General features: G+C 72.3%; 58 protein-coding genes and 2 tRNA genes (1 of these 60 only partly in view). 26 read left to right on the forward strand and 34 right to left on the reverse strand.

Annotated features, from left to right (window positions below; genetic code table 11):
- Positions 1-149: 149 nt before the first annotated feature.
- Positions 150-335: a hypothetical protein gene (locus DPM19_RS28650; RefSeq protein WP_111871182.1), complete on the reverse strand. Its 186-nt coding sequence runs from the start codon at positions 333-335 to the stop codon at positions 150-152.
- A gap of 167 nt (positions 336-502) precedes the next feature.
- Here DPM19_RS28650 and DPM19_RS28655 point away from each other — a divergent pair, with 167 nt between their 5' ends.
- Positions 503-1,156 carry a response regulator transcription factor gene (locus DPM19_RS28655; RefSeq protein WP_111871183.1) on the forward strand — a complete coding sequence of 218 codons (654 nt, stop codon included), beginning with the start codon at positions 503-505 and terminating at the stop codon, positions 1,154-1,156.
- Positions 1,153-2,367, forward strand: a complete 1,215-nt coding sequence (locus tag DPM19_RS28660) for a sensor histidine kinase (RefSeq protein ID WP_111871184.1) — start codon at positions 1,153-1,155, stop codon at positions 2,365-2,367. The genes DPM19_RS28655 and DPM19_RS28660 overlap by 4 nt, the downstream gene beginning before the upstream one ends.
- Positions 2,368-2,427: 60 nt before the next feature.
- Here the strand turns inward: DPM19_RS28660 and DPM19_RS28665 are convergent, their stop codons facing one another.
- Positions 2,428-4,065, reverse strand: a complete 1,638-nt coding sequence (locus DPM19_RS28665; RefSeq protein ID WP_111871185.1) for a serine/threonine-protein kinase — start codon at positions 4,063-4,065, stop codon at positions 2,428-2,430.
- Between the two features lie 415 nt (positions 4,066-4,480).
- On the opposite strand from DPM19_RS28665, the gene DPM19_RS28670 reads away from it, so the two are divergent.
- Both DPM19_RS28670 and DPM19_RS28675 read left to right on the forward strand, forming a co-directional pair.
- Positions 4,481-4,777: a DUF4193 domain-containing protein gene (locus DPM19_RS28670; RefSeq protein WP_111871186.1), complete on the forward strand. Its 297-nt coding sequence runs from the start codon at positions 4,481-4,483 to the stop codon at positions 4,775-4,777.
- Between the two features lie 12 nt (positions 4,778-4,789).
- Positions 4,790-5,572, forward strand: coding sequence for a hypothetical protein (locus tag DPM19_RS28675; protein ID WP_111871187.1), 783 nt, complete (start codon positions 4,790-4,792; stop codon positions 5,570-5,572).
- Positions 5,573-5,600: 28 nt separating this feature from the next.
- On the opposite strand, the gene DPM19_RS28680 is transcribed toward DPM19_RS28675, so the two are convergent.
- The gene (locus DPM19_RS28680; RefSeq protein ID WP_111871188.1) at positions 5,601-5,888 is read right to left on the reverse strand and encodes a DUF4235 domain-containing protein; all 288 of its coding nucleotides are present in this window, start codon (positions 5,886-5,888) and stop codon (positions 5,601-5,603) included.
- Positions 5,889-6,026: 138 nt separating this feature from the next.
- On the opposite strand from DPM19_RS28680, the gene valS reads away from it, so the two are divergent.
- A complete protein-coding gene (gene valS, locus DPM19_RS28685) occupies positions 6,027-8,543 on the forward strand; it encodes a valine--tRNA ligase (protein ID WP_111871189.1) in 2,517 nt (838 codons plus the stop codon).
- 18 nt (positions 8,544-8,561) lie between these two features.
- Here the strand turns inward: valS and DPM19_RS28690 are convergent, their stop codons facing one another.
- Genes DPM19_RS28690 through DPM19_RS28710 form a run of 6 tightly spaced genes read right to left on the reverse strand, consistent with a single transcriptional unit; the run spans position 8,562 to position 11,584 of the window.
- On the reverse strand, positions 8,562-9,110 hold the full coding sequence (locus DPM19_RS28690; RefSeq protein WP_199485338.1) for a hypothetical protein: 549 nt from the start codon (positions 9,108-9,110) through the stop codon (positions 8,562-8,564).
- Between the two features lie 18 nt (positions 9,111-9,128).
- Positions 9,129-9,296 carry a hypothetical protein gene (locus DPM19_RS28695; RefSeq protein WP_158566928.1) on the reverse strand — a complete coding sequence of 56 codons (168 nt, stop codon included), beginning with the start codon at positions 9,294-9,296 and terminating at the stop codon, positions 9,129-9,131.
- A complete protein-coding gene (locus DPM19_RS28700; protein WP_111871191.1) occupies positions 9,284-9,865 on the reverse strand; it encodes a hypothetical protein in 582 nt (193 codons plus the stop codon). The genes DPM19_RS28695 and DPM19_RS28700 overlap by 13 nt, the downstream gene beginning before the upstream one ends.
- Positions 9,862-10,347: a hypothetical protein gene (locus DPM19_RS28705; RefSeq protein ID WP_199485339.1), complete on the reverse strand. Its 486-nt coding sequence runs from the start codon at positions 10,345-10,347 to the stop codon at positions 9,862-9,864. Before DPM19_RS28705 ends, DPM19_RS28700 begins: the two co-directional genes overlap by 4 nt.
- Positions 10,344-10,883: a MauE/DoxX family redox-associated membrane protein gene (locus DPM19_RS35490; RefSeq protein WP_158566929.1), complete on the reverse strand. Its 540-nt coding sequence runs from the start codon at positions 10,881-10,883 to the stop codon at positions 10,344-10,346. The genes DPM19_RS28705 and DPM19_RS35490 overlap by 4 nt, the downstream gene beginning before the upstream one ends.
- Positions 10,880-11,584, reverse strand: coding sequence for a hypothetical protein (locus tag DPM19_RS28710; protein ID WP_146779031.1), 705 nt, complete (start codon positions 11,582-11,584; stop codon positions 10,880-10,882). Before DPM19_RS28710 ends, DPM19_RS35490 begins: the two co-directional genes overlap by 4 nt.
- Before the next feature lie 203 nt (positions 11,585-11,787).
- Here DPM19_RS28710 and dut point away from each other — a divergent pair, with 203 nt between their 5' ends.
- Both dut and DPM19_RS28720 read left to right on the forward strand, forming a co-directional pair.
- The gene (gene dut / locus DPM19_RS28715) at positions 11,788-12,279 is read left to right on the forward strand and encodes a dUTP diphosphatase (RefSeq protein WP_111871193.1); all 492 of its coding nucleotides are present in this window, start codon (positions 11,788-11,790) and stop codon (positions 12,277-12,279) included.
- Between the two features lie 3 nt (positions 12,280-12,282).
- A complete protein-coding gene (locus DPM19_RS28720) occupies positions 12,283-13,092 on the forward strand; it encodes a DUF3710 domain-containing protein (protein ID WP_111871194.1) in 810 nt (269 codons plus the stop codon).
- A 63-nt stretch (positions 13,093-13,155) separates the two neighbouring features.
- Here DPM19_RS28720 and DPM19_RS28725 read toward each other — a convergent pair whose 3' ends face one another.
- Entirely contained in the window at positions 13,156-13,860 is a 705-nt protein-coding gene (locus DPM19_RS28725; protein ID WP_111871195.1) for a PIG-L deacetylase family protein, read from the reverse strand.
- Between the two features lie 137 nt (positions 13,861-13,997).
- Between DPM19_RS28725 and DPM19_RS28730 the strand changes: the two genes are divergently transcribed.
- Both DPM19_RS28730 and DPM19_RS28735 read left to right on the forward strand, forming a co-directional pair.
- On the forward strand, positions 13,998-14,390 hold the full coding sequence (locus DPM19_RS28730) for an OB-fold nucleic acid binding domain-containing protein (protein ID WP_111871196.1): 393 nt from the start codon (positions 13,998-14,000) through the stop codon (positions 14,388-14,390).
- Complete coding sequence (locus DPM19_RS28735; protein WP_233510865.1) at positions 14,387-15,109, forward strand: DUF3159 domain-containing protein; 723 nt, start codon at positions 14,387-14,389, stop codon at positions 15,107-15,109. The genes DPM19_RS28730 and DPM19_RS28735 overlap by 4 nt, the downstream gene beginning before the upstream one ends.
- Here DPM19_RS28735 and DPM19_RS28740 read toward each other — a convergent pair.
- Both DPM19_RS28740 and DPM19_RS28745 read right to left on the reverse strand, forming a co-directional pair.
- The gene (locus DPM19_RS28740) at positions 15,106-15,768 is read right to left on the reverse strand and encodes a potassium channel family protein (protein ID WP_111871197.1); all 663 of its coding nucleotides are present in this window, start codon (positions 15,766-15,768) and stop codon (positions 15,106-15,108) included. The two genes, DPM19_RS28735 and DPM19_RS28740, sit on opposite strands and share 4 nt — an antisense overlap.
- Positions 15,768-16,433 (reverse strand): potassium channel family protein, encoded by a 666-nt coding sequence (locus DPM19_RS28745; protein ID WP_111871198.1) that lies wholly within the window; start codon positions 16,431-16,433, stop codon positions 15,768-15,770. Before DPM19_RS28745 ends, DPM19_RS28740 begins: the two co-directional genes overlap by 1 nt.
- Positions 16,434-16,582: 149 nt before the next feature.
- On the opposite strand from DPM19_RS28745, the gene DPM19_RS28750 reads away from it, so the two are divergent.
- From DPM19_RS28750 to DPM19_RS28765, 4 genes are all read left to right on the forward strand, one after another.
- On the forward strand, positions 16,583-18,631 hold the full coding sequence (locus DPM19_RS28750; RefSeq protein WP_111871199.1) for an APC family permease: 2,049 nt from the start codon (positions 16,583-16,585) through the stop codon (positions 18,629-18,631).
- The gene (locus tag DPM19_RS28755) at positions 18,624-19,973 is read left to right on the forward strand and encodes a class I SAM-dependent RNA methyltransferase (RefSeq protein ID WP_111871200.1); all 1,350 of its coding nucleotides are present in this window, start codon (positions 18,624-18,626) and stop codon (positions 19,971-19,973) included. Before DPM19_RS28750 ends, DPM19_RS28755 begins: the two co-directional genes overlap by 8 nt.
- 174 nt (positions 19,974-20,147) lie before the next feature.
- Positions 20,148-21,749, forward strand: a complete 1,602-nt coding sequence (locus DPM19_RS36850) for a COG1361 family protein (RefSeq protein WP_199485340.1) — start codon at positions 20,148-20,150, stop codon at positions 21,747-21,749.
- A gap of 118 nt (positions 21,750-21,867) precedes the next feature.
- Positions 21,868-22,794: an LLM class F420-dependent oxidoreductase gene (locus DPM19_RS28765; RefSeq protein ID WP_111871201.1), complete on the forward strand. Its 927-nt coding sequence runs from the start codon at positions 21,868-21,870 to the stop codon at positions 22,792-22,794.
- 68 nt (positions 22,795-22,862) lie between these two features.
- Here the strand turns inward: DPM19_RS28765 and DPM19_RS28770 are convergent, their stop codons facing one another.
- From DPM19_RS28770 to DPM19_RS28790, 5 genes are all read right to left on the reverse strand, one after another.
- Positions 22,863-23,690: a TIGR02452 family protein gene (locus tag DPM19_RS28770; RefSeq protein WP_111871331.1), complete on the reverse strand. Its 828-nt coding sequence runs from the start codon at positions 23,688-23,690 to the stop codon at positions 22,863-22,865.
- 44 nt (positions 23,691-23,734) lie between these two features.
- Positions 23,735-24,169 (reverse strand): hypothetical protein, encoded by a 435-nt coding sequence (locus DPM19_RS28775; protein ID WP_146779032.1) that lies wholly within the window; start codon positions 24,167-24,169, stop codon positions 23,735-23,737.
- Positions 24,154-25,707, reverse strand: a complete 1,554-nt coding sequence (locus tag DPM19_RS28780) for a hypothetical protein (protein ID WP_146779033.1) — start codon at positions 25,705-25,707, stop codon at positions 24,154-24,156. Before DPM19_RS28780 ends, DPM19_RS28775 begins: the two co-directional genes overlap by 16 nt.
- 275 nt (positions 25,708-25,982) lie before the next feature.
- Positions 25,983-26,252 (reverse strand): TFIIB-type zinc ribbon-containing protein, encoded by a 270-nt coding sequence (locus DPM19_RS28785; protein ID WP_111871204.1) that lies wholly within the window; start codon positions 26,250-26,252, stop codon positions 25,983-25,985.
- A gap of 48 nt (positions 26,253-26,300) precedes the next feature.
- Complete coding sequence (locus DPM19_RS28790; RefSeq protein WP_199485341.1) at positions 26,301-27,191, reverse strand: phosphotransferase family protein; 891 nt, start codon at positions 27,189-27,191, stop codon at positions 26,301-26,303.
- A gap of 278 nt (positions 27,192-27,469) precedes the next feature.
- Between DPM19_RS28790 and DPM19_RS28795 the strand changes: the two genes are divergently transcribed.
- Together DPM19_RS28795 and DPM19_RS35495 are read left to right on the forward strand one after the other, a co-directional pair.
- Positions 27,470-27,554, forward strand: a tRNA-Ser gene (locus tag DPM19_RS28795).
- Position 27,555: 1 nt separating this feature from the next.
- A tRNA-Met gene (locus DPM19_RS35495) sits at positions 27,556-27,628 on the forward strand.
- A gap of 43 nt (positions 27,629-27,671) precedes the next feature.
- Here DPM19_RS35495 and DPM19_RS28800 read toward each other — a convergent pair.
- The 5 genes from DPM19_RS28800 to DPM19_RS28820 all read right to left on the reverse strand — a co-directional run bounded on the left by DPM19_RS28800 (position 27,672) and on the right by DPM19_RS28820 (position 33,381).
- Positions 27,672-28,688, reverse strand: a complete 1,017-nt coding sequence (locus DPM19_RS28800) for a LacI family DNA-binding transcriptional regulator (protein WP_111871205.1) — start codon at positions 28,686-28,688, stop codon at positions 27,672-27,674.
- 24 nt (positions 28,689-28,712) lie between these two features.
- Positions 28,713-30,146 carry a GH1 family beta-glucosidase gene (locus DPM19_RS28805; RefSeq protein ID WP_111871206.1) on the reverse strand — a complete coding sequence of 478 codons (1,434 nt, stop codon included), beginning with the start codon at positions 30,144-30,146 and terminating at the stop codon, positions 28,713-28,715.
- Positions 30,143-31,015 carry a carbohydrate ABC transporter permease gene (locus tag DPM19_RS28810; RefSeq protein ID WP_111871207.1) on the reverse strand — a complete coding sequence of 291 codons (873 nt, stop codon included), beginning with the start codon at positions 31,013-31,015 and terminating at the stop codon, positions 30,143-30,145. Before DPM19_RS28810 ends, DPM19_RS28805 begins: the two co-directional genes overlap by 4 nt.
- On the reverse strand, positions 31,012-31,986 hold the full coding sequence (locus DPM19_RS28815; RefSeq protein ID WP_111871208.1) for a carbohydrate ABC transporter permease: 975 nt from the start codon (positions 31,984-31,986) through the stop codon (positions 31,012-31,014). Before DPM19_RS28815 ends, DPM19_RS28810 begins: the two co-directional genes overlap by 4 nt.
- Positions 31,987-32,073: 87 nt before the next feature.
- Positions 32,074-33,381 carry an ABC transporter substrate-binding protein gene (locus DPM19_RS28820; protein WP_111871209.1) on the reverse strand — a complete coding sequence of 436 codons (1,308 nt, stop codon included), beginning with the start codon at positions 33,379-33,381 and terminating at the stop codon, positions 32,074-32,076.
- A gap of 244 nt (positions 33,382-33,625) precedes the next feature.
- Here DPM19_RS28820 and DPM19_RS28825 point away from each other — a divergent pair, with 244 nt between their 5' ends.
- A complete protein-coding gene (locus DPM19_RS28825; RefSeq protein WP_111871210.1) occupies positions 33,626-34,258 on the forward strand; it encodes a DUF1349 domain-containing protein in 633 nt (210 codons plus the stop codon).
- Positions 34,259-34,374: 116 nt separating this feature from the next.
- On the opposite strand, the gene DPM19_RS28830 is transcribed toward DPM19_RS28825, so the two are convergent.
- The 3 genes from DPM19_RS28830 to DPM19_RS28840 form a co-directional block, all read right to left on the reverse strand.
- Positions 34,375-35,430 carry an ABC transporter ATP-binding protein gene (locus DPM19_RS28830; protein WP_111871211.1) on the reverse strand — a complete coding sequence of 352 codons (1,056 nt, stop codon included), beginning with the start codon at positions 35,428-35,430 and terminating at the stop codon, positions 34,375-34,377.
- A gap of 194 nt (positions 35,431-35,624) precedes the next feature.
- Positions 35,625-36,101: an SUKH-4 family immunity protein gene (locus tag DPM19_RS35900; protein WP_199485355.1), complete on the reverse strand. Its 477-nt coding sequence runs from the start codon at positions 36,099-36,101 to the stop codon at positions 35,625-35,627.
- A 35-nt stretch (positions 36,102-36,136) separates the two neighbouring features.
- Positions 36,137-37,300 carry an ROK family transcriptional regulator gene (locus DPM19_RS28840; protein WP_111871212.1) on the reverse strand — a complete coding sequence of 388 codons (1,164 nt, stop codon included), beginning with the start codon at positions 37,298-37,300 and terminating at the stop codon, positions 36,137-36,139.
- Positions 37,301-37,458: 158 nt separating this feature from the next.
- Here DPM19_RS28840 and edd point away from each other — a divergent pair, with 158 nt between their 5' ends.
- From edd to DPM19_RS28875, 7 genes are all read left to right on the forward strand, one after another.
- Entirely contained in the window at positions 37,459-39,276 is a 1,818-nt protein-coding gene (gene edd, locus DPM19_RS28845; protein WP_111871213.1) for a phosphogluconate dehydratase, read from the forward strand.
- Entirely contained in the window at positions 39,273-40,262 is a 990-nt protein-coding gene (gene glk, locus DPM19_RS28850; RefSeq protein WP_111871214.1) for a glucokinase, read from the forward strand. Before edd ends, glk begins: the two co-directional genes overlap by 4 nt.
- On the forward strand, positions 40,259-40,882 hold the full coding sequence (eda, locus tag DPM19_RS28855) for a bifunctional 4-hydroxy-2-oxoglutarate aldolase/2-dehydro-3-deoxy-phosphogluconate aldolase (protein ID WP_111871215.1): 624 nt from the start codon (positions 40,259-40,261) through the stop codon (positions 40,880-40,882). The genes glk and eda overlap by 4 nt, the downstream gene beginning before the upstream one ends.
- 167 nt (positions 40,883-41,049) lie before the next feature.
- On the forward strand, positions 41,050-42,546 hold the full coding sequence (locus DPM19_RS28860) for a gluzincin family metallopeptidase (protein ID WP_146779035.1): 1,497 nt from the start codon (positions 41,050-41,052) through the stop codon (positions 42,544-42,546).
- A gap of 51 nt (positions 42,547-42,597) precedes the next feature.
- The gene (locus DPM19_RS28865) at positions 42,598-42,864 is read left to right on the forward strand and encodes a protealysin inhibitor emfourin (protein ID WP_111871217.1); all 267 of its coding nucleotides are present in this window, start codon (positions 42,598-42,600) and stop codon (positions 42,862-42,864) included.
- 253 nt (positions 42,865-43,117) lie between these two features.
- Positions 43,118-43,756 carry a LysE family translocator gene (locus DPM19_RS28870; protein WP_111871218.1) on the forward strand — a complete coding sequence of 213 codons (639 nt, stop codon included), beginning with the start codon at positions 43,118-43,120 and terminating at the stop codon, positions 43,754-43,756.
- 200 nt (positions 43,757-43,956) lie between these two features.
- Complete coding sequence (locus DPM19_RS28875; RefSeq protein WP_111871219.1) at positions 43,957-44,859, forward strand: hypothetical protein; 903 nt, start codon at positions 43,957-43,959, stop codon at positions 44,857-44,859.
- Between the two features lie 151 nt (positions 44,860-45,010).
- On the opposite strand, the gene DPM19_RS28880 is transcribed toward DPM19_RS28875, so the two are convergent.
- The 4 genes from DPM19_RS28880 to DPM19_RS28895 form a co-directional block, all read right to left on the reverse strand.
- Positions 45,011-45,403, reverse strand: coding sequence for a TraR/DksA family transcriptional regulator (locus DPM19_RS28880; protein WP_111871220.1), 393 nt, complete (start codon positions 45,401-45,403; stop codon positions 45,011-45,013).
- A gap of 139 nt (positions 45,404-45,542) precedes the next feature.
- Entirely contained in the window at positions 45,543-45,725 is a 183-nt protein-coding gene (locus tag DPM19_RS28885; protein WP_111871334.1) for a DUF397 domain-containing protein, read from the reverse strand.
- Positions 45,726-45,882: 157 nt separating this feature from the next.
- Positions 45,883-46,065, reverse strand: a complete 183-nt coding sequence (locus DPM19_RS28890) for a DUF397 domain-containing protein (RefSeq protein WP_111871221.1) — start codon at positions 46,063-46,065, stop codon at positions 45,883-45,885.
- Positions 46,056-46,859, reverse strand: coding sequence for a helix-turn-helix domain-containing protein (locus DPM19_RS28895; protein ID WP_111871335.1), 804 nt, complete (start codon positions 46,857-46,859; stop codon positions 46,056-46,058). Before DPM19_RS28895 ends, DPM19_RS28890 begins: the two co-directional genes overlap by 10 nt.
- Before the next feature lie 163 nt (positions 46,860-47,022).
- Between DPM19_RS28895 and DPM19_RS28900 the strand changes: the two genes are divergently transcribed.
- On the forward strand, positions 47,023-47,496 hold the full coding sequence (locus tag DPM19_RS28900; protein WP_111871222.1) for an ATP-binding protein: 474 nt from the start codon (positions 47,023-47,025) through the stop codon (positions 47,494-47,496).
- Positions 47,497-47,920: 424 nt separating this feature from the next.
- A complete protein-coding gene (locus DPM19_RS28905; RefSeq protein ID WP_146779036.1) occupies positions 47,921-49,588 on the forward strand; it encodes an HNH endonuclease signature motif containing protein in 1,668 nt (555 codons plus the stop codon).
- 357 nt (positions 49,589-49,945) lie between these two features.
- Here the strand turns inward: DPM19_RS28905 and DPM19_RS28910 are convergent, their stop codons facing one another.
- The 5 genes from DPM19_RS28910 to DPM19_RS28930 form a co-directional block, all read right to left on the reverse strand.
- Entirely contained in the window at positions 49,946-51,055 is a 1,110-nt protein-coding gene (locus DPM19_RS28910; RefSeq protein ID WP_111871224.1) for an NAD(P)/FAD-dependent oxidoreductase, read from the reverse strand.
- A gap of 557 nt (positions 51,056-51,612) precedes the next feature.
- Positions 51,613-52,182: a G/U mismatch-specific DNA glycosylase gene (gene mug / locus DPM19_RS28915; protein ID WP_111871225.1), complete on the reverse strand. Its 570-nt coding sequence runs from the start codon at positions 52,180-52,182 to the stop codon at positions 51,613-51,615.
- Positions 52,183-52,352: 170 nt separating this feature from the next.
- On the reverse strand, positions 52,353-53,072 hold the full coding sequence (locus DPM19_RS28920) for a sulfite exporter TauE/SafE family protein (RefSeq protein WP_111871226.1): 720 nt from the start codon (positions 53,070-53,072) through the stop codon (positions 52,353-52,355).
- Between the two features lie 126 nt (positions 53,073-53,198).
- Positions 53,199-53,669, reverse strand: coding sequence for a DUF1707 SHOCT-like domain-containing protein (locus tag DPM19_RS28925; protein ID WP_111871227.1), 471 nt, complete (start codon positions 53,667-53,669; stop codon positions 53,199-53,201).
- Positions 53,666-54,358: a PadR family transcriptional regulator gene (locus tag DPM19_RS28930; protein ID WP_233510869.1), complete on the reverse strand. Its 693-nt coding sequence runs from the start codon at positions 54,356-54,358 to the stop codon at positions 53,666-53,668. The genes DPM19_RS28925 and DPM19_RS28930 overlap by 4 nt, the downstream gene beginning before the upstream one ends.
- A 209-nt stretch (positions 54,359-54,567) precedes the next feature.
- On the opposite strand from DPM19_RS28930, the gene DPM19_RS28935 reads away from it, so the two are divergent.
- On the forward strand, positions 54,568-54,975 hold the beginning of the coding sequence (locus DPM19_RS28935) for an esterase-like activity of phytase family protein (protein ID WP_111871228.1). The gene runs 1,863 nt beyond the window's last position; only the first 408 of its 2,271 coding nucleotides appear in the window; it begins with the start codon at positions 54,568-54,570; its stop codon lies beyond the right edge, outside the window.

Consider the following 54,975-nt stretch of genomic DNA (forward strand, 5'->3'; position numbering starts at 1 on the left):
TGGGGCACGAGGACCTCCTACGGGTGCGGAGTGGCTGTGTGGTAGCTCCACACCACACCTGGGAGGTCCTCCCTATTTCAACAACATCCGGCCCGTGTCGCCGTCACCAACGTCCATGAGCAGTACAACTAGCCGCGGGCCGGCCCGGCTCAGGCGGGATCGCAGGCGGGCGGCTCGACCAGACCGATGTCGTGGTTGGCCGCGATCCGGCGAAGTTCGTCGATCTCGGCCTGCCGCACCTCGGCGAGATAGGTGTCACCGGTGACGCGGGCACTGCGCAGTGACGCGTAGGCATCGGTGAGACGCTGCTCGATCTGGCGGGATAGCTCGCCCATGGGCATCCTTCCTGGGCCTAGGGGTAAGCGGCTCCCTACCCAGGCCCGCTGTGGGGATAAACCTCCGAAATAGGTCTTTCCTCGCTTGTGTGGCGAGTCTTACAGGGGCCTTACGCTCGAAATGGCATAACGGTAGTGGCGTTCATCCAGGTGAAAGGGGCCGTGGAGTGCGGGTTCTAGTCGTCGAGGACGAGCGGGTACTCGCCGACGCGATCGCCACCGGCCTGCGCCGGGAGACGCTGGCCGTGGACGTCGCCTACGACGGGGCGGGCGCGCTCGAGCGGGCCACCGTCAACTCCTACGACGTGATCGTGCTCGACCGCGACCTCCCTCGGGTGCACGGCGACGAGGTGTGCCGGCGGCTGGTGGCCGAGCGCACCCCGGCCCGGATCCTGATGCTCACCGCCGCGGGCGAACTGGAGGACCGGGTCACCGGCCTGTCCATCGGGGCCGACGACTACCTGGCCAAGCCGTTCGCCTTCGCCGAGCTGATCGCCCGGGTGCGGGCCCTCGGCCGGCGGGCCGGCACCCCGCTGCCCCCGGTGCTGGAGCGCGCCGGCGTGACGCTCGACCCGGCCCGCCGGGAGGTGCATCGCGACGGCCGCCCCGTCGAACTGACCCGCAAGGAGTTCGCCGTGCTGGAGGTGCTGCTGAGCGCCGACGGCACGGTGGTCAGCTCCGAGCAACTGCTGGAGAAGGCGTGGGACGAGCACATCGACCCGTTCACCAACGTGGTCCGGGTCACGATGATGACCCTCCGCAAGAAACTGGGCGACCCACCGGTGATCGAGACGGTTCCGGGCGTGGGGTACCGGCTTTGACCGGCCCGGCCCGCCCCGGCGAGCATCCCCGCCCCGGCGCCCCCGGCCCGGCGCCCCGCTCCGCCCCGCCGCCGCCGGCGGATCGCCCCCGGGAACTGCTGACCGACCTGCGGAAGCTGCCGAGCCGGATCAGCGTGCGGCTCCGGCTCACCCTGCTCTACGGGCTGCTGTTCTTCCTCGCCGGGGCGCTGCTGCTGTTCGTGACGTACGTGCTGGTCGCCGACATCCTCAGCAACGTCGAGGTGATCGTGCCCGGCGCCTCGGCCGAGCAACTGCACCAGCTCCGGCAGACCTACGTCCACGAGACCATGCAGCAGCTCATCGGCCGCTCGCTGATGGCGCTGGCCGGGATCGGCATCATGGCGCTGGTGCTCGGCTACTTCGTGGCCGACCGGGCGCTGTCGCCACTGCAGCAGGTGACCGCCACGGCCCGCCGGCTGTCCGAGAGCACCCTCCACGAGCGGATCGCCCTGGAGGGGCCGGAGGACGAGATCAAGGAACTGGCCGACACCTTCGACGCCATGCTCGAACGGCTCGGCCACGCCTTCGACTCCCAGAGCCGGTTCGTGGCCAACGCCTCGCACGAGCTGCGCACCCCGCTGGCGATCAACCGCACGCTGCTGGAGGTGGCGCTCGGTGACCCCGAGGCGTCCCAGGACCTCAAGTCGGTCGGCCGCACCCTGCTGGCCACCAACGCCCGCAACGAGCGGCTGATCGAGGGCCTGCTGCTGCTGGCCCGCAGCGAGCGGGAGCTCACCACCCGCATCCCGGTGGACCTGGCCGAGGTCACGGCGACCGCCATGGAGACGCTCGGCGACGACGACGGGAAGCCGGTGATCCATACCGAGCTCACCCCGGCGCCGGCGGTGGGCGACCCGGTGCTGCTGGAGCACATGGCGGGCAACCTGGTCGGCAACGCGCTCAAGCACAACGTCGAGGACGGCGAGGTCTGGGTGCGCACCGGCGAGCTGGACGGGTTCGCCGCGGTCCAGGTGGAGAACACCGGCCCGGTGGTGCCGGCCTACGAGGTCGACCGGCTGTTCGAGCCGTTCCGGCGGCTGCACAACGACCGGGTGGAGTCGGCCAAGGGCGCCGGGCTCGGGCTGTCGATCGTCCGCTCGGTGGTGCGCGCCCACCGCGGCTCCGTCTACGCGGCCCCGCGCCGGGGCGGCGGCCTGGTGGTGACGGTGCGCCTGCCGCTGGCCCGCTGACCCCGGACACGGTACGGGCCGGGCCCCGGAAGAGATCCGCGGCCCGGCCCGATCAGCCCGTCATTCCTTGGTGAGCGTCCCGCTGGCGAGCGGGAGGGAGTCCGACTCGTTGCGGCGCTCCTCGAACCGCAGCGTGGTGCTGCTGATGTAGTAGAAGGTGACGTGGACGTTGATGCAGGTCCCGCTGATGATCGTGACCCGGTAGCTGACCTTGTAGGAGGTGCCGCCCGGCTGGAGCGACATCAGGCCCCGGCAGTCGGAGCCGTTGGAGTAGGTCACCCGGCCGCTGGTCAGGCTGCTGTACATGGTGAACTCGGCGGTCCAGCTCATGGTGGTGCCGCCGGTCTGCAGGCCGCGCCCCTCCCAGGTGCCGCTGAAGTTCGGGTGCACCCCGGAGCCGCCGAACGGGGTGAACGACGGTATGGAGGGCGCGGAGAAGGTGGGGTAGGTCGGGAACGGATCCGGGTCGTCGTCACCCTGGTTGGCCGCGACGGCGACCACCACGACCACCAGCACGAGCAGCAGCACCAGCAGGCAGCCCACCGCGGCGATGACCGGCCCGGTGGAGCCGCCGCCCTGCCGGCCCGGCGGCTGCTGGGGGAAGGGCTGCGGGGTCATCGGCCGCTGCTGGTGCATCGGGGGCGGGGTGGCCGGCCCCTGGTACATGGGCATCGGCTGGGGGGTCATCGGCTGCGGCGGCGGCGTGCTCGGCCCCTGGTACATGGGCATCGGAGGGGGCGTCATCGGCTGCGGCGGCGGGGTCGGGGCCTGCGGCTGCGGCTGCGGCCGCACCGGCGGCGGGGCCGGCAGCTGCGCGGCGATCCGGGTGCCCTGGCCCAGCAGTTCCTCGTGCGCCGGGGCCGGGCTGGCGGGCGCCGCGCCGACATGGCCGAGCAGCTGCAGCAGCAGCTGCGGGGCCTGGGGGCGCTGCCCCGGGTCCTTGTTCAGGCACTGGCCCACGACCTCGCGCAGCGGGCTCTGCAGCGCCGACAGGTCCGGGTCCTTGTTGAGGATGGCGTTGATGATCGCGGGTAGCGCGTCGGCCTCGAACGGCGACTGCCCGGTGGCCGCGAACACCATGGTCGCGCCCCAGGCGAAGATGTCGACCGTCGGCATCAGGGGGGCGCCGGTGAGCTGCTCGGGCGCCAGGTAGCCGGGGGTGCCGACGACCATGCCCGTGGCGGTGACCGCGCTCTCCTGGGAGTTGACCGTGCGGGCGATGCCGAAGTCGACCACCCGGGGCCCGTCGGAGGCGAGCAGCACGTTGTTGGGCTTGAAGTCGCGGTGGACGATGCCGGCCTCGTGGATCGCCGCGAGGGCGGTCACCGTGCCGATGGCGAGCTGTTCGAGCTCGGCCGGGCCCAGCGGACCGTTCTGCGAGATGACGTCGTGCAGCGAGGGGCCGTCGATGAACTCGCTGACGATGTACGGCTTGTCGCCCTGGACGTCGGCCTCGAGGACCCGGGCGGTGCAGAAGGGCGCGACCTTCTGTGCCGCGGAGACCTCCCGGACGAAGCGGGCCCGGGCCGCCGGGTCGGTGGCCATCTGGGCGTGCAGCAGCTTGATGGCGACGTACTCGCCCTGGCGGTCGCGGCCCAGGTAGACGGCGCCCTGGCCCCCTGCACCAAGCCGCCCCAGAACTTCGAACTGCCCCAGTGACCGAGGATCGGTCGGCTCTAGGGGAGCGGCTTCCGGCATGTGACCCCTCCTGCTGTTTTCGGCGCCCCGTCGGCGGGCACGATATCGCGATACTTACGACGTTTCACCGGACTGCCTGGTTCGACTAGTGCTCATTCTGGATTTCGTGGAGATTCCATGGGGCCCGATCCGCGCGTGAGGGGACAGGAGGGGTATGATCCCGCCGCCGCGGGTCTTCTCGGGAGGTCCCGGTCCCGATTCGGTGCGCTTACCTGACAGCGCGTGTGACCTGTACCACATTCGCCGGGATTGGTCTGGGTGACGGCTGTCACTGAAGTGACTCGTCGCGCCTTGCGTGTCCGGGGTCACCACCCGTGACAGAATTTCCCGCCCGGATCGGGCACAAGAACGCACTCCCGAGCGTTAGATCCGCGCGACGGGGCGCATATACGAGCAAGGGGGATGGAGATAGAAGATGGCGACCGATTACGACAGCCCACGCAAGACCGACGACGACATCAACGAGGACAGCCTCCAGGAGCTGCAGGCCCGCCGTGCCGACAAGGCGGCCAGCATCATCGACGAGGACCTCGACGCGGGTGAGGTCGCCGAGCTGCCGGGCGCGGACCTGTCCAACGAGGAACTCACCTTCCGGGTGGTTCCGCGGCAGGCCGACGAGTTCACCTGCACGCGCTGCTTCCTCGTGCACCACCGCAGCCAACTGGCCGAGGAGCGTAACGGCCAGCCGGTCTGCCGCGAGTGTGCGGCCTGACCTGGGAGTCCCATGTCAGGTGAGGCGGAACGGAGACCGGCCGACGGTGACGCCGAGGAGATCGGCAGGCTGATCGGCCGGCTGTCCGGCGACGAGAAGATGGACCGGGAGACGCGGGGGCGCCTGCTCGTCCGGCTGGCCCGACTCTTGGGTACGGGCGGCCGGCGGGCGGGCGCCACCGGCCGTGCCGGCGGACGCCGGCTCGCCGACCTGCTGATCGAAGCCGGGCCGCACATCCCGGTCCGCGACCTGGAGACGCTGCGGCGCCACCACCACGGGCTGCTGGGGGAGCAGCTCGCCGACAGCCTGGTCCGGGTCGCCGTCAACAACACCACGCTGGTCGGCGCCGCCGGAGGAGCGCTGTCCGCGGTGCAGTTCACCGCCCCGCCCCTGCTGCTGTCGACTCCCGCCCAGCTCGCGGCCGAGACGCTGGCCCTCGCCGCGATCGAGGTCAAGCTGATCGCCGAGCTGCACGAGGTCTACGGGGTCCAGGTCCCCGGTTCGGTACGGGACCGGGGCACGCTCTTCGTCTCGTCCTGGGCCCGGCAGCGCGGGATCAACCCGCTCGACCCCGGCTCGCTGACCGTGGCCCTGGGCGCCGCCGCCCGGACGGCCATCAGCAGGCGGCTGCTGCGCACCCTCGGCCGCACCATGACCACCATGGGCCCGTTCCTCACCGGGGCGATCGCCGGCGGCGCGCTCAACCGCGCCGCCACCAAGAAACTGGCCGACGTCGTCCGCGCCGACCTGCGCCGGCACCTCGGCCCCGCCCCCGACCGGCGGGCGCTGCCCTGACGCCCGCCGCCGGGCTCCTTCCCTCGGCTCAGACGTCGGCCCGGAAGTGCTCCGGCGCCTTACCGGTGCCCTTGGCCCACTGCCGGGCCGCCGCCCGGGTGGCCAGCAGCCGGGCGACCTCCATGCCCACACCCATCAGGACCGCCCAGGCCAGGGCCTCCCGCAGCGCGACGTCGGGCGACTCGGGGTTGGTCGGCGGCTCCTTGCCGGTGCTCTTCTTCCAGGCGGCGGTGATCGCCTTACGGGCCACCCAGCCGCCCGCGAAGGCCGCCCCCGCGGCCGTGACGCGCCAGCCCATGTCGCCCCTGTCAGCCATCGCTCATCCTCCGCTCACCGCTCCCGCCACCGTCTGCGGCGGGTTCTGATCGACGCTATCGAACAGACCGGCGTGCTCGTTCCCGGACCGCGGGTTAATAAGCACCGGGCCGGGCGCCGTGTCAATACCATGGAGCGCATGACCGGACAGCCGCGTACCCCACAGGTCCCCGCCAAGCCCTCGCTCGACGGCCTGGAGAGCACCTGGGTACGCCGCTGGGACGCCGACGGGGTCCACCGCTTCGACCGCACCCGGCCGCGCGCGGAGGTCTACTCGATCGACACGCCACCGCCGACGGTCAGCGGCTCCCTGCACGTCGGCCACGTTTTTTCCTACACCCACACCGACACCGTCGCCCGCTTCCACCGGATGCGCGGCCGCGCGGTCTTCTACCCGATGGGCTGGGACGACAACGGCCTGCCGACCGAGCGCCGGGTGCAGAACTTCTTCGGAGTGCGCTGCGACCCGTCCCTGCCCTACGACCCCGGCTTCGAGCCGCCGGCCGAGCCCGACCCCCGGCGCCAGCTCCCGGTGAGCCGGCGCAACTTCATCGAGCTGTGCGAGCGGCTCACCGCGGTCGACGAGCGGGCGTTCGAGGAGATGTGGCGCCGCATCGGCCTGTCGGTCGACTGGGACCACCTCTACACCACCATCGGCGACCGCGCCCGGGCCGCCTCGCAGCGGGCGTTCCTGCGCAACCTGGCCCGCGGTGAGGCGTACCTCGCCGAGGCGCCCACCCTGTGGGACGTCACCTTCCGCACCGCCGTCGCCCAGGCCGAACTGGAGGACCGCGACCACGCCGGCGCCTTCCACCGGATCCGGTTCGACGCCGGCGAGCGGCCGGTGTACGTCGAGACCACCCGGCCGGAACTGCTGCCCGCCTGCGTCGCGCTGGTCACCCACCCCGACGACGAGCGCTACCGGGAACTGGTCGGCCGCACCGCCCGCACCCCCGTGTTCGGCGTCGAGGTGCCGATCCTCGCCCACCGGCTGGCCGACCCCGACAAGGGGTCCGGCCTGGTGATGGTCTGCACCTTCGGCGACGTCAACGACGTCGTCTGGTGGCGCGAGCTCGACCTGCCCACCCGGCCGGTCCTCGGCCGCGACGGGCGGCTGCTGCCCGACCCCCCGGCGGACGTCCCGGCCGGGCCGTACTCCCGGCTCGCGGGCAAGACCGTCTTCTCGGCCAAGGAGGCCATGGTCGAGCTGCTGCGCGAGTCGGGCGACCTCGACGACGACCCGCGCCCGGTCACCCGGCCGGTGAAGTTCTACGAGAAGGGGAACAAGCCGCTCGAGATCGTGACCACCCGCCAGTGGTACCTGCGCAACGGGGGCCGCGACACCGACCTGCGGGACGCGCTGCTGGAACGCGGCCGGGAACTGCACTGGCACCCGCCGTACATGCGGGCCCGGTACGAGAACTGGGTGGCCGGGCTGGCCGGCGACTGGCTCGTCTCCCGGCAGCGGTTCTTCGGCGTGCCGATCCCGGTCTGGTACCCGCTGGACGACTCCGGCGAGCCCGTCCACGACCGGCCGATCACGCCGGCCGAGGCGCTGCTGCCGGTCGACCCGTCCTCGGACGTCCCGCCCGGGTACACCGAGGAGCAGCGGGGCCGGCCGGGCGGCTTCGTCGGCGACCCCGACGTCATGGACACCTGGGCCACCTCCTCGCTGACCCCGCAGATCGCGGGCGGCTGGGAGCGGGACCCCGACCTGTTCGGCCGGGTCTTCCCCTACGACCTGCGGCCGCAGGCGCACGACATCATCCGGACCTGGCTGTTCTCGACCGTCGTCCGCGCGCACGCCGAGCACGGCACGGTGCCGTGGACCGACGTTGCGCTGTCGGGCTGGATCCTCGACCCCGACCGCAAGAAGATGTCCAAGTCCAAGGGCAACGTGGTCACCCCGATCGCGCTGCTGGAGGAGTACGGCTCCGACGCGGTGCGGTACTGGGCGGCCAGCGGGCGGCCGGGCACCGACACCGCCTTCGACACCGGCCAGATCAAGATCGGCCGGCGGCTGGCCATCAAGATCCTCAACGCCTCGAAGTTCGTCCTCGGGCTGGGCGGGGTCCGGGCCGGGACGGTCACCGAACCGCTCGACCTGGCCATGCTCGCCGGGCTGGCCGACGTGGTCGACGAGACCACCCGGGCGTTCGAGGGCTACGACTACACCCGGGCACTGGAGCGGACCGAACGGTTCTTCTGGGAGTTCTGCGACGACTACCTGGAACTGGTCAAGCAGCGCGCCTACGGCGAGGGGGCCGGCGCGGAGTCCGCGCGGGTCGCGCTGCACACCGCGCTGTCGGTGCTGCTGCGGCTGTTCGCCCCGTTCCTGCCGTTCGTCACCGAAGAGGTGTGGTCCTGGTGGCAGGAGGGCTCGGTGCACCGGGCCGCCTGGCCCGAACCGGGCGAGCTGCCCGCCGGCGGCGACCCCGCGGTTCTCGCGGCCACCGCCGACGCGCTCCGGCAGATCCGCAAGGCCAAGTCCGAGGCCAGGGTCTCCATGCGCGCCGTGGTCTCCCACGCCCGGGTCAGCGGAGCCCGGGCCCGGGGGGTCGTCCCGACCGACCTCAACGCGGCGGGCCACATCGCCGAACTCGACCTCGACACCACCCCCGACCCCGACTTCACCGTCGAGGTCACGCTCGCCTGAGGTCGGCTCATCCGATCCTCAGCTCAGGGGGAGTACCGCCAGGGCGGTGAGGGCCGCGGCGTTCCTGATCCAGGGCAGCCGGGCGGCGACCCGGGCGGCCCGGGCCGGGTCGCGGGAGGCGAGGGCGAGGCCGGCGCTGAGCGCCCGGCCCAGGCCGAAGGCGGCCCCGGCGAGCAGCGTCGCGACCAGGCCCGGCCCGGCCAGGAGCAGGCCGAGCGCCAGGACGTACGGTGCGGTCGCGGAGACGTAGGTGCGCAGCCCGGTGCCCAGCTCGAACCCGAACCGGAGCGCGCCCCGCCGGGCCCGGCGGGCCAGCACCTCCGGCGGGATCTGCCGGGCGTTCTGCGGCAGCGGGACGCGCACCAGGCCCAGCTCGCGCAGCACGCCCACCGCGGCGAGGGCGAGGAGACCGGCCGTGCGGGCGGCGGGCGGCAGCGGCGCGGTCAGCCCGGACAGCAGCCAGATCCCCGCGCCGGTGAGCGTGCCCCCGAGCAGCAGCCCGAGGGTGAAGACGGCCAGGACGTCGCCCTGCCGTATCCGGCCCCGCCAACCTGGCGAGAACAGCACGGATTCGCTGTTACGCGTTCAAACCGAGCCGGACAGGGCGTACCCGGCCAGCGCCCCGACCGCGGCCCAGCCCAGCACCCGGTGCTCCAGGGCCACGGCGGCCACCGCCAGCAGGGCGAGCACGGGCACCGGCAGCAGCGGTTCGGACAACCTCCGGCGGGCCCGGCCGGCGGTCAGTTCCGGCATGCCACCGGCCACCGGCAGATCGTGCGGTAGTAGGCGCCGCTCCGGCCGCGCTTCCACCCGTCGTGGCAGCGCCAGGTGATCGAGCGGCTGCACCGCCCGCACCGGCGGCCGTACGCCCACCGCCAGCCGTCCCAGCCCCGGCCGTGGCAGGTGCCGGGCCGCAGCCGGTACCGGTCCCCGGACTTGCTGGAGTGGTGGAACCCCCGGCGGGGGCCGTCCTGCCGGCAGCAGTCGGCGCACACCAGGCTGGGCCCGCAGCCGGGCGAGCAGTCGTGCCCGGCGGCGTAGGAGGGGCAGCGCCAGTAGATGTCGTAGAAACCGGTCAGGCCGTCCGGGCCGTCCCACAGGCTGTAGCCCGCGGCCAGCGCCTGCCGGGCGGGCGGGAGGACACCGAGCACGGCCAGCCCCAGCGAGCCTCCGGCGGCGACCAGGCCACCGAGCACCGCCCGGCGTCCCGGCCGCAGCGTCCCGCGCTCCGCCGGGCCCCGCCGCCGCACCCGGTCCGCCCCCTCGGGGCGCGGTCCCGTCAGCGGCGGGATGTCGTCGAGCCGTAGTCCGGACTCGCTCACCCCGGAACCCCGGCGGCGGACGGGGCCGTCTCCCGGGCCCGCACCCGGTCGAGGAAGGAGCGCAGCGCGGCGGGGGAGCCGACGGGCTCGGCGCCCAGGACACGGCCCGTGCCGCCGACGACGACCGCGAACGGGGTGGCGGGGATCCGGTAGGCGTCGAAGAGTTCGGGCTCCCCGGCCAGCACCGGGATCCCGGCCACCGGCGCGGGCCCGGCGAAGATCGCCCGCACCGGTGTGCCGTCGATCCGCTCGGCCGCCGCCAGCACCTCGGGGCAGGAACCGCAGTCGGCGTCGAGGAAGAGCAGCAGGCCGGGGCCGAGCCGGTCGAAGGCCGGGGCGGAACCGCCCGGCGGCGGGCCCAGGGTGGCCGGCCGGCCCCCGGAGCCCAGCGCGTGCACCTGCCGGACCAGCCCGGCGACCACCAGGCTCAGCAGAAGAATCGCCGTCCACGACAGCAGCAGCGCGCTGATCTGGAAACTCATGTCGCCCTCCCCGTGCTCGTGACGTCGTTCATGGAGTTGTTCATGGCGTGCGGAAGCGTCCACAGCAGGACTGCCAGGGAAACCCCCGCGAGCAGGGCCACCGGCGTCTCCGGGCCCCAGCCGGGCGGCCGGGCCGCTCCGACCGCGGCCAGGGCGGCCAGCGCGCCCGCCCGTCCCACCACCCAGCCGGTCAGCGGGGTGCCGGCGGGCCCGCAGCCGCAGGGCGGAGCGGGCCGGCCGGCCCGGGCCAGCACCAGCGCCCCGTACAGCGCATACGCCACCAGAAGGACGGCCGCCGCCGCCAGAGCCACCCGGAGCAGCCCCGGCCGATCGGCCCAGGCGGCGCCCAGCACCCCCAGCAGGGCCTCCGCGGCGGTCGCCGCCGCCGCCACCGGCCGGGCCCGCCGGCCGGGCAGCACCCGGTGGGCGCGCAGCGCCGCCGGCAGCGCCCCCGGCCGGCCCAGCCGTCCCGCCGCCGCGCCGAGCAGCACCAGCGGCACGGTCACCGCGGCGATCTGGCCGAGGAGCGCGATCACGCGGGGGCCGCCTCGACGTTCAGGCCCGCCAGCCGGTCGGGCACCTCCGCGGCGTGTTCCTCGTCCGGTGGCAGCACCGTGACCAGCGCGGTGTCCGTCGCCAGCACGAAGTAGACGCCCTGGTCCTCGACCTCGTCCCGGAACAGCTCGCCGCTCGCCAGCCGGGCGCCGGGCCAGGGCGGCAGTTGCCGGGCGGTCCGCTCGGTGAGCGGGCTGATCTCCAGCAGCCCGACCTCGGGGACCTCCTTCACCAGCGCGGCAGGCTCGGCGAGGGCGGCCCGGCGGGCGGGCGAGAGGGTGACTCCGTCGGTGTGCTCGGCGGGCCGGAGCAGGTCGAACAGCGCGACGGCGTCGGCGGCCCGGGCGTGGTACAGGTGGGTGAAGGCGGCGTGCTCGCGGCCCTCCCACACCGCCGCCAGCACCTGCTCGGCCAGGCCGGCGCGGCTGTCGCGGACGGTGGTCCGGCCGATCCGCAGCCGCCCGTCGCGCACCCGGAACTCCTCGTCGAAGGACCGGACGCCGAGGTCGGCGGCCCAGGCCAGCGCGGAGCCCCGGGCCCCGCCGTGGACCTCGTGCATCCGGCCCGCGGCGGCGATCCGGGCCACGCAGGTGTAGGGGCGTCCCAGGTCGAGGGCGCCGGCCAGGCTGATGCGGGTCCCGTCGAGGGTCCGGTGCACGATTCGTCGTACTGATCCGACCACCGTGCCAGCGTGGCCACCCGCACCGCGGTGGCCGAGCCGCCGGGCGGGAGGCAGGCCGAGGCTTTGCCGGGCGCATAACCCGGATTGTTCAGCCTGCCCGGACCGGTCATCGCCGTGCAACGGGTAAGGTCGCGCATCGTGAACCGTTCGCCGCTGACCACGTCCCCGTCCCGGCCCGCCCCCTCCTACCGGGAGGTGAACCGGTGACCGAGAAGGTCGACGTTCTGCTGCTGCGGCTCGACCCGGAACTGCCACCTCCTTCCTACGCCCACCCCGGTGACGCCGGCGCCGACCTGGTCACGGCCGTCGACGTGGTGCTGCCCCCGGGGGAGCGGGCGGTGGTGCCCACCGGCATCGCGATCGCCCTGCCGGACGGCTACGCGGCCTTCATTCACCCCCGCTCCGGTTTGGGCGCTAAGTTGGGGGTGACGCTCGTCAACGCGCCGGGCACGGTCGACGCCGGCTATCGCGGCGAGATCAAGGTGACCTTGCTCAACACCGACATCCGCGAGACCGTACGGCTGCGGCGCGGTGACCGCGTCGCGCAGATGGTCGTCCAGCGGGTCGGGCACGCGGTGTTCCACGAGGTCGAGGCGTTGCCCGGGTCGGCTCGGGGCGCAGCCGGTTTCGGCTCCACCGGAGGACTGTCCGCCGCCGGGGCGGCCAGTGAGCACAACAGCGAAGAAGGAGCGTGAATCGTGGGCTTTCGACGTCGTCGTGAGGCCGAGGCGCCCGACGAGAACCTCGAACCGACCGACGAGCAGTCGGACGAGGTCGAGGAGACCGAAGAGGTCGCCGCCGTCGAGGGCGGGCCGTGGGACTCCGAGGACGCCTACCCCGAGATGCAGCGGCTCGACTTCGGCGCGTTCCAGGTACCGGTCGCGCAGGGGCTGGGCTTCCAGGTCAACTTCGAGGCCACCGAGGTCGACGAGGAGGGCAACCCGGTGAACGGGCGGCCCGTCGCCGTGCTGGTGCAGCACAGCGAGAGCATGCTCCAGATCCAGGCCTTCGCCGCGCCCAAGCGCAGCGGCATCTGGGCCGAGATCCGGCGCGAGACCTCACAGGAGATCGTGGAGCAGGGCGGCGGGCAGGTCCAGGACGAGGAGGGGCCGTTCGGCCCCGAACTGCTGGCGATGATCCCGGCCCCGCTCACCCCGGAGGTCCTGGAGCAGATGCCGCCGGAACTGCGCGAGCAGATCCCGGCCGAGTTCATCGAGCAGGGCTGGGCTCCGCAGATCATCCGGTTCCTCGGGGTCGACGGGCCGCGCTGGTTCCTCCAGGGTGTGGTGCAGGGCGCGGCCATCGAGGACGAGGAGCAGTGGCAGGTCCTGGAGGACGTGTTCCGCAACATCGTGGTGAACCGCGGCGAGCAGCCGATGCCGCCCCGGGAGCTGCTGGAGCTGACCCTGCCGCAGGAGTTCACCGAGGGCGCCGAGGCCGAGGAGGAAGAGGCCGAGGAGATGCTCGACCCGTTCGAGCGCGGCCCGGAGATCACCGAGGTCCGCTGAGGCTCCGCACGCCGGCCGGCACACCCTCGCGGGCGTGCCGGCCGTGGTGTCCCACCGGGCGTCTCACAGCTCGATCAGCTCGAACGGCATGGCGTGGGTGATCCCCACCCGGCTGCCGGTGCCCGCCGCGATCCCGGTGAGGAAGGCGTCCGGGTCGAAGTCCTGGCCCAGGTTCTCGAAGTAGATCCGGTGCGCTCGCAGCGACGCGACGCCCGCCGCCAGGTGGCCGGTCACGTCGACGTAGTGGCCCGCGGCCGGCGAGTTCGCGAAGAGCGCGAACCGCACCCCCTGCCAGGGCTCCTCGGCGAGGTCGCGGAAGACCCACCGGTTGGCGGCGTCGCGGACCGCGTCGGCGACCGCCAGGCCGAGCACCCGGTGGTCGGCCATGTTGAAGCCCTGCCCGCCCGCCCAGGTCTCGCGGAAGTTGAGCGACACGACGACGTCCGGCCGGTGCCGCCGGATCGCCCGGGCCAGGTCGCGGCGGAGCGGCAGCCCGTATTCGAGCATCCCGTCCGGGTGGTCCAGGAACTCCACCGTCTCGACGCCCACCAGGCGGGCCGCGGCCACCTGCTCCTCGGCCCGGATCCGGGCCACCTCGGCCGGGTCCATCGAGTCGATCCCGGCCTCGCCGCGGGTGGCCAGCAGCTGGACGACCTCCTTGCCTGCCGCGGTCCAGCGGGCGATGGCCGCCGACGCGCCGTACTCGAGATCGTCGGGGTGGGCCACGATGGTCAGCGCGCGCTGCCAGTCCTCAGGTACGGGTTCCATGGGAGCAAGCTAGCTGGCCCGCCTCGGGCATCGTGCAGTACCCACCGGTATCCCCATGATCGGTGTAGTGGGGACAGACGTCACTTGCCGGAAACCGGACGCTTTCATGGGGCGAGGCATGCCCTACGCTTCGAACCATGGACGAGGAGCCGGCGACATCGGCGCCGAGCGGCGGCCTGCGGCGATTCCTGCGCAGGTTCACCTCCAGCAAGGCCGAACAGGAAGCCGCCGACCTGCAGGAGACCGCCGACCGCGAGGGGGCGACCCCGATCGTGGCCTGCGGGGAACGCAAGCGGGTTCGCGTGGCCGGTACGCTACGTACGGTGACGTTGCGCCCCCGGGGCGGAGCCCCCGCGCTGGAGGCCGAACTCTACGACGGCACCGACGTGATCAACCTGGTCTGGCTCGGCCGGCGTAAGATCGCCGGAATCGAGCCGGGACGCCGGCTCAGCGCCGAGGCGCTGGTCAGCGTGCAGGACGGTCGCAAAGTCATGTTCAACCCCCGCTACGAGCTGAGAGGCGGCGCGTGAGCGACCGTTCCGACACCGCCGCGTCCGGCGAGACCGCCCGGGCCGAGGCCCGCGCGCACGACACCGTGGAAGCGGTGGTGCGCACCCAGCTGAGCCGGGCCCTGGGCGGGGTCCGCGGCATGATCGAGGCCGCGGTGCCCACCATCGGCTTCACCACGACGTACGTGATCACCAAGGAGCTGCGGCTCGCCCTGGGGGTCGGCGTCGCGTCTGCGGTGCTGCTGCTGATCGTCCGGGTGGTCCAGCGCTCGACCCCCCAGTTCGTGCTGAACAGCCTGTTCGGCATCGCCGTCGCGGCGTTCTTCGCGCTGCGCTCGGGCAACGCGGCCGACGCGTTCCTGCCCGGCATCCTCTACAACGCCGGCTACGCGGTCGCGATGGTCTTCTCGATCCTGATTCGCTGGCCGGTCGTGGGCTTCATGATCGGTTCGGTCACCGGCGACCCCACGGCCTGGCGGTCCGATCCGGGCATCGTCCGGCTCTGCTCCCGGCTGACCTGGCTGCTGGTACTGCCCTGCGCGCTGCGGGTGGCCGTGCAGTACCCGCTCTACCTCGCCGGGGAGAGCGCGGTCGGCTGGCTGGGCACGTCGAAGATCGTCCTGGGCTGGCCGCTCCAGGTGGCCTCGCTGGCCGCGATGGTCTGGCTGCTCGCGCGCGGCCGGACCCCGCTGGTGCGGCAGGGCCCGGACACCGGCTCCGGGAACTCCCCGGCGTCCTAGCGGCGGGACGACAGCAGGTCCGCCAGTTCCTCCTCGACGTCCTGGACGGCGACGAACATCAGCTCGTCCCCGGCCTCCAGGGTGTCGTCGGCGGTCGGCACCAGCACCCGCCCCTCCCGCAGGATCGCCACCAGGGCGGTGTCGCGGGGCCAGGCCACCGAGCCGACCCGGCTGCCGGACAGCGGGGCGTCCTCGGGCAGGGTGAGCTCGACCAGGTTGGCCTCGCCCTGGCGGAACGTCATCAGCCGGACCAGGTCACCGACGCTCACCGCCTCCTCCACCAGCGCCGACAGCAGGCGCGGGGTGGAGACGGCGACGTCCACCCCCCACGACTCGTTGAACAGCCACTCGTTCTTGGGGTGGTTGATCCGGGCGACCACCCGCGGCACCCCGTACTCGGTCTTGGCCAGCAGCGAGACCACCAGGTTGACCTTGTCGTCGCCGCTGGAGGCCACCACCACCTGGCAGCGCTGCAGCGCCGCGTCGTCGAGGGAGGCGATCTCGCAGGCGTCGGCCAGCAGCCACTCGGCCCGGGGGACCACCTCGACCTTGATGGCCTTGGGGTCCTTGTCGATCAGCAGGACCTCGTGGCCGTTCTCCAGCAGTTCCTGGGCGATGGAGCGGCCTACCGCCCCGGCCCCCGCGATGGCGACCCTCATCACTCGTCCCCCTCGAATCGGGCGGCCACGGCCTGGTTGATGCGCTGCATGTCGTCGGCGCGGGCCATCACGTGCACGAGGTCGCCGTCCTGGATCACCGTCTCGGGGGTCGGCACCACCGCCTCGCCCATCCGGGACAGGTAGGCGACCCGGGTGCGTACCGCCTCCTCCAGCGCGGTCACCTTGGAGCCGATCCAGGAGGCGTCGACGTGCAGCTCGGCCAGCACCACCGCGCCGGTCGGGTCGCGCCACTGCGGCTCGTGCCCCTCCGGCAGCAGCCGCCGCAGCATCTGGTCGGCGGTCCACCGCACCGTCGCCACGGTCGGGATGCCCAGCCGCTGGTAGACCTCGGCCCGCCGGGGGTCGTAGATGCGGGCGACGACGTTGTCGATGCCGAACGTCTCCCGGGCGACCCGAGCCGAGATGATGTTGGAGTTGTCGCCGCTGCTCACGGCGACGAAGGCGGACGCCCGCTCGATGTCGGCCTCGACCAGGACGTCGCGGTCGAAGCCGAACCCGGTGACACGGCGGCCCTTGAACCCGCCGCGCAGCCGACGGAAGGACTCGGGGCTCTGGTCGATGATGGCCACCGAATGCCCCTTGTCCTCCAGGATGTGCGCCAGCGTCGAACCGACGCGCCCGCACCCCATGATCACGATATGCACGGACCCGCTTCCTCCCGATGTCGTGGATCGATCCCCATTGATGATCCTTGACGGTCCGAACCTACACATCCACCGTGACCAGTCTTACCCCCCACCAAGAGGGGATGCGACGGACAGGCCGCTGACCGGCGGGGACTAGAGTCTGCGACGTGTCGAAGGCTCCGGACCTCGTCAAGAGGCTCATGCTCGGTAGGGCGCTGCGCAGCACCGAGGCGCACGAGCAGCTGCTGCCCAAGCGGATCGCCCTCCCGGTCTTCGCCAGCGACGCGCTGTCCTCGGTGGCGTACGCGCCGCAGGAGATCCTGGTCACCCTGGGCATCGCCGGCCTGGCGGCCTACCACTTCACCCCGTGGGTGGGGCTCGCGGTCGTGGTGGTGCTGCTGACCGTGGTGGCCTCCTACCGGCAGAACGTCCGCGCCTACACCAGCGGCGGCGGCGACTTCGAGGTGGCCACCGAGAACCTGGGCGGCAACTGGGGCGTGGTGGTGGCGAGCGCGCTGCTGGTCGACTACACGCTGACGGTGGCCGTGTCGGTGTCCTCGGCCGTCGACAACCTCGGCGCCTTCGTCGAACCGCTGAAAGAGCACCAGGTGCTCGGCGCCATCGTCATCGTGGTGATCCTCACCGTGCTGAACCTGCGCGGGCTGAAGGAGTCGGGCATCGCCTTCGCCATCCCGACCTACCTGTTCATGTTCGGCATTTTCAGCATGATGGTGTGGGGGTTCATCCGGCTGCTGCTCGGCGACGACCTGCGGGCCGAGACCGCCGGGCTCGAGGTCCGCGGCGAGGAGATGGGCCTGGCCGGGTTCGCCCTGGTCTTCTTGCTGATGCGGGCGTTCGCGTCCGGCTGTGCGGCGCTGACGGGCGTCGAGGCGATCAGCAACGGGGTCCCGGCGTTCAGGAAGCCCAAGGGGCCGAACGCCGCCGCCACGCTGCTCATGCTCGGCGTGATCGCCGTGACGATGTTCAGCGGCGTGACCGCCCTGGCCTACATCACGGACGCCAAGTTCGCCGACCCCGGCCACGGCAGCCACCTGTACGACCCGGCCACCGGCCAGGAGGTCCTACACCAGGACCCGGTGGTCGCCCAGGTGGCCCAGACCGTCTTCGACAACTTCCCGCCGATGTTCTTCTACGTCACGCTGATGACGGCGCTGATCCTGGTGCTGGCGGCCAACACCGCCTACAACGGGTTCCCGGTGCTCGCCTCGGTGCTGGCGCAGAACCGCTACCTGCCCCGGCAGCTGCACACCCGGGGCGACCGGCTGGCCTTCAGCAACGGCATCATCATCCTGGCCACCGCGGCGGGGCTGCTGATCTACGCCTACGACGCCGAGGTCAGCAAGCTGATCCAGCTGTACATCCTGGGCGTCTTCGTCTCGTTCACGGTGAGCCAGACCGGCATGGTCCGGCACTGGAACCGGCTGCTGCGCACCGAGACCGACACCGTCCGGCGCCGCGAGATGGTGCGTGCCCGGGCCATCAACACGTTCGGCCTGCTGCTGACCGGCACGGTGCTGGTCGTCGTGCTGGTCACCAAGTTCACGCACGGCGCCTACATCGTCTGCATCGCGATGCCCGTGCTGTACGCGCTGATGAAGTCGATCCGCCGGCACTACGACCGGGTCGCGGTGGAACTGGTGCCCACCGGCGAGGACGTCACGTTGCCGGCCCGCAACCACGCCATCGTGCTGGTCTCCCAGATCCACAAGCCCACCCTGCGCGCCCTGGCCTACGCCCGGGCCACCCGGCCCTCCACCCTGGAGGCGATCACCGTGGCGGTGGACTCCACCGAGTCGGGACGGCTCCAGGACGAGTGGGAGGACCTCGACCTGCCGGTCCCGCTGAAGATCCTCGACTCGCCGTACCGCGAGATCACCCGGCCGGTGCTGGAGTACGTCAAGAGCGTGCGGCGGCGCAGCCCGCGCGACGTGGTGACCGTGTTCATCCCCGAGTACGTGGTGGGCCACTGGTGGGAGCACCTGCTGCACAACCAGAGCGCGCTGCGGCTCAAGGGCCGGCTGCTGTTCCAGCCCGGCGTGATGGTGACCAGCGTGCCCTGGCAGCTCCGCTCGTCCGACCGGCTCAAGGGCCGCCCCGAGCCGCGGGGGCCGGGAGCGGTCCGGCGCCCGCCCCGGCGTCCCCCGGGCGGGGACCAGGGGAGCGCGGACGGCGGTATCGTTGCCAAGCGTGACTGAACGCACCCCCACCACGACCGCTGATCTGCTGGAACTCGAGATCGGGCCCGTCGCCCACGGAGGGTGGTGCGTCGCCCGGCACGAGGGCCGGGTGGTGTTCGTCCGGCACGCGCTGCCGGGCGAGCGCGTGCGCGCCCGGGTGACCGAGGAGAGCAAGAGCTTCCTGCGCGCCGACGCGGTGGAGATCATCGAGGCGTCCCCCGACCGGGTGGAGCCGCCCTGCCCGTTCGCCGGGCCCGGCCGGTGCGGCGGCTGCGACTGGCAGCACGCCTCGCTGCCCGCCCAGCGCCGGCTCAAGGCCGCGGTGGTCGAGGAGCAGCTGCGCCGGCTGGCCGGCATCGAGCGCACGGTCCTGGTCGAGGAGATCCCCATTCCCTACGTGGAGGGGCTGGAGAACGCCCCGGTGGTCGGGCCCGGGCTGGGCTGGCGCACCCGGGTGCAGTACGCGGTGCGCGGCGACGGCGGGGTGGGGCTGCGCCGGCACCGGTCGCACTCGATCGAGCCGATCGACGAGTGCCTGATCGCGCACCCCGGGGTCGAGGAGATGGGCATCGAGCGCAAGCGCTGGCCCGGCGCCTCCGGGGTGGAGGGCATCGTCTCGGCCGGCACTGGCGACCGCCTGGTGGTGCTGTCGGAGCGGCGCGGCCGGGACCGGCGGCCGGTCCGGGTGCCCCGGCTGGACGTTCCGGTCCGGTTGGTCCGCGGCCGGGCCGAGCCGGGCCGCGCCCTCCCGTTCGTCCGCGAGGAGGTGGCCGGGCGGCTGTGGCAGGTCAGCGGCAGCGGGTTCTGGCAGGTGCACCCCGGCGCCGCCCAGGTCCTGGCCGATGGGTTGCTGGACGCGCTGGAGCCCCGGCCCGGCGAGATCGTCGTCGACCTCTACTGCGGGGTCGGGCTGTTCGCCGGGGTGCTGGGTGAGCGGGTCGGCCGGAACGGGCTGGTCGTCGGGATCGAGTCCGACGGGCAGGCGGTCCGCGACGCCCGGTTCAACCTGCGCGACCTGCCGCAGGTGTCGGTCGAGCGCGGCCGGGTCGAGGAGGTCCTCGACGGGCTGGAGTTCGCCCGCCGCGACCACGGCGGCCGGCGCGCCTCCGGAAGCCTGATGCACCAGGCCGACCTCGTGGTGCTCGACCCGCCCCGGTCCGGAGCCGGCCGCGAGGTGGTCGACCGGATCGCCGGGCTCGCCGGACGCAAGATCGGTTACGTGTCCTGCGATCCGGCCACCCTCGCCCGCGACCTGGGCTACTTCGGCGAGCGTGGCTGGACCGTGGAGTCGCTGCGCGCCTTCGACGCCTTCCCCATGACCCACCATGTGGAGATGCTGGCGACCCTGGTCCGGGGGTAGCGGGCCGGGCGCCTCGCCCAAGCGTTCTCGCCCGCCGCTCGATGGCCCTCCATCGAGGCGGACATTTGATTACGTTCCGTGGTGACACGCGTGCGCTGTGCTGGCGGATCATGCCGGGGCCCATTAGAACGGTGACCCGACGCAATCGCTCCGCCAGGTCACGAGGGGACCGCAATGATCCGCACAGCCAGCCGCCGGACCGGCGCCCGTGCCGCCGTCGTGGCGACGACGATGGCGTTCTCGGGGATTCCGCTGCTCGGTGCCGTCGTGCCGGCCCTGGCCGACGGCCCGGTCATCGTGCAGCCCAAACGCCAGTACGCGCCGCGGCCGGCCGCTCCGCCGCCCCGGCGGGCCAGGCCCGCTCGGCCGGCCAAGAAGGCTCGCCCGGGCAGGCCGGGCAAGCCGGGCAAGCCGGGGAAGCCCGACAGGCCGGGGAAGCCGGGCCGGCCGGGGAAGCCGGGCCGGCCCGGCACGAAGGTCCGCCCGCCCGGCCTGGGGCTGGACCTCACCGGCCCCACGTCCCCCGTGGTCCCCGGCAAGGTCTACGGCTGGCCGTACGCGGTGACCAACACGGGCGGCGTGCCGCTGGGCCAGGTGGTGCTCTCGACCCCGCTGGGCAAGGGCCTGGAGTTCGTCTCCGCGGGGCAGAACTGCTCCTTCCGGGACGGGGCGGCCGTCTGCCAGCTCGGCCCGCTGAAGCCGGGCGAGACCACGAAGGGCACGATCACCACCAAGGTGTCCGACACCGCGCGGCCGGGCACGCCGATCGTCGCTCCCGCCGCGACCGCGACATCGGGCAAGGTCAAGACCACCAAGTCCGTCCCGGAGGTGCAGGTGGCGGAGATCGCGGACGTGGCCGTGACGAAGACCGGCCCCGGCCGGACGCCTCCCGGCGGGCGGGCGGAGTACGTGGTCACCGTGCGCAACGTCGGCCGGTCCATCGCGCGGGACGTGGTGCTCACCGGCGCCGTCCGGTCCGCGGCACCGATCAAGATGCTGCGGTCGGCCTCCGGTTGCGTGGCCGCCTGGCCCGACGCGACGGCGGAGGGCGGGTCCGCGCCGGGCCCGGACGCCCAGCCCGGGGCCCTGCCCGATGCGCCGGCCGGCACCGGGACGGGCCCGGCCGGCGGCAAGCCCGCGGCACGCCCCGGCCGGGTGCGCTGCGAGCTCGGCACGCTGCGGCCCGGCGCGTCGAAGCCGATCGGCCTGGTGTACCGGGTGGGCCGGGCGGCCAGGCCCGGCACGGTGTTCTCGGTCTCGGCCGAGGCGACGACCTCCACCATCGAGACGGACAAGTCCAACAACCAGGCCGACGCCCACACCGAGGTCGTCGCCCCTGGCAGGCCCGCCGGCCCGGCCGGACCGGGCGGCCCGGGCGGCCCCGGCCGGCCGGGCCACGGACCTGGCAGGCCAGGGCCCGGCGCGCCGGGCGGATCCGGGCCGGGCTCCTCGTGCGCACCGGGCACTCCAGGCGGGCCGGGCACTCCAGGCGGGCCGGGCACTCCAGGCGGGCCGGGCGCACCGGGCAGGCCGGGCGGGCCGGGTGCGCCAGGCGGACCTGGCGCCCCAGGTGGCCCGGGCGGCGGACCTGGCAGGCCGGGCGCCCCCTGCGGGCAGCCCCCCGGCGCGCCGGTGTCCCCGCAGCCCCCGATCCGGCGGGAACTGCCCGCCACCGGTTCGAATGTGGGCCTGCTGGCCGACCTCGGCTTGGGCCTGATCGGCTCCGGCCTGATCCTCTACCGCCTGGGCCGGACGAGGAGACGAGCCAGGGCGTGATCCGGGCGCGAGAACGCGTCCGAACCGGCCGGTGAGCATGGGCGACCTGGCCCGACCTGGCTCGTGCGGGCCCGGGGCCGAATTCGGCTTCGGGCCCGCGACGTACCAGGATGGGACCATGCAATTGCGGATCTTCACCGAACCCCAGCAGGGGGCGACCTACGACACGTTGCTGCGTGTCGCCACGGCGACCGAGGAACTGGGTTTCGACGCGTTCTTCCGATCCGACCACTACCTCAAGATGGGCGACATCTCCGGTCTGCCCGGCCCCACCGACGCCTGGGTCACGCTCGCCGCGCTGGCCCGGGAGACCGACCGGATCCGGCTGGGCACGCTGATGACCGCGGCCACGTTCCGGTTGCCCGGCCCGCTGGCCATCTCCGTGGCCCAGGTGGACGAGATGAGCGGCGGCCGGGTGGAGTTCGGGTTCGGCACGGGCTGGTTCGAGGCCGAGCACACCGCCTACGGGATCCCGTTCCCGCCGCTGGGGGAGCGGTTCGAGCGGCTTGAGGAGCAACTGGAGATCCTGACCGGGCTGTGGCGGACCCCCGCCGAGGAGACCTACTCCTTCGACGGCCGGCACTACGCGCTCACCGGCTCGCCCGCGCTGCCCAAGCCGGCCCGGCCGGGCGGCCCACCGGTGATCATCGGTGGTGCCGGCCCCGTCCGGACCCCGCGGCTGGCCGCCCGGTACGCGGCGGAGTTCAACCTGCCGTTCCCCCGGCCGGAGGACGTCGCGCCGGCCTTCGAGCGGGTCGCCGCGGCCTGCGCCGAGATCGGCCGCACCGAGCCGATGACCTATTCGGTCGCCCAGGTGGTCTGCTGCGGCCGGGACGAGGCCGAGCTGCGCCGCCGGGCCGACGCGATCGGCCGCAAGGTCGACGAGCTGCGGGAGAACGGGCTGGCCGGAACGCCGGACGAGCTGGTCGACAAGATCGGCAAGTTCGCCGGAACGGGTTGCGAGCGCGTCTACCTGCAGGTCCTGGACCTGTCCGACCTCGACCACCTGGAACTGCTGGCGGCCGAGGTGCTGCCGCAGGTCTGACGCAGGTCTGGCGCGGATCCGACGCGGGTCTGCCGCGGGTTTGGCGGGCGGGCTCCGGCGCGCCGCCGTCAGCCGGCCGGGAAGGCGCGGGCGAAGGCGGCGTGCCGGGGCGCGCCGGGCGAGGTGTCCCAGACCGCGAAGACCACCTGGGCGAACCGCCCGGCGAACGGCCCGCCGGGCAGCAGCAGGTCGGCGAAGACGGCGGCCACCTCACCGGGGTCGTTGCCGAACACGCCACAGCCCCAGGCGCCGAGCACCAGCCGGCGGTGGCCGTGCCGGTCGGCCAGCGCCAGCACCTTCGCGGCCCGCTGGGCCAGCGCCGCGGGCAGCCGGTCCAGCGCCGCCGGGTCGCGCAGCGCGCCCCGGTTGGGCGCCGCCGAGGTGATGAACGCGACCTGGTAGGGCTCCTCCAGCAGCGCCCCCGAATCGTCCCGGAAGACGGGGACGTCCGGCGAGTAGATCATGTGGTCGCTGTAGAGGAGGTCGCCCGCGGCGCGGTGGAAGGCGTAGTAGTCGGGGGCGGTGCGCAGGCTCGCGTACAGCGCGGAGGACCGGGCCAGCCCCTCCTCCTGTGCGTGCGCGCCGCGCAGGAACCCGCCGCCGGGGTTCTTGGCCGAGGCGAAGTTGAGGCACAGCACGGGGTCGTCGGCGGCCTCGGTCAGCCGGCGCGCGGCGGCGAGGGTGGTCTCGTCGGTGACCTCGATCAGGGTGTCGCCCGTGGCGGGCCCGGCGGGGCCCGTCGTTAGTTCGTCGGGCCGGTGGAGCAGGGTGCCGGCGATCGCCCGGCGGACGGGTTCGGCGATCTCGACGGTGCGCCCGGAAGGGGCCGTGTAGTGGCCGCGTTCGAGGATTTCGACGGTCTGGGCGGCGATCGCTTTACGAGGATGTCTACTCATGTCGGGATGAGTCTCCACCATCGGCGATCAGTTCCGCGCGGTATTTACCCGTACACCGGTTCGCGCCGCTCGACCCGGGCGGAGTGCCACAGACCGACGGCCACCCCGCCGGCCGCGGCGCAGACCGGGAGCACGACGCGGAGCGCCATCGGGATCCCGGAGATCGGGTTGAGGTTGGTGAGCAGCGCCACCACCACCGGCCCGGCGGCGGCCAGCGCGTACCGGATCCGGCCCGCTGGGGCGCCCGCCCGGGCCAGCCGCGGCGCGGCCAGCCGTCCCGCCACGGCGCCCGCCGCCAGGTTGACGACGAGGACCCCGGCGGCCGAGACCCAGTAGAAGCCGTCCGTCAGCACGACGTCCGGCAGCAGCGCGATCATCGCCACCACCAGGACTGCCGCGGCGAGCAGGCCGGTGAGCTGGACGCAGACGCCCTGGGCGATCGTCTTCGCCACCGGCCCGCGCGCTAGTTCAGACCGCATCGCTCCCATTTCACCCATCCCTTGTCCGGATCGAAGTACTCGCCCTTGACCCCGTTGTCGGTGACGGTCTCGTTTTCGTACTCGAAGAAGCCCACCCCGAAGTCGACGTTCGGATGCGTGGTCCTGACATCGCTGTCGTAGGTCACCTTCGACATGGTCCCGCCGCCGTTGTTGAAGTACTCGTCGAGGACCAGGGCGCCGGCGACGGGACCGGCGGGGCCGTTGGACAGCTGCCGCACGAAGGCGTCGTAGGCCACGCGGTCCTGCGGGTTGTTCAGATCGAGGTTCTTGTTCGTCCGCCACTTGGCGGCCCACTGCGAGTCCTGGATCCAGGCGCTCCCCGGCCCGATGTTCGCCCCCGCGCGCAGGTGCCAGGAGCCCTGGACCTGGTCGATCTGGGTGAGGCCCACGGCCTTGCCGTCCTTGTCGACCACGAGGCCGTACCAGCGGCCGTAGGTGCCGCGCAGGCCGACGCCCACCTCGCCGTCGAGCTCGATGGCCCGGCGCACCGCCGGCGGCAGGGTGACGGGGGTGCCGCCCTTGGTGGTCAGCTCCTTCTCGATCTTCTTGATGGCCTCCTGGGCGGCCTCCGGCGACCAGTTCTTGCCCCACTTCCGGCTGGCGTAGCTGCGGGCCGGCTTGGAGTCCAGCGTCACCGACTCCATCAGCTGCTGGCTGGCGCTGAAGAAGTAGGTGGTCTGGCCGGTTTGGTTGTCCTTCCAGGATCCGCCGGTGGTCCAGCCGAAGTTCTTGCCGACGATCGACAGCGGACCCACGGGGACGTCGTTCCAGAAACCGTTCCATATGCCGGCCTCGTAGAACTCCTGGGCCGGCGGGAGGTCGGGCTCCTTGTTCCCCACCCACTCCTCGATGTCGTCGCCGACCCAGGGCAGGTGGCCCCCCGCCCACGGGATCCACCCGGTGAGCGGGTTGGTGCGGAACGCGTTCTTGGCCCAGTTCCCGATCCGGTACTCGCGCATCCGGTTGTAGAAGTCCCGCGCGTCCTTCTCGTTGTCGAACCGGTAGATCTCGGTGTTGCCCGCCATCGGCCCGATCCAGAACCCGGCCGGGATCTTGCTCTTGAGGGTCGGGGTGCCGATGTCGGCGTTCATCCAGGCTCCGTCCCAGACCTCCCAGATGTCCGGCTTCCCGCCGCCCTGGACGTAGCGGCGCATGGTCAGCTGGGACCCGCCGTCGGTCATGACGTCGAAGTACCGGAACCTGCCCGCCAGCGTGTTCTCCAGGTACTCGCTGTGGATGTAGGCCAGGCACGGCCCGCTGGGCTCGTTGGGGTCCTTGGGGATCACGGGGTTCGCCGGGGGCTGCGCGGTGGGCGGCGGGTCGCACTCGTCGGCGGCGGCGAGGTCGCCCGCCCGCAGCACCCGGCAGATGGCGCTCTCGATCCCGTCGCCGACGTCGTCGCCGACCGGAGAGACGCTGATGCCACCGAGGACCGCGCTGAACAGGAGGATGACGGCCAGATAACCCGCCGCACCTTCGCCGCGGCTTCCTTGCGCATTCATCTTCCGTTTGCTCACGGCGTGACCGTAAGATGCCCGGCCATGCGTGGTCATGGGTCCGTAGGCCCGTTCCGGACCCAATCGCAAATCCGGCAGTTAGGCCGAAACCTGGAGGATCTTTAACAGGGATTGGGTCTCCGGGTACTAGATCACCCGTCGGCGATGATCTGTTTGGGTCCGGGCCCGGGCCCCTGGGCCCACATAGGGGACCTAACGGTAAACACACCGGAAACACGGCGGAAACGCGTCGGGCGGGGCCGGACTCGAAGGTCCGACCCCGCCCGACGCGTCGATCAGGTCGAGAAGAGCATGTGGAAGACGCTCTTCTGCCGGTGGTGCCCGTAGTGGTGGTGGTGCTGCTGCTGCGCACCCCATCCGGGAGCCGGAGCGGCGGGGGCGGCCGGAGCGGCGGGCGGGGGCTGCATGTACTGGTTCTGCATACGGGTCAGCGCTTCGAGCTCGCCGTAGTCGAGGAAGATCCCCCGGCACATCTCACACTGCTCGATGTGGACACCGTTGCGGTCATACGTCCGCATCGTGCCACGACACTTGGGGCACTGCATCGGTTCGTCATCCTTCCTGGCGGATCCCCGGATTGACCCAATCTAGCGTCAGGGGCCCACTTCGCTACGGGTGATTCTGCTGCACGTGTCAACCAACGCGGTCTCGAACTCGTCAAGTGGCCGGCCTTCGTCCAGCGCATATAGGACGCTGGTGGCGGCGATTTGGATCGCCAGAGTTCGTGCCGGTATGTCGAGGGTCGTCCACGGGTCGCCCGAGCCGGGCACCGCCCGGCCGCCCGCGGCCCGGTAGGCGCCCAGAAAGCGGGCCCACTCGTCGGGCGGCAGCACCCCCGCCGAGAACAGCGCCGCGGCCCGGGCCAGGTCCCAGGCCGGATCGCCCCACCCGAGGTCGTCGACGTCGATCAGCCGCCAGCCCTGCCCCGGCGGGCGGACGAGCTGCCCCAGATGCCAGTCGCCATGGATGATCGCGGTGCCGGGCGGCGGCGGTGCCTCGCCCCGCAGCCAGCCGGGCAGGGTGGCGAACGCGCGGCGGATCTCGGTCGCCGCCGGGCCGCCGGGCAGCCGGCCCACCGTCCGGGCCGCCTTGCCGACCCCACCCCAGTACGGCGGCGGGGGGTCCAGCGCGTCCGCGGGGAGCGCATGCAGCCGGGCCAGGATGCGCCCGGCCTCCTCCCACGGCGGGTCGTCCGGGCTGACGGCCGCCCCGTAGGGCCAGACGCTGACCAGCCGGCCGGCGACCCGCGCGGGCTCGCCCAGCGGCACCACCAGGACGTCCCGCAGCGCCGGGTGCGCGGCCGCGCGCAGCCGCGCACCCAACTCGCCCGGATCCTTGTCCGCGCGGTGGGCCTTGACCGCCAGGTCGCCCACCCGGACGACCAGGGCGCCCCGGCGGTCGGCGAGCAGCACCGGCTCGCCGTCCGGAGCCGCCCCCGCGGCCCGGCCGATCGCGGTCAGCTCGGCCAGCAGCCCGTCGTTCACCGGTGCCGCACCCGTTCGCCGCCCGTCCCGCTCACTCGGCTCATCGGATCAGTGTCCCAGCCCGCCTGACCGCTTCGCCGCGAAAAACCGGTTGCCCGCACGGGCGCCCGCCGGGCATCCTCGATCCCGGACGCACATAGAGCACACCGCACGGGGAGGGGCCGGCATGAGCAGCCACAGTCGAATGTCCGACGACCTCCCCGGCCCCGGGTGAACTGACGCGTTCCTGCGCGCCGCCCGCGGACCCGAGGTCCGGCCGGGCGGTTTCTCGTTTCCCAGGAGGGTTGGCCGAGCGGTAAGGCAGCGGTTTGCTACGCCGTCGTCGGGGTGACACCCGCGCGAGTTCGAATCTCGCACCCTCCGCGGCGGGTAGGGACGCTGGCGCGTCCGACGGTCTCATAAGCCGTTCCAGGTGGGTTCGATTCCCACACCCGCTACGAGCCCAAGCAGTGCTCGGCTCAGGCGGTGCTCGCTCGGTCGCTAGGCCGACTCCCGGACGACCAGATGGGTGTGGACGACCACGTGGGCCCGCTCGTGCTCCTCGCCGCGGATCCGGGCGACGAGCAGCCGCACCATCTCCCGCCCCATCCGCTCGGTCGGCTGGTGGACGGAGGTCAGCGGCGGATCGGTGCGCCGCGCCCCGGCCGAGTCCTCGAAGCCGACCACGGCCACGTCGCCGGGCACGGTACGGCCCCGCTCCTTCAGGGCCCCCAGCGCGCCGATCGCCATGTTGTCGGAGGCGACGAACACCGCGTCCAGGCCGGGGTCGAGGTCGAGTAGTTCGTGCATCGCACGGCGGCCGTCGGCCTCGCTGAAGTCGCCGTGCACGACCAGCTCGGCCCGTCCGGCCAGGGCCCGCCGGTATCCGGCGAGCCGGTCGATGCCGACGCCCATGTCCGCCGGCCCGGCGATGGTGGCGATGCGGCCGCGCCCCTGCGCCACCAGGTGGGCCACCGCCTGGTACGCGCCGCCCTCGTTGTCGGCGTCGACGTAGCTCATCCGGGCGGTGTCGGACCCGATCGGCCGGCCGCCGAGCACGGTGGGCACGCCGCTGTCCTCCAGCCGGTGGGGCAGCGGGTCGTCGCCGTGCAGCGAGATCAGCAGCACGCCGTCGACGTGGTGCCCGGTGAGGTAGTGCTCCAGCCGCTCGCGGTCGCGGGCCGACTGGGCGAGGGTGAACAGGAGTTGCAGCCCGGTGTCGTTGAGCGCGGAGCTGATGCCCCGGATGATCTCGGCGAAGTAGGGCTCCTCGAACAGCCGCCGCTCGCCCTCCGACAGCACCAGCGCCACCGTGTCGGTGCGCCGGGTGACCAGCGCACGGGCCGCCCGGTTCGGCACGTAGCCCAGTTCCTTGATGGCCCGCAGGACCGCCTCGCGGGCCTGCGGGCTCACCTTCGGCGAGCCGTTGACGACCCGGGAGACCGTGCCCCGGCCGACCCCGGCCCGGGCCGCGACCTGCTCCAGCGTGGGACGCGTCGCGGACTCCCGCGCCGTCATCGCTTCCTCCCCCGTACCGTGTGTTCAGAGCGTGCCGCCCGGCAGCCCGCCGCTCCGGATGACCTGTGCGTACCATGCCGCGCTGTCCTTGGGCACGCGGCGCTGCGTCGCGTAGTCAACGTAGACCAGCCCGAAACGCTTGGAGTATCCCCAGGCCCATTCGTAATTGTCCATCAACGACCAGGTGAAGTACCCCCGCAACGGGACCCCCGCCCCGATGGCGCCGTGGCAGACCCGCAGGTGCGCGTCGAGGTACCGGATCCGCTCGATGTCGTGGACGGCGCCGTCGCCGTCGAGCTCGTCGTCGTAGCCCGCCCCGTTCTCGGTGATGTACAGCGGGACGGCCGGGTAGTCGCGGTGCAGCCGGGTCAGCACCTCCGCCAGCCCCGTCTCGTCGATCTCCCAGCCCATTCCGGTGACCGGCCGTCCCGCGGGGACGAACCGGACGTGGTCGGCGCCGACCCAGGGGGAGACGGAGGAGAACGGTGACGACACCGCCTGGGTCGCCTCGCCCGGTAGGCCCGACACCGTGTGCCGGCTGTAGTAGTTGACGCCCAGCAGGTCGATCGGTGCGTTGATCGCGGCCAGGTCGCCGTCGCGGACGTGCTCGGCGAAGCCGTACGGGGCCAGGTCCGCCAGCAGGTCGTCGGGGTACCGGCCGAGCAGCAGCGGGTCGAGGAAGAGCCGGTTCTGCATGCCGTCGATCCGCCGGGCCGCGTCCAGGTCCTCGGGCGCGTCCGTCTGCGGGGAGACCGCGTACAGGTTGACCGCCGGGCCCACCCGGACGCCCGGGCGGTCGGCGCGCATGGCCGAGACGGCCAGGCCGTGCCCCAGCAGCAGGTGGTGGGCGGCGGCCAGCGCGGCGGCGGGCTCCCGGCGGCCGGGCGCGTGCTCGCCCGAGGCGTAGCCGAGGAAAGCCGCGCACCACGGCTCGTTGACGGTCATCCAGTTCCCGACCCGGTCGCCCAGCGCGCCGTGCACCAGCGCCGCGTACTCGGCGAACCGGTGCGCGGTGTCGCGTTCGGGCCAGCCGCCCCGGTCCTCCAGCGGCTGCGGCAGGTCCCAGTGGTACAGCGTCGGCCATGGCTGGACGCCGGCCGCCAGCAGCGTGTCGACCAGCCGGGAGTAGAAGTCCAGCCCCGCCTGGTTGGCCGGGCCGGACCCCGCGGGCTGGATCCTCGGCCAGGCCACCGAGAACCGGTACGCGGTCAGCCCCAGGTCGGCCATCATCGCGACGTCCTGGGGGAAGCGGTGGTAGTGGTCAACGGCCACGTCCCCGTTCTCGCCGTTCAGCACGGCGCCGGGAACGGTGGCGAAGGTGTCCCAGATCGACCGGCCCCGGCCGCCCTCGGCGGTCGCTCCCTCGATCTGGTACGCCGCGGTCGCGGCCCCCCACAGGAAACCGGTGGGGAAGCGCGTCGTGAGTTCGGTCGGCCGGGGCGATGCGTTGGCAGTCACGCTTTGATGGCACCTTCCATGATGCCGCCGATGATCTGGCGGCTGAACACGATGAACACGACGAGGAGCGGCAGTGTCGCCACCGCGGTTCCGGCGAACATGAGGGTGTAGTCCTGGAAGTGGGCGTTGGCGAGCTGCTTGATCGACAGCTGCACCGTGGGGTTGTCGGGTTCGAGCACGGCCAGCGGCCACATGAACTCGTTCCAGGTCTGCATGAAGGTGAACAGGCCGAGCACCCCGGCGGCCGGCCGCAGCGCGGGCAGCACGACGCTCCAGTAGATGCGGAAGGTCGAGCAGCCGTCGACGCGGGCGGCCTCGATCAGCTCGTCCGGCACCGCCGACGCGGCGTACTGCCGCATCATGAAGACCCCGAACCCGGTGACCAGGAACGGCACGATGATCGACTGGAGCTCGCCGTTCCAGCCGAGCTTGATCATGATCAGGTACAGCGGGATGACGCCCATCTGCACCGGGATCATCATCGTGGCGATGATCGTCAGCAGCAGCGCGTTCCGGCCGCGGAAGCGCAGCTTGGCGAAGGCGAACCCGGCCAGGCTGGCGAAGAACACCGTCGAGATGGTGATCACCGACGCCGCGATCGCGGAGTTGACCAGCCCCGTGGCGAAGAACGCGTCCGGGTTGGCGAACAGCCGCTCCACGTTCTCGCCGAAGTGCGTGCCGGGGGTCACCGGCGGGGGGACGTCGCTGACGATCTCGTTGGTCCGGGTCGCCACGACCAGCATCCAGTAGATCGGGAAGACCGACAGGACCAGCGCGATCACCAGGGTGAGGTAGGTGAGCGGGCTGGCCTCCCAGAGCCCACGGAACCGGCCGGCCCGCCGGACGTTGAACGGAGCGGGCGCGGTCATCGCGTGCCTCCCATGCGCCGGATGAACAGGAAGTTGAGCAGGGAGAACACGATGATCATCAGGAAGAGCACCCAGGCCACGGCGGCGCCGTACCCGTAGTCGTCGCCGCGGAAGGAGTGCTCGAACATGTACATGGCGACCGTCTGGTACTGGCCCACCGGCCCGCCGTTCATCTCGCCGCTGCCATACAGCACCGGCTCGGTGAACAGCTGCAGCCCACCGATCGTGGAGATGATGACCGTGAAGATGATGGTCGGCCGCAGCATCGGCACCGTGATCTGCCAGAACTGGCGGCGCCGGGACGCCCCGTCGATCGCCGCGGCCTCGTACAGGTCCCGGGGGATCGCCTGCATGGCGGCCAGGTAGATCAGCGCGTTGTAGCCGGTCCACCGCCAGTCGACCATGCTGGAGACGGCCACCCAGGACCAGTAGCGGTCGGCCTGCCAGTCGATCGGATCGACGCCCACCAGGCCGAGCAGCCAGTTGACCATGCCGTAGTCGTGCGCGTAGAGCTGGGTGAAGACGATCGCCACGGCCGCGGTCGAGGTGACCAGCGGGGCGATCATCCCCATCCGGAACAGCAGCCCGCCGCGCATCCGCCGGTTCAGCGCGTTGGCGGCCAGCAGCGCGAGCAGCAGCTGCGGGACGGTCGACAGGGCGAACATGCCGAGCGTGTTGACGACCGAGTTCCAGAACGCCTCGTCGGCGAGCAGCTCCCGGTAGTTCTGCAGGCCGAGCCACTGCCGCAGCCCCGAGGCCAGCTCCCAGTCGTGCAGCGACACCCAGAGCGTGTAGCCCAGCGGGAACGCGCCGAAGACCAGGAAGACGGCGTAGAAGGGGGAGATCAGCAGGTAGGGCGAGACCTTCATGTCCAGCCGGGCGAGCCGGCCGCGCCAGGTCGGGCGGGACGGGGGCGGCGCGGGGACCTTGGCCCGCCGCCGGCCCGGCGCCGGGCGTACGTCGAGGCCCATCGGGCGTCCTTTCACAGGGGGAACGGAGCGAAGCGGCGGCATGCACCGCCCCCGGCCCGGACTCGGTGTCCGGGCCGGGGGCTGGGGCTACCGGGCGGCCTGCCGCGCCGCCTCGATGGCCTTCTGCCAGGCCTCTTCGGGCTTGACCTTGCCTTGGCCGACGCCGGTCATGACGTCCTCGACCTTCTCCCGGACGTCCTCGTTCTTGGGCGCCAGATGCACCGGCTTCACCTGCGCGGCGGCGGTACCGAAGATCTTGCCGATCGGGGCGTCGCCGAAGTAGGTGCTCTTCTTGTCGGCGATCACCGGGTCGTTGTAGTACTTCGGCGCGGAGGGGAACGGGTTTTTGGCCTCGTAGGCGGCGAGCTGCCCCTCCGGGCTGCTCAGGAACTTGGCCAGGTCGGCGGCCTCCTTGGGGTGCTTGGTCTGCTTGGGCACGGCCAGCCAGGAGCCGCCCCAGTAGCCGGTGCCGCCGGGCACCGCGGCCACGTCCCACTTGCCGTTGCCGGCGGCGCCGTGGAACTCCTGGATCCCGCCGAGCATCCAGGACGGGCAGGGGATCGCGGCGAAGCCGTCACGCTGGATGCCGGAGATCCACGGCGGAGTGAAGATCTTGTGGTTGGCGGTGAGCCGCTCGGTCTGGAACCGCAGCGTGGTGTCCCAGGCGGTCTTCACCGCGGGGTTGCTGTCGAAGACCAGGGCGTTCTTGGTGTCGAAGAAGGTGTGGCCCGGGGACTTGCCGGCCTCCTGGAGGAGGATCGTCCGCATGATCGCGTGCGGGCCGTCCAGGAACCTGGTGTCGGGCATCCTGCTCTGGAACCGCTTGCCCGTCTCGAAGAAGGCGTCCCAGGTCGGCCAGAGCTTGCTGACCTCGTCGCGCTCGGTGGGCAGGCCCGCCTTCTTGAACAGGTCCTTGCGGTAGCACAGGCCGAGCGGCCCGATGTCGGTGCCCAGCCCCACGAGCTGCTTGCCGTCGGGGCTGAGGCCGGCCCGCCACTTCCAGTCCAGGAAGTTCTTCTGCAGCGCGGCGCCCCCGTGGTCGAAGAGGTTCACGAACTTGTCGCGCTGCTGCATGTAGGTGGGCAGGATGCCCTCCTCCAGGGCCACGACGTCGCCGGCGCCCTTGCCGGTGGCCATCCACTGCTGCAGCCGGGGGCGCAGGTCGTCGAGGGACGACACCTTGCGCGGCCTGATCTTGACGTTCGGGTGCGCCGCCTCGTACTGCTTGTACAGCGCCTCGTAGCCGAACTCGCCGAACGTGTCGACGGTGAGGGTGATCTTCCCTCCGCTCGATCCGTCCTGGTCTCCCCCCGAGCATGCTGATGCCGCCGCCAGGACCCCGGCCAGCACCGTCGCGACGGCGGCCGTCAGCCGGCGTCGCCCGTTGAACCTCATAACGGACCCCTCTCAGGTCGTCGCCTTGATATGGGAGCGCTCCCACGAAGGGAAACCCGTGACGTGGGTCACTGTCAATGCGCCGAGATGCAACCGTTATATTCGCTCGGGCGTCAGCCTGGGCAAGGGTGGGTGATCCGCGGCCGACGCGGGGAGGCCGATCGAAGAAGGGGCTGTTACGGCGGTTCGGGACGTGGCACACTCACGACATATTTGGGAGCGCTCCCAAAACGGAGGAGGGCGGATGACCGACCCGATCGTGATCTCCCTACCCGGCCTGTCCGGCCTGTCCGCCCCGCCCGGCGGGCTCCGCCGGTACGGTGCCCCGCCCGGCCGCTACCAGGCCACGGAGAGCGGCGGGCTGCGCATCGAGGCGGGCCCCCGGACGGACCTGTTCATCGACCCCGAAGGCTCCGCCGCGGCGCTGAACGCCCCCCGGCTGCTCGCCCCGCTGGAGGGCCCCTTCCTGCTCTGGACCCGGGTGACCGTGGACTTCCGCAGCACCTTCGACGCGGGCGGGCTGGTGGTGTGGGCCGGCGACCGGTGCTGGGCCAAGCACTGCCTCGAACTCTCCCCGGACGGTGTGCCGACGGTGGTGTCGGTGGTGACCCGGGGCGTCTCCGACGACTGCAACGCGTTCCCCGTCACGGACGGGCAGGTGTGGCTGCGGATCGCCCGTACCGCGGCCGCGTACGCCTGCCACGCCTCCGCCGACGGCGCCCGCTGGACCCTGGTCCGGCATTTCGCGCTGGACGGGAACGGGCCGGTCGAAGCGGGCTTCGAAGCGCAGTCGCCCCTGGGCGAGGGGTGCACCGCGAACTTCGACGTCATCGGGCTCGAACGCCGACTGCTCACCGACGTCCGCGACGGAACCTGAACCCGAGCGGTACGGCCACCGCCTCGCTCGGCTCAGCGGTGTTCACTGCCGCTTCGCCTCGCTCGTTCGCTGCGCGGCCGCTCGTTCCTCACGTCCGCTCCGCGCACTCCCTCGGCTCAGCGGTGGACGGGGTCGACCCGCCGGCCCGACTCGTCGAAGACCAAGATCCGGGCCAGGTCGACGGCCAGGTGGACGGTGCCCTCGTTGCGCTGGCCGTGCCCGATGTTCAGCCGGGCCAGCAACTCGGTCCGCTGCCGGGCGCCGGTGGCGGCGGCGGTACGGCCGCACAGCGCGGCCAGGGCCCGGCCCGTCATGCTCGCCCCGGGCCGCGGCGACGCCGGCACGGGCTCCGGCCCCATGATGACGGCGGGGTCGGCCGCGCGCAGACCGGCCTCCACGTGCGCCAGCCACTCGTGCCCGCGGTGCTCGTGCTCGCGGATGTGACCGGACAGCACCGGGCCGTTGTGGGGGTCGCCGGTGGGGGTCAGGGCGTCCGGCCGGATGCCCACGATGATCGGTGCCCCGTCCAGCCGGGCGATCGCCTCGGCGCGAGGGTCGTGCCACGGCACGGTCAGCCGTTGCCCGCCCAGGTCGAGCATCGCCTCCGAGCCGGGCACGGCCCGTGCGGTGGCCGCCAGCAGGTTGATCGTGGGGGCGCCGAGGAAACGGGCCGTGAACGCGGTGGCGGGGTCGTCGTGGATCTGGGTGGGGGTGCCGGCGTCCTCCAGCCGGCCGTCGCGCATGATGCCGATGCGGTCGGCCAGGGTCAGCGCCTCGACGTGGTCGGAGGTGACGTACACGGTGGTGGTGCGGCGCTCCCGTACGAGGGTCCGGAACCGGTCCAGCACGCGGAGGGTTCCGGCGGCGTCGACGCCGGGCCGGGGCGCGTCGAACAGGAGCACTCCGGGCTCGCCGTCGAACGGGCCGGTGACCAGCTCGACGCCGCGGTCGGCCGGATCGAGGTCGTCGATGAGGCGGTCGCCCAGCCACAGCTTGCCGGAGGTCGGTGATTCGAGCCCGGCGATCATTCGCAGCAGGGTGGACTTGCCGGCGTCGGCCGGGCCGAGCAGGACGAAGAACTCGCCGTCGGCGATCTCCAAGGAGAGATCGTCGACCGCGAGTTGGCCGTTCGGGTAGACCTTGCTCACGGCGTCGAGAAGGATTCCAGCCATCCCGTACCTCGCGTCACACATCCGGGGGTTGTGATCTGGACCACCAAGTAGACCCCGAGATTGTTTCAATTGTCTAGGGCGTTACGCCGGAGTTACGGGTAATAGCCGGAGCCGCTCCGGCATGACATGCGTCACTCCGTTGTTGGCTCTGTCATCGCTCCGAGCACCGGCACCGTTACCCGCACCTGGCCGGCTCAGCCGGAGTGATCGCCGTTGGCGATGTCGCTGAGCAGGCAGTCCCAGAACCCGTCGGCCGGCAGGCAGGCCGGATCGAGCGCCTCCAGGGCCGCCTCCAGGGCGTCGGCGGCACCGCCCGGATCCGCGAAGGAGAAGGGATACCGGTCACGGACCAGGGCGGCGCACTCCAGGAAACGGCCCAGCGTGGTGTTGACCAGCGAGACCTCCATCAGGCCCCGCGGCTCGACCAGGAGCACCTCGCCGGACGGCAGGTGCAGGCAGAGCAGGTCCCCCTCCCGGGACCGGCCGAGCACCAGGTGGTCGGCGGGAACGATCCCGGGTGTGCCGGCCGGCGGCGGCTCCAGCCGGTCGGCGGCGAAGAAGACGCCGATCAGGGCGCGCGGCAGCCCCGCCTCGGCGAGCAGCCGCCGGGCCGCCGGGTCGGCCGGCCGGCCGAGCGCCTCCGGCGGGTGGGTGACGGTCTCCGGTTCCACCTGGCCAGTCTCGCAGCCTCGCCCGGCGATCGACGTCAGGAGGGCAGGACGGCGTCGATGGCGTCGGGGGCGAGGATGTGGTCGAGGACCATCGCGGCGCAGCCGGCCAGGCCGGCGGTGTCGCCCAGCAGGCTGGGCTCGATCCGCAACTGGCGGGTGGCCAGGGCCGTCGCCCGCTGGTAGACGATCTCGCGCACCCCGGCGATCAGCGGCTCGTACGCCCTGGCCAGGTCGCCGCCCAGCACCACGACCCCGGGGTTCAGCAGGTTGACCGCCGCCGCGATCACCTCGCCGACGCGCCGGCCCGCCTCGCGGACCAGCGCCACCACCTCGGCGTCGCCGTTCTCGGCCAGCCGGGCCAGTGCCGCCAGGTCTTCGCACGGCCGGCCCATCTCGGCCAGCCGGGCCAGCAGCGCCGTCCCGCCCGCCACCGTCTCGACGCAGCCGAGGTTGCCGCAGCTACAGGGGGCGGAGCCGCCGTCGCGGACCGGGATGTGCCCGATCTCGCCGGCCGCGCCCAGCGCCCCGCGCTGGATCCGGCCGCCCGCGATCACTCCGGCGCCGATGCCGGTGGAGAGCTTGACGAACAGCAGGTCGTCGCAGTGCCCGTGCTGCCGGAGCCGGTGCTCGCCCAGCGCGGCCAGGTTGACGTCGTTGTCGAGGTGGACCGGTACCGCGAACCGCTCGGCGACCAGTGGCCGGATCGGCGCCTCGCCCCAGATGGGCGGGGCCGGCGGCACCTCCGGCCGCCCGGCGGCGAATTCGACCGGGCCGGGGATGCCGATGCCCACCCCCCGTACCTTCGACCGGTCGATCCCGGCCTTGGCCAGCAGTTCCTCGCCCCGGTCGAGCAGCCGGGGGAGCGTGTCGGCCCCGGAGCCGTCCAGCTCGAGGGGGGTCTGGACGATCAGTTCGCCCGCCAGGTCGCAGACGCCCACCTGGCCCCGGCTCCGGCCGAGCGAGGCCACGAGCACCGCCCCGCCGGCGGCGTTGAAGTCGAGCCGGGCGGGCGGCCGGCCGCCGGTGGAGGGGCCGGCGGCGCACTCGGTCACCAGCCCGTGCGCGATCAGTTCGGTGACCCGCAGGGTGACGGCGGGCCGGGACAGCCCGGTGAGCCGGCCGAGTTCGGCGCGGGTGCTCACGCCCTCCTCGCGGATGAGGCGCAGTACTTCTCCGCTGGTGGAGGGGCGTCTGGGCATTCGCACAGTGAACCACGGGGTCCTTGTGTATGTCGAGATGCATATCACCGCGAACTTTTGTAACCCAGCGTTCATAAGAGTGCTTGTGTTCGTTACTAATCTGTCGATAGTTTGCCTGGCTGTCCGCTCTTGTACCCGCTCACCCAGGAGCGCCCCCCATGTCCCCACCTCTGCATCCCGTTCTGGAACGGGTCACCCGGCGCATCGCGGCGCGCAGCGCGCCCCGGCGCTCGGCGTACCTGGCCCGGATCCGGGCCGCCGCCGGAGAGTCCCCGGCGCGGACCGCGCTGGGCTGCGCCAACCTCGCCCACGGCTTCGCCGCCTGCGGGCCCGGGGAGACGCTCGCGCTCCGTGGAGCGGTCCGGCCCAACATCGCGATCGTGTCGGCCTACAACGACCTGCTCTCGGCGCACCAGCCGCTCGGCGCCTATCCCGACCTGCTCAAACGGGCGGTCGCCGAGGCCGGCGGGGTCGCCCAGTTCGCCGGCGGGGTGCCGGCCATGTGCGACGGGATCACCCAGGGCCGGGCCGGCATGGAGCTGTCCCTGTTCAGCCGCGACCTCATCGCCATGGCCACCGCGGTCGCGCTGGCCCACGACATGTTCGACGGCGCGCTGCTGCTCGGCGTCTGCGACAAGATCGTTCCAGGGCTGGTGGCGGGCGCGCTGGCGTTCGGCCACCTGCCGGTGATCCTGGTGCCGGCGGGGCCGATGCCGTCCGGCCTGCCCAACGCCGAGAAGGCCAGGGTCCGCAAGCTCCACGCCGAGGGCAAGGCCACCCGCGAGGAACTGCTGGACGCCGAGGCGGCCTCCTACCACGCCCCCGGCACCTGCACGTTCTACGGCACCGCCAACTCCAACCAGCTGCTCATGGAGGTCATGGGCCTGCACCTGCCCGGGGCGAGCTTCGTGCCGCCGGGCACCGGGCTGCGCGACGCGCTCACCGCCGAGGCCGGCCGCCGGATCGTCGAGCTGACCGCCCGGCGCGGCCCCTACACCCCGATCGGCGAGGTGCTGGACGAGAAGGCGTTCGTCAACGGGGTGGTCGCGCTGCTGGCCACCGGCGGCTCCACCAACCACACCCTGCACCTGGTCGCCATGGCCGCCGCCGCGGGGCTGGAACTGACCTGGGACGACTTCGCCGACCTGTCCGCGGTCGCCCCCCAGCTCACCCGCGTGTACCCCAACGGCACCGCCGACGTGAACCACTTCCACGCCGCCGGCGGCACCGCCTTCCTGATCGGGGACCTGCTGGACGCCGGCCTGCTGCACGCCGACGTCCGCACGGTCGGCGGCACGGGCCTGGAGCCCTACCGCGCGGCGCCCGTCCTGGACGGGGACGCGCTGGCCTGGCGGCCCGCGCCGGCCACCAGCGGCGACCCCGCGGTGCTGCGCCCGGTCGCCGACCCGTTCGCCGCCGAGGGCGGGCTGCGGATGGTGGACGGCAACCTCGGCCGGGCCGTGGTCAAGGTCTCCGCCGTCCGCCCCGAGCACCGGGTCGTGGAGGCGCCCGCCCGGGTGTTCGGCTCGCAGGAGGAGATGCTGCACGCCTTCACGGCCGGGGAGCTCGACGGCGACCTGGTGGCCGTCGTCCGGATGCAGGGGCCGCGCGCCAACGGCATGCCGGAACTGCACCGGCTGACCCCGCCGCTGGCCGTGCTCCAGGACCGGGGCCACCGGGTGGCACTGGTCACCGACGGCCGGATGTCCGGCGCCTCCGGCGCGGTGCCCGCCGCGATCCACGTCTCGCCGGAGGCCGCCGCGGGCGGACCGCTGGCCCGGCTGCGGGACGGCGACATGATCCGTTTCGACGCCGACAAGGGCGTGCTGGAGGCGCTGGTCGACGCGGCCGAGTTCGCCGCCCGGAGACCGGCCGAACCACCGCCGGACGCGCCGACCGGCACCGGACGGGAACTGTTCGAGGTCTTCCGCCGGGCGGTCGGCCCGGCCGAGCGCGGAGCGGGGGTGCTCGCGTGAACGCCCCGACGCACGACCACCCCTGGCTGGTCGCCGACATCGGCGGCACCAACGCCCGGTTCGGCCTGGTGGAGGCGCCGGGCGCCGCGCCCACCCGGGTGCACGTGCTGGCCGACCGCGACCACGCCGGCCTCGCCGAGGCCGCCGCCACCTACCTCGCCCGGCACGCCGGCGACGTCCGGCCGACCGCGGCCTGCGTGGCGGTGGCGGGGCCGGTCGGCGGCGGCACGTTCCGGCTGACCAACGCCAACTGGAGCGGTACAGCCGACGAGATCTCCGCCTACCTGGGCATCGAGCACGTGGAACTGGTCAACGACTTCGAGGCGCTGGCGCTGGCGCTGCCCTCCCTGCGGCCCGGCGACCTGCGCCCGATCGGCGACGCGCTGCCCGACCCCGCGGCGGGCCTGGCCGTGGCGGTACTCGGCCCCGGCACCGGTCTGGGCGTGGCCGGGCTGGTGCCCGTCGGCGGCGACTGGGCGCCGGTGCCGGGCGAGGGCGGTCACGCCGACCTGCCCGTGGCCACCGAGCGGGAGGCCGAGGTGCTGCGCCGGCTGCGCCTGGAGGGCGTCCCGGCCGGGGCCGAGTCCCTGCTCAGCGGCCCCGGGCTGGCCCGGCTGCACCGGGTGCTGGGCGAGATCCACGGGGTGCCCGCCGACCCGCTGACCGCCGCCCAGATCTGCGCCCGCCGCCGCGACCCGCTGTGCGCCGAGACGCTGGACACCTTCTGCGCGCTGCTCGGCTCGTTCGCCGGGAACGCCGCGCTCACCCTCGGCGCCCGCGGCGGGGTCTACCTCGGTGGCGGGATCCTGCCCCGCATCGCCGACGTCCTGCGGCGCAGCGACTTCCGCCGCCGGTTCGAGGACAAACCCCCCGTGGACGACTACCTGCGGGCCATCCCCACCGCCCTGATCACCGCACCCACCCCCGCGCTGGCCGGCGCCGCCGCCCGGCTGGGCCGCCGGCTCGTCTCCCTGGAGATCGTGTGAACGCCGAAGAACTGCTGGACCTGTCGCCGGTGATCCCGGTGGTGGTGCTCTCCGCCGCCGAGACCGCCGTGCCACTGGCCCGGGCGCTGGTCGCCGGCGGGCTACCCGCCATCGAGGTGACCCTCCGCACCCCCGAGGCACTGGACGGGATCAAGCAGATCGCGGCCGAGGTGCCCGAGGCGGTCATCGGCGCGGGCACGATCGTCGAGCCCGGCCAGGCCGCCGCCGCGGCCGGGGCGGGCGCCCGGTTCCTGGTCAGCCCCGGCTGTACCGACCGGTTGCGCGGGGAACTGCTCGACACCGGGCTGCCGTTCCTGCCCGGGGTCGCCACCGCTTCGGAGGTGATGGCGCTGCTGGATTACGGGATCACCGCCATGAAGTTCTTCCCGGCCGAGGCGTCGGGCGGCGCCGCCTTCCTGAAGGCGCTGTCGGCCCCGCTGCCCAAGGCCCGCTTCTGCCCCACCGGCGGCGTCACCCCCGGCAACGCGCCCGGATACCTGGGCCTGCCCAACGTCGGCTGTGTCGGGGGCACCTGGCTGACCCCGGCGGACGCGCTGCGCGCGGGGGACTGGTCCCGGGTCACCGACCTCGCCCGGGAGGCGTCCGCCCTTCGCCCCTAGAGGAAGCCGCTGAACTGCGAAAACGCCCCCTGTCGCCGATGTGCTCGGGTTTGCCGGTAAGGCCCCCGGGCACGGCTAGCGATGGGCCGGCCAGCCGCCTGCGGGCTGCGGTCGGCCCTTTTCCATGCCGGGCCGCCGTGCGGCCCACGTCGACGAGGGGGAAGTCGATGAGTCCTGAAGAGGGCCTCTTGATGCCGGTGGCCGTGCGCACGGAGCCGCCCATCGGAACGGTGGTACCCGAAGAGGTCGCCCAGCGGGTCACCCAGAGCTTCCGGGGCGGGCCCACGACCACACCGGCGGCCGGGCCGCGGCCGAGCCCGGTACCGACCCCACTGCCGATGGCGGCCGGGCACCGACTGCTGATCTACAAGCAGGATCCCTCGGTCGCCGAACTGGGCATCAGGACGGTTTTCGTCCAGTCGACCATCCTGAACGGGCCGGCGGACACCCGCATCAGGACCGAACTGCCCGGCGTCACTCCGGTGGGGCGCAACATCGACGGCGACTTCATCTTCCCGCCCAACAGCCCGCAGTTCGACTGCGCCCACACTTTCGCCGTCGTCCGCGAGACGCTCTCGATGTACGAGCGGCACAACGGCGGCAGACCACTGCCGTTCGCCTGGAACTCCGGTAGCAACACCGACCCGATCACCGTGTTCCCGCGCGCCGGGATCGACGCGAACGCCTTCTACAGCCGGACGGCCAAGGCGCTGAAGTTCTTCTCCTTCACACCTCCCGGCGCGTCCCGGCCGGTCATGACCAACAACTCGTTCGACGTCGTGACGCACGAGATGGCCCACGCGATCCTCGACGGCATCAAGCCCGGCTGGATCGGGACCGTGGACAACCCGCCGCAGACCGGCGGCCTGCACGAGGCGTTCGGTGACCTGACCGCCATCTTCATGACGCTGTCGCAGGCCGACCAGGCGGAGGCGTTCGTCGCGGCCACCAAGGCCGACCTGCACGCCACGTCGTTCCTGCCCGCGATGGGCGAGGAGTTCGGCGCCGCATTCGGCCTGCCGTTCGGCCTGCGCAACGCCGACAACGACCTGCGGCTGAGCGACGTCGGCAACGAGGTGCACGACATTTCGCAGGTGTTCACGGGGGGCGTTTACGACATCCTCGCCGACGTCTTCGCGTTCGAACTCAGCCGCCAGCGCCAGGTCAAGAGCCCCACCCAGATCCTCATGGAGGTGGCGTCCAGCCTGTGCAAGCTGCTGTTCGACGCGATCGTGGCGTCCCCGCGGACCGGCGCGACCTACGCCGACGTCGTCGGCCAGCTGGTGCGCAAGTCGGCCGAGCGGGACGATCCGCCGATCTACCGGACCTGCATCCTGAACCGGTTCGCCGTCCGCGAGGTCGTGGAGCCGCCGGTGTCGCTGGACGAGCTGATGTCGGGGAACATGGACATGGCCAACCCGCACTACACGGGCGGCGGCGACGCCAAGCGCATCCCCGAGGTGCGGCCCGCCGACGAGAAGTCGGCCAGCCTGCGCGCCGTGCAAGACCGCTCGGGTTGCTGCGGCACCATGCAGATGCCGGAGTTCCGGGTGGTGCCGGCCGACCGGCTGGCCACCCGGGGGCCGCTGACCGACGAGGACATCCTGGCCGCCGAACTGGCCGAACTCCGCGAGTCCTTTGGCAAGCTCGACCAGAACAGATAGCCGACGGGCGCCGGGCCGCGCGCGGGCGCGGCCCGGCAGAGGGGCAGAGACATGCGCGTGAAGATCGAGCGTTCGGGCGGTTTCGCCGGGCTGACGCAGGTCGTCGCCGACTACGACACCGACGACCTGCCCCCCGCCGAGGCCGAGTCGGTGCGTCAGGCCCTGGCCGCGCTGGCCGGGGGCACCGAACCCCACCCCGTCGGCGCCGACCTCTACACCTACCGGATCACCGCGGACGGCGAGACCTACGACCTCTCCGAGGACCCGAGCCGCGTCCGGGCCACCCCGCTGGGCACCCTCCTGGCCCCCGGCGGCTGACCCGCCCGGTGCGGGAGAGCCCATGGCCGGCCCTGCCCGTGGCGGCGTGGGCGTGGCCGGTACGGGAGAGTCCGGCCTGGAGGCGCCGTCCGGGGAGCCGTGCACGGTCCTCGTCCCGGGTGCCGCCGGGTGCACGGCTGTGACCAGGCGTGATGCCGGGACGCCGGGCGCCCGGCGTTCTGGAAGTCCGGCAGGAGAATGCGATGTCGTTTTTCTACCGGTTTGTCGCGGGGTGCCGTGGCAGGGTGGTGGGATGCTCAACGCCTGCCTGGCCTTCGCCGCCGTCGCCGCCCTGGTGACGCTGACGCCCGGACTCGACGTCATGCTCGTGCTGCGGACGACCGTGGCCGACGGCCTGCGCGCCGGCCTGCTGGCCGGGGCCGGGGTGGTCGGCGGCGTGCTGACCTGGGGGCTGGCCAGCGCCGCCGGGCTGACCGCGCTGCTCGCCGCCTCCCGGTTCGCCTTCGACGTGCTGCGCGTGGCGGGCGCGTGCTACCTGCTCTGGCTGGGCGGCCGGGCGCTGTGGCGGGTCCGCCGCAAGGCCGTGGGGACCGCCTTGGCGGACGTCTCCGCGAAGGTCCCCGCCCCGTCGAGCGGGGGCCGGGCCGCGCTGCGGGCCGGGCTGGTGACCAACCTGCTCAACCCCAAGGTCGGGGTCTTCTACATGAGCCTGCTGCCGCAGTTCATCCCCGCCGGTGCCCCCGTGCTGTGGACCAGCCTGCTGTTTTCCGCCATCCACGCGGCCGAGGGCCTGCTCTGGCTCGCCGTCGTGGCCCTGGCCGCCGGCACGGCCCGCACCGTGCTGACCCGCCCGGCGGTCCGCCGGCGCCTGGAGCAGGTCACCGGCGTCGTCTTCATCGGCTTCGGCGTCCACTTGGTCACCGGCCGCTGATGCCCTGGCCCGCCACGCGGGACACCGCTGTCAAGCCGATGGTCATGGGTCCCATTCGGAGATAAATCTCTTACCGGATGGACAGCGGCCAAATGCTCCGATTTCCGCAGTGGATATGACATGGTGACATTGCCTGGTTCCTGGAAGTTGTTTCCGGTCATCGGTAATTCGCTCGGTCGCCATGGCAAAAAGGAGACGCCGTGCCCAAAGTCAAAGATCCTCTTCTGCTGCGCGAGTACGCGGTGGAGACGATCGTCGGATACTACGGTCTCAAGGTCACGGAACCCGCCGGTGTCAAGAACTGGTGCCGTAAAAATGCCGTGCTGCGTTACCTGCGGGAAAAGGAGGACCGCCCCGAAGAAGTGGCGCAGAAGCTCACCGAGGCCGACGTCGACCCGGGTGACGTCGACGACCTCGCGACCTGGCTCCTGAGCGACTACCTGCCGCTTTGGGACCTGGGAGGCTACGACAAGGTCCTCGACAACCTCGCCGCGAAGGGCGGCGAGCAGAGGTACATCACCTACCTGCGCGGGCTGAACTGGCCCAAGAAGCCGAGAATACTGGGCGGCTTCGTCATGACGACCGGGAACTTCTCCGCGGACAGCTTACTGATCCGTATATCGATGGACCTTCCGGACGCCACCGAGATCCTCGACACCATTCTCTTCGAGTGCTGCAACGCCTTTCAGGTCGAGGCGTTCAAGGCGGCGAAGAAGACGTTCCTCGAACCGGGCAAGCGGAAGCCGGAGCTGTACGGGGCCCGGGTCGCCGAAATCGAATACGATTCCGACAAGAAGCATATCGAGCACCTACACCAGATCTACGGGACACGGGATCCGGGCGCGCTGCTGAACGCCCTCAGCGTTCCCCAGAACCTGCAGACCGCCCAGCCCTACGTGGCGGGCGACATCGGCAAGGTGGTCCTCCCGGCACGCGACGCGCTGCCGCGGCAGAGCCAGCGGCAGGCGCTGTGGTGGTTCAAGACCGCGGCGTGGCCCGAGGACGCCCGCAAGCTCGCCTGGATCAGCGCCAACCACGGCGACGAACTGGCACGGAGCACCGACCTGTACCGCCTGGGCTCGGTCCAGAAGATCAACACCTGACGGCGGGCGGCGCGGCCCGTCCCGTGCACCCCGTCCGAGGCGTGCGGGCCAGGCCTTCCCGCCCGCCCGAGTTCCCGTCCCGTCCGCTTGGGCGGGACGGGGCACGCCTCAACCAGCGGCCTGCCGTCATCGGATGCGCGGCCGGGAATCCTCACCGACCTTCCCGGGCCGCACGGGGGCAGGGCCCGTGGCAGCCGTCGCACAGGGTCTTGATCCAGGCGCCCTGCCGGGCACGTCCGGGAGCGCCGCAGGACTCGCACGTCCTGCCAGACTCCTCCTCGGCGGCGGCGACGAGCCGCCGCGCGGCATCGTCCTCCCGCCCCATCTCCGCCGCCTGCCGGTCGTCCGGCCACTCGCCGGTGGTGAGGTACGGGCCGCGGAGCAGGCCGGAGACGAGGTAGACGCGCAGCGTGCCGTACTTCTCCTTGACCTGGTTGACGGCGTATCCGGGGCTGACGGCGAGCAACTCCTCGTGCAGGCGCAGCAGCAGTGGATGCCACCCTCGGCCGACGTGGTCCAGGTGGTCGGGGATCTGGCCGGGCATGGTTTCGCTCCTCGCGTTGGGCCGGACTCACCCCCCGCGCACCCGCGTGGTCCCGCCCGGGACGGAAGCGCGCGGACGAACAGTGGCACGGCCCGCGCGGAGACGTCAACCGCGTTCGTACCGTCCTGCGCGGCTCCGGTTACCGGGTGATCGCCCTGGCGAAAGCCCGGAAGGCCGTACGGGAGAAGGTGAGGGCGGGACCGCTGGGGTCCCGGGAATCCCGCACGGCGATACCACCGGGAAGAGCGGCGACCTCCACACAATCTCCGCCGTTGGAACCGCTGCGGCTCGACTTACGCCACTGCGCTGCACTCAGATCCATCTCTTTCACCGTCCTGGATCATCTTGAGAAGGTGCTTGCGAGAAACCTATGGGTGCGCCATGTCGGAGGGGCGGATCCGTGTTCCCGGCGCTGTCGCTGACGGAGCAGGCCGGTAGTGGCTCCTGGGCCAGGACCCACCACCGGCCAGGTCAGAGGACTATTGCTTGATCCCCTTGGCGAATTCCTGGAAGGCGCTGCGGGAGAGCGAGAGGATGGTGCCGTGCGGGTCCTTGGAGTCCCGTACGGCGATGCCGGCGGGGATTTCGGTGATCTCTACGCAGTGCCCGCCGTTGGATCCACTGCGGCTCGACTTGCGCCACTGCGCTTTGCTCAGGTCCATTTCTCTTTCACCGTTCTGCGAATCAGGTCGAGGGACATTCCCACGGGGAGCGCCTGGGAACGGATCGCGTCGAAGGACTGCGTCAGCTTCCGCAGTTCTTCCGTACCGCCCATGGTAAGACCGTGCACGGCCGTGTCGATATGGGCGATCTCCGCGCCGTCGTTGCGGGTCGCGATGACGAACGCCCCGGTGTTGCCGGGGTGCATGGCGCCTTGCGGGACCACCTGGATGTGGATCTGCTGGGACGCGGACGCGATCAGGTGTTCGAGCTGTTCCCGCATGACCTCCCGGCTGCCGATCTGGTTATGCAGCACCAGCTCCGGCAGTACATAGAACAGCGTCGGCGGTTCGGGCTCTTGACGGGCCAGGACGGTCTGACGTTGCATCCGTGCCTCCACGGCGGCCTCGTCGCCGAACAGCAACTCGTTCGCGTAGGCCCGGGTTTGCAGCAGGCCGTCGATCACGATGGGCTGGAAGGACTTCAGGACGGCGGCCTTCGCCTCGTGTCGAGGCCAGTCGAACCAGGCCGGGTAGAAGGCCGGTTTGACCAGGTGGTCCCACAGGTGGGGGAGCATGCCCTTGGTCTGGAGCGGTTCGTCGGCGCGTTCGGCTAAGACGCGCTCGCAGCGGGTCTCGCCGCGCTCGACGTCGCCGATGGTCGAGCCCGCGTAGTTGATCCGCGCGCCGAGCTGGTCCTGGGACAGTTTGGCCTGCTCGCGGTAGTGCCGCAGTGTGGAGCCGAACAGCGCCAGCGGGGACGATCCGGGGTTGAGTTCCTTGGGGGGCCGGGGCATCGGTGCCTCCATCGTGGGTTCGGGGGGTTGACCGGTGTTGACCGGTGGCCGCGTCCGGTACGCCGATGTTCGACGGGGCGTCGCGGAATGGCTACACCGAGTATGGCAAGGCGGATTGGATGGCGTCAGCCCCACCGGATGTTTCAGTGAAAGGCCGCCCCCGATGTCAGATCACGCGATCCGGCCGCGCCTGCTGCTCGGAAAGCTCCGCCTCCCCCTGACCGACACCGCCCCCAAGCACGCCCGGGATCTGGTGGCCCGGCTCGCCCTGAGCTGGGGCCTGTCCGACATCGAATGGACGGTCAAACTCGCCGTCTCCGAGCTCGTCACCAATGCGTACCTGCACAGTGATCCGGTGCGCGGCGGGACCGTCATCATCGACGTCGCGCGCAGCGGCAAGCAGTTCCAGGTCACCGTGCACGACTCCGCGAAGAAGCTCCCGGAGACGCGCGCGGCCGACCCCGCCCGGGAGAACGGCCGCGGCCTGCTGCTGGTCGGCGCCGAGACCGACGCCTGCGGGTACTACCTCACCCCGTTCGGCAAGGCCGTCTGGTTCCAACTGGCCGCGCACTGGCCCCTCGACGTGATTTCCGCGCCCGGTCCGGCCCGTCCCGACCCGGGAACGGCTCCACCGTGACGGCGCCCGGGCCGGAACCGGTCGCGCCCGTGTGTTCCGGCCGTCGCAGCGACGTTGAGAAGCCGATCGACACCTTGGGTGTTCGCCGGCGCGTCCGGCTCGACGCGAACTTGGCGCCTGGGCGGGTGGCGGGCCGGCGGACCTGCGGGATCTCTTGGCCGAGTGGCCGAGTGACGGAATGGCCGAGTGGCCTAGCTCGCGCTGACGGCCGGCCCGCAGCGGTGCCTGCTAGCGGACCTGACGGCCTCGACACGGTTCGGTTGCGCACCGTCCAGGCTGTGGCTGCCCCCCGCATTCGGGTTGCACTGAGTGATGGATCGGCTACTATTAGAACTGGTGTTCGAATTTTCGTCAGGGGGTGGGAGCAGTGCTGTCGGAGACGGTTCCGCAGGGTGGCTCCCGCCTGCCCGAGGGGTTGGCGGAGATGCCACCGGGGCCTGAGCTGGCGGCCGCGCTAGCGTTGATCGACCGGTCGCGGCTGTCGGGTCATGACACGGTGGTGCTGCTGCAGGCCCGGGCGCGCCAGGTCGCGCACGAACAGGCGGAGTTGTACGCCGACATGGCCGAGGTGGCCGATCGGGTGCGTCGGGAGGTGGTGGGTCTGCCGGGGGTGTGGGACAGCGATGTGCCGAAGTTCGCCGCGGCGGAGGTCGCGGCGGCGTTGCGGTTGACCAAGCGGGCGGCGGGTGGGGTGCTGGAGGATGCCTGGTTGCTGGTCGAGCGTCTGCCGGCGGTGTGGCGGGCGTTGCGGGCCGGGCTGATCGACGTCCCCCGGGCGAAGGTGATGGTCCGCGAGACACGGGTGTTGCCCGAACCGGTCGCCCGGCGAGTAGTGGGGCAGATCCTGCCGCAGGCCCCGGAACTGACCACCGGACAACTGGCTTATCGGGTGCGTCGCCTGGTCCTGGAGGCCGACCCCTGCGCCGCGCGGAACAGCTACGAACTCGGGGTGGCCGAACGGCGGATCGTGGCCGGTACCGATCCCGACGGCACTGCTTACCTGGCCGGGTACCAACTGCCGGTCGGTCCTGCGGCGGCGGCCTATGAGCGGGTGGACGCGATCGCCCGGGCCGCCAAGCAGGCCGGCGACGGCCGCCCCATGGACCAGATCCGCGCCGATGTCTACCTCGGCTTGCTGGAGGGCACCTGGAACGGCCCTGGCCCCGTGCACCGGCGCGGGGTGATCGAGTTGACCGCCGACCTGCCCACCCTGCTGAACCTGGCCGACAACCCCGCCGAGCTGCACGGGTGGGGGCCGGTCATCGCCGACATCGCCCGCCAGATCACCACCCAGGCCACCACCCGGACCACCGTCCGGGACACCATCTGGGTCTACTCCATCACCGACCCCCTGACCGGACGGCTGCTGCACCACGGCACCACCCGCCGTCCGGTACTCCCCGCTCCCGGCTCCACCCGCCGCCGTCCCCTCCATCTCGAACCGGCCGGCTCCGGCGACACCGCTCACCCGCCGACCGCTCCCTGTACGGAAATCGGTGCCCAGGCCGAACCCACGACCGGAACCGGCCCCGGAACCGATGCGGAACCGGTCGGGCTCGACACGGGGCCTGGAGCCGGACCGGAAGGCGAAACCCAGTCACGAAGCCCGACCGCCGGATCGAGGGGCGAGGACATCGGAACCGGCGGGCGAGACACCGGGACGGGCCAGACCGCTCGGCCGGCGGTGGCAGCTCAGCCGGCGGTGGCCGCCGTATCTGGTGAGCGTGCGGGAACGACCGAGCGGGATCCTCGCCGTTTCCTCAGCGCGCGTGATCGGGCTCACGTCATCGCCCGGGACCGCACCTGCCGCGGACCTGGTTGTCGCGTCTCCGCCCGCCGATCCGAGATCGACCACATCGTCCCGCACGCCCAAGGCGGCTCCAGCACGCCCGACAACACCGACGCCAAGTGCGGGTTCTGCCACGACCTCAAAGACGCCGGATGGGTCGTCACCCGTACCCCACGCGGTACCACCCTGTGGACCAGCCCGCTCGGGCATACCTACCGCAAACCTCCCGAGCCCATCACCCGGCCGGCCGACCTCACCCCCGCCGAACGGCGCCTCGCCGAGAACCTCGACCAGCCACCCTGAGGTTCACCGGGTTCTCGTCCGTCGGGCGTTGCTTCCGGCTTTGGTTTCCCGCGGCACGGACGAGATCGGGAGACGGGAGGCTCGCTTGGGCTCGAGGGGTTCGCCTGGGCTCGGAGAACTCGCCGGACGCTCGTTTCGTCGAGTGTTGCCTCGCATGTGCGCCCGGTGCGGACCGCGCGCCCGGACCGGTGACAGGGTTCACGCCGGTCCGGGCGGCTGTGCTGGTCGGGCGGTCGTGCTGGTCGGGCGGATGTGTCAGTGCACCGCACGGCATGTGACTCTGTACGTCGTTGCGAAGGGAACTCGTCTCCGAAGGGAACTCGTCTCCTCGGTCGGCCCGGCCGGGTGCGGACGGTCCTAAATGCCGGAGGGGAGGGTCGGGTGCCGCTCCAGCAGGATCGTGCTCCGCACGATGGCCTCCTTGTAGAGGGCGGCCGGGCGGCCAGTGAGTACGGCCGAACGCGGGCTGTCGTCGGAGCGGACGAATTGGACGAGCCCGTCGCGGCGGCCCAGGCTGATGCACTGGTTGACGTACCGGAAGCGCAGCGGCCGGGGCTCGCGGCCGGCCAGGCGGTCGGCGATCCCACGGACGGCCTGCTGCGCCACTGGCAGGCCGGTGGCACACGCCATGCGCAGTTCCTGGCCGTCCGCCCGGTGGACGGCCGCCGCGTCCCCGACCCCGTAGACCTCCGGGTGCGAGACCGAGCGAAGGGTCCGGTCCACCACCATCCGGCCGCGGTCGTCGACGGCGAATCCGGCGGCGCGGGCCAGGCCGGGCACCTCGAAGCCGGCGGTCCACACCACGGTGTCGGCGTTGATGTGCTCGCCGCCGGCCAGCACCGCACCGTCCGCGCGGACCTTGGCCACCCGGGCGTCCTCGCGGACTTCGACGCCGAGGCGGTCGAAGGCGCGCCGCAGATACCGCCGGCCGCGCGGCGACAGCCCGGCGCCCAGAACGCCTCTGGTCACCAGCCGCACCTTCAGCTCGGGGCGGGTCTCGGCCAGCTCGGCGGCGGCCTCGACGCCGGTCAGCCCGCCGCCGACCACGGCGACGGTCTGTCCCGGGGCGAGGCGGTCCCGCAGCCGCGCCGCCTGGTCGAGGGTGGCGACGGTGTGGGCGTGTTCGGCCACCCCGGGCACGGAGTCCAGGTCGGCCCGGCTGCCCAGGGCGTAGATCAGCAGGTCGTAGGGCAGCGCACGGGCGTCCCGGGTGTGCACGATCCGTACCACCACGTCGATCTCCGTCGCCCGATCGACGACGAGTTCCACGCCGGTGCCGTCGAGCAGGTCCGCCAGCGGCAGGTCGCGCAGCGGCTGCCCGGCCGCGAGCTGGTGCAGCCGCACCCGCTCGACGAACCGGCCGCTCTCGTTGACGAGCGTCACCCGCGCGTCCGTCCACTTGGCCGCGAGTTTCGCGGCGGCGAGCCCGGAGTAGCCCGCGCCGACGACCACGATGCGAAGCGTCATCGTCCCGTCCCTTCATCGTCCGTCGGGAGTCGACAACTAGGACTGGAGAACCGGGTGAGATGTGACGTTCTCCCGCTGTGAGCCGGAGCACCCGCGGGCAGGCGTGGTGTTCTCGTGCCGAGAGTTGCGGGGTACCTGGGGGAAGCGTGGTGTTTTCTCTCCATGATCAGGAGCGTCTGTGGGAAGTGTGGAGTCCTTGTGCTGTGAGCTGTGAGGTATCCGTGGGAAGTGTGGCGTTCTCGTGCTGCGAGCCGCGAAGTACCCGCGGAAGACGTGGCGCTCTCGCCGTGACCTGGGACATCTGCGGGAATGCGCGGCGTTTTGGCGAGCGCCCGACCAACCTGCCACCAGCCTGGCCGCGCGACTTTCTCTCCGGCCCGGTACTGCCGGTTGGCCGGAGCGAAGCCCCGTCGCCCGCCACACGGGGGTGCTGGGCGGGTTCTGTCGTGCTCAGGGCGAACACGCTAGTTCCCACGTTGTTCCCGCCCCGTAGCGAACACGCCTGAACCGGCCCGGACTGGGGAGAGCGGACTCCTGCCGTGCCCCGAGACGCCCCGTCAGGCCACGAGGTCGGTGGCGGCTTCGCGCAGTCGGGTGAACTCGGCGACGATGCGGTCGAGGGGCCAGCCGGCGTTGAGGCCGCTGGGATTGGGCAGCACCCACAGGCGGGACGGGCCGAGCGGCTCATCCTGGGGGCCGATCTGGGCCTTCCGGTGACCGAAGGCGGTGCGGTAGGCCGTCACCCCGGCGATCGCGACGTACGCCGGGCGGTGCAGTCCGGCCAGGGCGGTGAGGCGGGCGTGGCCCGCGCGCAGTTCCTCGTCGGTGAGTTCGTCGGCGCGGGCGGTGGCGCGCGAGGCCAGGTTGGTGATGCCCAGGCCGAGGCCGGGGAGCAGGTGCTGTTCGGCGGGGGAGAGCAGCCGGTCGGTGAAGCCCGACCGGTACAGGGCCGGCCAGAACCGGTTGCCGGGCCGGGCGAAGTGGTACCCGGTGGCGGCCGAGTACAGCCCGGGGTTGATCCCGCTGAACAGTACGGTCAGCGGCTCCCCGTCCGCGGGCAGGACGTCGTCGATCAGCTGGTTCCGGGCCGCCGCCAGTTCCGCCCCGGTCGGTCCGCATCGCGCCACCCCGTCATTCTCCCAGGTTGTTCCGGTGGGTGGTCTTCACAGCGTGTTGTGGATTCCCGGGCTGTTCCGTGGGGTGGTTTTCACGTCGTGCTGCGGATGCCCAGGCCGTTCCGGTGGGGTGGTCTTCACGGCATGCAGTGGATTTCCGGGCTGTTCTCACGGGACGGCTTTCACAGCATGTTGCGGATGATCAGGACGAGGGCGGAGGTGGCGGTGACGGCGAGGATCGCGCCGCGGGTGTGGTCGCGGTCGAGGTAGCGGCGGAACGGGCCGGAGACGGCGAACCCGGCGATGACGAACGGGGTGAGCGCCAGCCCACCGGCCACCTGCCGGGCCGGCAACTCGTCCACGGCGGCCAGGGTGAGTACCGAGAGCAGCGCGCCCACAGTGAAGAAGATCGACAGGGTGGCGCGCACCCGGGGGCCGCTCTCCCGCTGGTAGAGCAGGGCGATCGGTGGTCCGCCGATCGAGGTGGCGGTGCCCGCCGCCCCGGCCATCAGCCCGGCGCCGATCAGCGTGCCCCGGTTGCGCGGTACCCGCGCGGAGAGGCCGGTGACGGCGACCGCCACCAGCACCATGGCGCCGACCGCCAGCCCCAGGGCGCGGTCGGGCAGGGTCGCGACGACCCAGATGCCCGCGGGGGTTCCGGCCAGCCGGCCGACGAACGCCCAGCGCAACCCGGCCCAGTCGGCCTCGCGGGCCTCCCCGGCCAGGACGAGCAGGGGCAGTACGGCGGCGGCGATCAGCAGTGAGCCGGGCATCATCTCGGGGAACAGCAGGGTCACCACGGGCGCGGCGACGAGCCCGAGACCCAGCCCCACCCCGCTCTGCACGATCGCCCCGGCCGTTGCCGCGAGCCCTGCCACCAGCAGGAAATTGATCCATGACATGGCGGACCTACCGTAGTAAGTCCGCCATATCTGGCATATCGCGGGGTTGGGAGTGCGGTGGGCGACGGATCCGCTGCCGGGACCGGGAGGCGGCGGTGGCCCCGGCTGGCGGGCGGAGGGGCGGGGTCAGGAGTGTTTGCGACGCCGGGCGTGGGAGAAGACGGCGGCCGCGACCATCAGCACGAGGACGACCTGGACGGCGACGACCAGCGCCTCCAGCCCGCCCGCCACCAGGGCGATCAGCAGGATCAGGAGAAGTGGCCCGCCCGGAAAGCGGTGCCGGTGCCCGGGGTGCCCGGGATGGCGGCGCCGGTGAGGTGTGGAGCCGGCGTCGGAGAGCCCGTGCGGCTCCGGCAGGTCCCGGGTGATCTGGCGCAGGTCACCGCGGGTCTTGGCGGTCAGTGCCGCCTCCAGCCGCTCGTCCAGTTCCGGCGCGGTGAGGCGGCCGAGGCCGAAGTGCTCGTGCAGGGCGGAGGCCACCGCGTCGCGCTCGGCGTCACCGATGCGCAACTCGTCGGCGGCGGCCTCCGCGCCGATCAACCTGCGGACCGCGTGCGGCCCCGCCCATACCGGAGGGCCGCCCTGCCAGTGGTTCATGAGGTCTCCTCGGCGTCGTCGTCGGCCAGGATCCGGTAGAGCCGGCGCCGGGTGTCGGCGAGGACCTTCGCGGCCTCGGCCCGCTGCTCGGCCGTGCCGGCCTGGGCGACCTGGAAGATCGCGGCACCGGTCTGCGCGGCGACCTTGAACAGGTCCTGGTACTCCCCGGCGTCCGGCGGGGTCATGGCGTTCCAGGGGGCGTCGAGGTCGCTGAGGTGCTCGTCGACGTAGGCCCGGCCCGCCTCGGTGAGGTGGAAGTCCTTGCGCCCGCCCTCCTCCACGGCCTCGATCAGGCCCTCGTCGGCGAGTTGCTGGAGCGCCGGGTAGACCGCGCCGGGACTGGGCCGCCAGGCCCCGCCGCTGCGCTCTTCGATCTCCTGGATGAGCTGGTAGCCGTTGAACGGCCGTTCGGCGAGCAGTACCAGCGCGGCCGCCCGCACGTTCCCCTTCTTGGCCCGGGGCGGCGACTGGCCCCAGAACCCCTTGGCCCAGGGGCCGGGCCCGCCGAATCCCGGTCCGCCGAAACCGAAGCCGGACCCGCCGAAACCGGGCCCGCCGTGCCGGGTGCGGGGGCCGCACCGGTCGCCGGCCGGCGAGCCCGAGGAGCCGGCCGCGGCCCTGGCCAGCTTGGCGGCCATGGCCGCGGCGCCCATCGCCCACCTGATGTCGTCGTGGTGTGACCTTCCCATGGTCGTACCGCCTTCTGCGATCTTCGAAGATATGACAACGATATATCGATAACGGCGAACCGCTCGGATATGTTCCCGTAGCGCGCCGAAGTCCCTCCGACCTGCGTTTCTTCATCATCCGGACATCTATGGGCAACCTTCGCGACCGGGTCGACTCTCCGGGCAGTGCCAGGTTCGACCCGTTTCATCTGCACCGGAACGGAGTTTCCATGGAGTCACGCTCCCGTCGGGTCGGCCTGGCCGCCGCGGCCATCACCATCGGGCTGACCGGCCTGGGCACCGCGACGCCGGCCTCGGCCGACCGGCAGGCCCTCTTCGAGCGGCTGGCCACCTACCCGGTCTTCCAGAACCGCCCCGCCGGAACGCCCGCCGAGGACGAGACCGTCGCCGAGATCAGCACGGTCAGCGAGGACGGCCGGACGCTGATCTACACCGACGCGCCGGGCGGGCGCGTCGGCTTCCTCGACATCTCCGACCCGAAGCGGCCGCGCGGGAAGGGAACGATCCAGCTCGGCGCCGGCGAGGAACCCACCTCGGTGGCGGTGGTTGGCCCGTACGTCCTGGTCGTGGTCGACACCAGCCCGAGTTTCACCGCGCCGTCGGGCCGGGTGGACGTG

The sequence above is a fragment of the Actinomadura craniellae genome (genome assembly GCF_003289645.1).
In the GTDB taxonomy this organism is placed as follows: domain Bacteria; phylum Actinomycetota; class Actinomycetes; order Streptosporangiales; family Streptosporangiaceae; genus Actinomadura_D; species Actinomadura_D craniellae.

Bases quoted from the DNA above. Each gene is read 5' to 3' on its own strand.
- DPM19_RS28865 (WP_111871217.1), top strand. From the start codon at position 42,598: ATGCGCGTGAAGATCGAGCGTTCGGGCGGTTTCGCCGGGCTGACGCAG.
- DPM19_RS28800 (WP_111871205.1), bottom strand. From the start codon at position 28,688: ATGACGGCGCGGGAGTCCGCGACGCGTCCCACGCTGGAGCAGGTCGCG.
- DPM19_RS28680 (WP_111871188.1), bottom strand. From the start codon at position 5,888: ATGGCTGACAGGGGCGACATGGGCTGGCGCGTCACGGCCGCGGGGGCG.
- DPM19_RS28870 (WP_111871218.1), top strand. From the start codon at position 43,118: ATGCTCAACGCCTGCCTGGCCTTCGCCGCCGTCGCCGCCCTGGTGACG.
- DPM19_RS28890 (WP_111871221.1), bottom strand. From the start codon at position 46,065: ATGGACCTGAGCAAAGCGCAGTGGCGCAAGTCGAGCCGCAGTGGATCC.
- DPM19_RS28930 (WP_233510869.1), bottom strand. From the start codon at position 54,358: ATGGGAAGGTCACACCACGACGACATCAGGTGGGCGATGGGCGCCGCG.
- DPM19_RS28820 (WP_111871209.1), bottom strand. From the start codon at position 33,381: ATGAGGTTCAACGGGCGACGCCGGCTGACGGCCGCCGTCGCGACGGTG.
- DPM19_RS28825 (WP_111871210.1), top strand. From the start codon at position 33,626: ATGACCGACCCGATCGTGATCTCCCTACCCGGCCTGTCCGGCCTGTCC.
- DPM19_RS28775 (WP_146779032.1), bottom strand. From the start codon at position 24,169: ATGCGGTCTGAACTAGCGCGCGGGCCGGTGGCGAAGACGATCGCCCAG.
- DPM19_RS28765 (WP_111871201.1), top strand. From the start codon at position 21,868: ATGCAATTGCGGATCTTCACCGAACCCCAGCAGGGGGCGACCTACGAC.
- DPM19_RS28840 (WP_111871212.1), bottom strand. From the start codon at position 37,300: ATGCCCAGACGCCCCTCCACCAGCGGAGAAGTACTGCGCCTCATCCGC.
- DPM19_RS28910 (WP_111871224.1), bottom strand. From the start codon at position 51,055: ATGACGCTTCGCATCGTGGTCGTCGGCGCGGGCTACTCCGGGCTCGCC.
- DPM19_RS28670 (WP_111871186.1), top strand. From the start codon at position 4,481: ATGGCGACCGATTACGACAGCCCACGCAAGACCGACGACGACATCAAC.
- DPM19_RS28905 (WP_146779036.1), top strand. From the start codon at position 47,921: ATGCCACCGGGGCCTGAGCTGGCGGCCGCGCTAGCGTTGATCGACCGG.
- DPM19_RS28770 (WP_111871331.1), bottom strand. From the start codon at position 23,690: ATGAGTAGACATCCTCGTAAAGCGATCGCCGCCCAGACCGTCGAAATC.
- DPM19_RS28695 (WP_158566928.1), bottom strand. From the start codon at position 9,296: ATGCCGGAACTGACCGCCGGCCGGGCCCGCCGGAGGTTGTCCGAACCG.
- DPM19_RS36850 (WP_199485340.1), top strand. From the start codon at position 20,148: ATGATCCGCACAGCCAGCCGCCGGACCGGCGCCCGTGCCGCCGTCGTG.
- DPM19_RS28900 (WP_111871222.1), top strand. From the start codon at position 47,023: ATGTCAGATCACGCGATCCGGCCGCGCCTGCTGCTCGGAAAGCTCCGC.
- DPM19_RS28880 (WP_111871220.1), bottom strand. From the start codon at position 45,403: ATGCCCGGCCAGATCCCCGACCACCTGGACCACGTCGGCCGAGGGTGG.
- DPM19_RS28810 (WP_111871207.1), bottom strand. From the start codon at position 31,015: ATGACCGCGCCCGCTCCGTTCAACGTCCGGCGGGCCGGCCGGTTCCGT.
- DPM19_RS28730 (WP_111871196.1), top strand. From the start codon at position 13,998: ATGGACGAGGAGCCGGCGACATCGGCGCCGAGCGGCGGCCTGCGGCGA.
- valS (WP_111871189.1), top strand. From the start codon at position 6,027: ATGACCGGACAGCCGCGTACCCCACAGGTCCCCGCCAAGCCCTCGCTC.
- DPM19_RS28925 (WP_111871227.1), bottom strand. From the start codon at position 53,669: ATGAACCACTGGCAGGGCGGCCCTCCGGTATGGGCGGGGCCGCACGCG.
- DPM19_RS28860 (WP_146779035.1), top strand. From the start codon at position 41,050: ATGAGTCCTGAAGAGGGCCTCTTGATGCCGGTGGCCGTGCGCACGGAG.
- DPM19_RS28920 (WP_111871226.1), bottom strand. From the start codon at position 53,072: ATGTCATGGATCAATTTCCTGCTGGTGGCAGGGCTCGCGGCAACGGCC.
- DPM19_RS28705 (WP_199485339.1), bottom strand. From the start codon at position 10,347: ATGAGTTTCCAGATCAGCGCGCTGCTGCTGTCGTGGACGGCGATTCTT.
- DPM19_RS28885 (WP_111871334.1), bottom strand. From the start codon at position 45,725: ATGGATCTGAGTGCAGCGCAGTGGCGTAAGTCGAGCCGCAGCGGTTCC.
- DPM19_RS28895 (WP_111871335.1), bottom strand. From the start codon at position 46,859: ATGCCCCGGCCCCCCAAGGAACTCAACCCCGGATCGTCCCCGCTGGCG.
- DPM19_RS28815 (WP_111871208.1), bottom strand. From the start codon at position 31,986: ATGGGCCTCGACGTACGCCCGGCGCCGGGCCGGCGGCGGGCCAAGGTC.
- DPM19_RS28650 (WP_111871182.1), bottom strand. From the start codon at position 335: ATGGGCGAGCTATCCCGCCAGATCGAGCAGCGTCTCACCGATGCCTAC.
- DPM19_RS28830 (WP_111871211.1), bottom strand. From the start codon at position 35,430: ATGGCTGGAATCCTTCTCGACGCCGTGAGCAAGGTCTACCCGAACGGC.
- DPM19_RS28665 (WP_111871185.1), bottom strand. From the start codon at position 4,065: ATGCCGGAAGCCGCTCCCCTAGAGCCGACCGATCCTCGGTCACTGGGG.
- DPM19_RS28785 (WP_111871204.1), bottom strand. From the start codon at position 26,252: ATGCAGTGCCCCAAGTGTCGTGGCACGATGCGGACGTATGACCGCAAC.
- DPM19_RS28725 (WP_111871195.1), bottom strand. From the start codon at position 13,860: ATGGAACCCGTACCTGAGGACTGGCAGCGCGCGCTGACCATCGTGGCC.
- DPM19_RS28675 (WP_111871187.1), top strand. From the start codon at position 4,790: ATGTCAGGTGAGGCGGAACGGAGACCGGCCGACGGTGACGCCGAGGAG.
- DPM19_RS28740 (WP_111871197.1), bottom strand. From the start codon at position 15,768: ATGAGGGTCGCCATCGCGGGGGCCGGGGCGGTAGGCCGCTCCATCGCC.
- edd (WP_111871213.1), top strand. From the start codon at position 37,459: ATGTCCCCACCTCTGCATCCCGTTCTGGAACGGGTCACCCGGCGCATC.